Genomic DNA, 57,671 nt, shown 5'->3' on the forward strand with positions numbered 1-57,671 from the left:
TCCCGGGCTCGTTCATCCCGTCGATCGCCGCGATGATGGCGGCGAAGACGACCGCGAGCGACCTCGCGTTGCTGCACCTCGAGGACATGGGCCTTTCCTACGCGCGCACGCTCGAAGCCTGGCGCGAGCGCTTCCTCGCGGGGTTGCCGCAGGTGCGCGCGCTCGGCTTCGACGACCGCTTCATGCGCATGTGGACGTTCTACCTCGCGTACTGCGAGGGCGGCTTCCGCGAGCGCTCCATCGGCGTCGCGCAGATGCTGTTCGCGCGACCGGGCTACCGGCCGTCGTCGTCGACGCACGACCGCCGCGTCGCACTGGAGGCGTGATGGCGCGCGTGCTCAACGTCGTCGGCTTCCAGCTCGCGTGGTGGGCGACGGTGCTCGCCGCGTCGCGCGGCGGGGCTGCGCTCGGCGTGCTCGCCTGCGCGGTGTTCGTCATCGTGCAGGCGATGGCGTCGCCGCACCGAGTAGCGGATGTCCGCACGGTGGCGGCCGCCGTCGCGATGGGCCTGCTGTTCGACGGCGCGCTGGTCCGCTCCGGTTGGGTGACCTACGCCGCGGACTCGGGCGTTCTGCCTGCGCCGGCGTGGATCCTCGCGCTGTGGGCCGCCTTCGCGATCACGCTGAACCATGCGCTCGCCGCGCTGCGCCCGAGTATGGCCGCCGTGCTGGGTGCGGTCGGCGGTCCGTTGTCGTATCTCGCCGCGGAGCGTCTCGGTGCGATCGCGTTGGTCGCACCGCGCCCCGCACTCGTCGCACTCGCGTTGGGCTGGGCGTTGGCCACCGGTGCACTAGTCGCCATCGCGCGACGTGCTCGACGCCTCGAGCACGCCGAGGCCGCGCCACTCGCCGGAGGCGTGCGATGAGTACCGTCGCTGCACTGGGCGTCGTCTGGGTGCTCGCCGCTGTCGCGCAGACGCTCGCGTGGGGCTGGCAGCAGCGGCATCGCAACGCCGGCCTGGTCGACGTGATCTGGTCGGCCGGCGTCGGTGCGTCGGCCGTCGTGCTGGCCGCGCTGGGCGACGGAGCAGTGTTGCCGCGCGTGCTGGTGGCCGTTCTCGGCGGCGCATGGGGCATGCGCCTCGCGTGGCATCTCGCCCGGCGCGTGCGCGGTGAACGCGAAGACGGTCGGTACGCGGCGCTGCGCGAACGTTGGGGCGACGGCGGCGCGCGCTGGTTCGGACTGTTCCAGGCGCAGGCGCTGCTGGTCGTGCTGTTCGCGCTCCCGTTCGCGGCGGTCGCGCGCAATCCAGTGGCGCAGCCGACGATGTTCACCGCTGCGGCGGTCGCGGTCTGGTTGCTGGCCGTCGTCGGTGAGTCCGTCGCCGATGCGCAACTCGCGCGCTTCCGTGCGGACCCTGCCAATCGCGGCCGCACGATGCGCAGCGGACTCTGGCGCTACAGCCGGCATCCCAACTATTTCTTCGAATGGCTGCACTGGTTCGCCTACGTGCTGCTCGCGCAGGGCTCGCCGATCGCCTGGCTCGCGTGGTCCGGCCCGGTGGTGATGTACGTCTTCCTGCGCTGGCTCAGCGGCATTCCGCATACCGAGCGCCAGGCATTGCGCACGCGTGGCGACGACTACCGCGCCTATCAGCGCAGCACTCCCATGCTGTTTCCGTGGTTTCCGAAGGAGGCGCCATGAGCGCGGTTCTCGACATCGTTCCCGACATGCCCGCCAGCGGCCTGCTCGGCCTCGCCGAACGCGGCCTGCTGCCCGACGCGATGATTCGCCTCGGCATTCGCCGCTTGTGCGAACAGCGCCTGCGCGACGAACTGGCGGGCGGCATCGACGCGCAGTCGCGCCGCATGAACGAGCGCCTCGCGCAGCTGCGCACCAGCCCCGTCGCCGTGCATACCGACGACGCCAACCGCCAGCACTACGAACTCCCTGCCGCGTTCTTCGACGCCTGCCTCGGCGCGCGCCGCAAGTACTCGTGCTGCTACTACCCGACCGGCCGCGAGACGCTCGACCAGGCCGAGGAGGCGATGCTCGCGCTCTACGCGGAGCGCGCTGGGCTCGCGGACGGCCAGGACATCCTCGAACTCGGCTGCGGCTGGGGCTCGCTCACGCTGTGGATGGCCGAGCGCTATCCGTACGCACGCATCACCGCGGTGTCGAATTCCCACCGCCAGCGCGAGGCGATCCTCGCGCGCTGCCGCGCGCAGGGCTTCGACAACGTCGACGTGATCACCCGCGACGTCAATCACCTCGACCTGCCCAACGACGCGTTCGACCGCTGCGTGTCGATCGAGATGTTCGAGCACATGCGAAACCACGAGCGGCTGATGGCGCGCATCGCCTCGTGGCTGCGCCCGGCCGGCGCACTGTTCGTGCACGTGTTCTGCCATCGCACCGCGATGTATCCGTTCGAGACCGACGGCGACGACGACTGGATGGGCCGTCACTTCTTTACCGGCGGCCTGATGCCGGCGGCGGACACGCTGCTGCACCTGCAGCTCGACCTGCAGCTCGACCAGCGCTGGCTCGTCGACGGGCGCCACTACGAACGCACCGCGAATCACTGGCTGGCGAACCACGACGCACACCGCGACGCCGTCATGGCCTGCCTGCGCGATGCCTACGGCGACGCGGCCGAACTCTGGAACCAGCGCTGGCGCATGTTCTGGATGGCCTGCGCCGAGCTGTTCGGTTATCGCGACGGGCAGGAATGGCACGTCGCCCACTACCGCTTCGTCCGGAACCGCTGACATGCGAACGCTCCGTCTCCTCGTCGCCAGCGTCCTCGCACTCGCCGGATGCGCACACACGCCGCCGACGGTGACGCCCGTCGCCCAGGTCGACCTGCAGCGCTTCATGGGCGACTGGTACGTGATCGCGCACATCCCGTCGTATCCCGAACGCGATGCATACAACGCGGTCGAGTCGTATTCGCTGCGCCCGGATGGACGCGTCCAGACGCACTTCCGGTATCGAAGCGGAAGCTTCGATGCGCCGGTGCGCACGATGGATCCCGTCGGCACCGTGCAGCCGGGCACCGGTAACGCGGTCTGGGGCATGCAGTTCGTGTGGCCGATCCAGGCCGAGTACGTGATCGCCGACCTCAGCCCCGACTACACGCTCACGATCATCGCGCGCAGCAAGCGCGACTACGCGTGGATCATGGCGCGCACGCCGACGATCTCCGATGCCGCGTACGCCGACGCCGTGCAGCGCCTCAAGCAGATGGGCTATCGCACCGACGGGCTGCGTCGCGTGCCGCAACGCTGGCCGGAAAAAGATGCCAAAGCCGCTTCACCGTAGTTCTCGGTACATGTACTGACCGCGACCTGCGTGCTTGTGCGCTGGAGCCCGATGCATGCGCGAGCGACGCTCCCGTCGCCGCGCGATCACGCGACGGCATTCCCCCACCGCACGAGGAACGCTCCATGCGCACTCCAGTCCTGAATCGGCTCGGCGTCCTGCTGCTGGCTTCCGCACTCGCCCTCCCGCTCGCGTCGACCGCCGCGCCCACCGTCTCCACGGTCAGCGGCAACACCACTGTCCAGCTGAGCCCCACCTTCACCGGTGCGCTCGCCAGCCTGCACGTCAGCGCCGCCGCGAGCTCGCCCGCACGGTTGAGCGGCGCGAATGCGTCGTTCCCGATCCCGGGCGGCGAAGTGGATCTCGGCACGGTGAAGGGCGAGATCGAACACAACGGCGGCCTCGATCTCATCGCCGGCGCGCGCAAGGTCAACATCAGCAGCTTCGTGATCGACACGACAGGCCCGTCGCCGGTGCTCACCGGGCTGGTCAAGGTCAACGACACGCTGCTCGGTCGCCTCACGCTGTTCGATCTCGGACTGACGAGCGGACCGCAGGTGAAGCGCAGTGCGTATTCCGGCAAGTTGAAGATCAGCGGCGTGCAGGTGACGCTGTCGGCCGATGCCGCCGCGGCCCTGAACTCGGTCTTCAATGTCACGGCGTTCACCGCGGGCCTGCCCGTCGGCGTGGCGACGGTCGACAGCTCGTTTGTCGAACCGGATCGTTGATCGCAAGACGTTGGGATGGCGCCCGACGACGGCGATGTCGTCGTCGGGCGAATCGGGGAGCGTCGTGATGGGTCGGGGAGAGGTTTCGATCGCGCGCTACGCCTTGGTCGGGCATGCAGTCGCGCCCGACGAACTTGCATCTGAGCCGCCAGATGTCGACTGCCACGGTCACGCGTGCCGTCGAACGGCAGCACACGAGACGTTCCCTACGACATGCTCGACGCGCCCATCGGAGGTGCTGTGATGCGTTCCCTGTTGCCCGTGGTGTTCGCCTTCGTCACGACCGCCGCGTCGGCTGCGGCGCCGGAACCCGCGCCGCCGCCGTCGCGTCTCGACGGCGCCGCGCTCGTTGCGGATGTCGACGTGCTCGAGAAGGCCTACGTGCGCCTGCATCCCGGGCTGTACCGCTACGCCTCCGAGGCCGAGGTCGCGCGTCGCTTCGACCGGCTCCGCGGCGAACTTCGTGACGGCGCAACACTGCCCGAGGCGTACGCGGCGTTCTCGCGGTTCGCGGCCACCGTGAAATGCGGCCACACCTACGCGAACTTTTACAACCAGCCCGCGTCCGTCCGCGCCGCGCTGTTCGAATCGGGCCGCACGCGTCTTCCGTTCCACTTCCGCTGGCTCGACGGCCGGATGATCGTCGTGCGTGCCGCGCCTCAGGCCGCGATGCTGGTGCCGGGCACTGAAGTCGTTTCGATCGACGGCGTGCCAGCGAAGAAGGTGCTGGCGGCACTGATGCCGTACGCGCGTGCCGACGGGTCGAACGACGCGAAGCGCGTCGCACAGCTGGAAGTGCTCGGCCACGAGAAGTACGAACCGTTCGATGTGTTCTTCCCGCTGGCATTCCCTGCGCCGGATGACGACTTCGACCTGGTCGTTCGACCGCCAAGCGAAACGGCGCCTCGACGCGTGCGAGTGACCGGCGTCACCTGGGCCGAGCGCCTCGCGATGCGCCCGGACGCCACGAAGAACGAGGCAGCACCCTGGACGCTCGAGCGCATACGCCCCGACATCGCCGTGCTCGATATGCCGACGTGGGCGTTGTACGACAGCAAGTGGGACTGGAAAGGTTTTCTCGCCGACACACTGACTCGTCTCGAGGCCGACCATGTCGCCAATCTCGTCATCGACCTGCGGGCGAACGAGGGCGGCATGGATGTCGGTGACGAACTGCTGGCGCACCTCGTTCGCGATCCGGTCGCGCGCCCCGTCTACCGCCCTCTCGTGCGATATCGCGTCGTGCCGTCCGACCTGCGTCCCTACCTCGACACCTGGGATCGCTCCTTCGACGACTGGGGCGACGACGCGAAACCCTTCGACGATCGCTACTACCTGATGACGCGTTGGCAGCCCGCGGACGGCAGCGACGCGGTCAAGCCCGAGGCGCCGCACTACAACGGCGCGGTCTACGTACTGACGTCGTCCACGAACAGTTCCGCGACGTTCCAGTTCGCGCAACTCGTGCAAGCGAGCGGGCGCGCGATGCTGGTCGGCGAGCCCACGGGCGGCAACCTGCGCGGCATCAACGGCAGCGCGTTCTACTTCCTGCGACTGCCGAACTCGGGCATCGAACTCGACCTTCCGCTGGTCGCGCAGATGCCGGTCACCCCGCAGCCGGACCGTGGCATCCAGCCCGATATTCCTGCGTTGCCGACACAGGCGTCGATCGCGAACGGAGACGACGTTGCGCTCGCCGCGGTGATTGCGGAGGTCGACCGCAAGCGGCGCTGAGCGACACATGGTGCGGTCCCGCTTTCGATTGCAGTTGCATGAGTCATCGCAGCGCGGGTTCGAACGCGTGCCGCTTGGCGCCCGCCTATACTGGCCCCACGGCGGTGGGGACCGCTGAGGGGATGTGGGATGGGGATTTCTGCGCGCCTGCGCCGGACCGCTCTGCAGGGGTTTTTCTTTCTGTTGATCTCGTTCGTGTGCCTCGCCGCACATGCATCGCGTCGTATCGACGCAGGGGAGGCGCCGAAGCTCAAGCCGGATGAAGGCTTGCTGGTCCTGGCGGTCGACAGCGATATCGATCTCGAAGCTGTCCGCTTCGAGCGCGAGAAATCGATGTGGAACGGCGGCAGCTTCCGCAACCTGAAGAAGGGCTACACGCTGCGCCTGTTCGCCGTGCCGGCGGGGCGCTATGCATGGAAACGTGTGGTCGGCCAATCCTTCGGCTATTTCACGATCTCATTCGACCTCTCGAACCAGCCCGACTACGCGTTCGAAGTGAAGCCCGGTCGGGTGAACTACGTTGGCGACCTGGTGTTCCGCTCCACCGGCGCGTTCACGGCCCAGCTGCGCCTCGCGAACCGATCCCTGGTGGCGATGGACTGGCTGGAGTCGACGCATCCCGCGATCGCCGCTGATCCGTCGCTCGCGTTTGCCTATACCGGCCGCTATCCGGACCCCTTCCCGGACTTCTACCGGCAGATTCGTGGCACGGCGACTGCGACACCGAAAGACACGCTGACCGCACCGCCTGCACCTGCGACACCGTTGCCGCTGCCGCCGCGCGAACTGTGGAAATACGACCGCGTGATCGACGTCGCGATCAGCCCCGGTGGCGACGTCGTCGTCGAAGCGACGCGGGAAGGCGAGAAGCTGTGGCATCTCGCCGCCATCGATCTTGCGACGAACAAGTCGATCCTGATCGCAACCGCCGACATGCCGTTCGAGGACGTCCAGTGGGAGAGCGATCGCGTGCTCCTCGCCAATGCGCACACGCCGATCGGTGACGTGTTGCATGCCTTCCATTTCGCTGCGGGGACGGACGGCAAGCCCTTCAACGTGCGGCACGTCGCGGTGCCGACGTCGGGCGTCGTCGTCGATCTCCTCCCCGAGGAGCCGGGCATGATCCTTTACGAGTCGGTCGCGACCGATGGGCTCGTCGTGCAGCGCCTGCGCCTCGACGACGACGCAACGGTGCGCGCGTTTCTCAAGGGCCGCTATAAGGATCGGTTGAACGTTGGCGTCGGTCGCGACCTGCGGTGGTTCGCCGACGGGCACGGTCGCCTCCGCGCGGCGCTCGCCCGCGATGGCGAGGAGGACGTCGCACTCATGTACGGCGCGGACGGCGTGTACCGCAAGGTCATGCGATATGACGGCGAATCCGGCTTCCAGCCGTCACGGCTCTCGTACGAAGGCGACCGCTTCTTCGGGTTCCTGGAAGACGGCCGCGCGCAACGCGATCTCGTGGAAATGGACCCGGCCACGGGCCAGATCGTGCGCACCGTCTACAGCAAGCCCGGCATCGATCTGGTTCATGCGATCTACGACGACAAGCGCGTACCCATCGGCGTCATGTACTACCGCGAGGGTCGCCTCGTGACGGAATACTTCGACGAGCGCAACGAACGGCTCGTCGACGTGTTGCGTCGCGCGTTTCCTGATCGTTCGGTGGCCACCCTCGACCGCAGTCGCGACGCGAAGCGCATGCTGCTGTGGGTGGACGGGATCGATCAGCCCCCGCAGGTGTACCTGCTGGACATCGAAACGCGCCAGGCCTCGCTGCTGGACGAAATGGCGCCGCAGCTCAGCAAGCGCCGCTTCGCGCCGGCGCATCTGCTGAAGGTGAAAGGCAGCGACGGCCTGCCGGTCGATGCGTTTCTCACGATGCCGGAGGTGGCCGGGAAGCGACCTCTTGTGGTGATGGCGCACGGTGGACCCATCGGCGTGCAGGACGACCTGCACTTCAATCGCGATGTGCAGTTCCTTGCATCGCTCGGCTACGCCGTACTGCAGGTGAACTTCCGCGGATCCGACGGCTACGGGAAGGCGTTCCGCGAGGCGGGATATCGCAACTATGGCCGCATGATCGAAGACGACATCGACGCGGCGTTACGCGCGGCGTTGGCCGCGTATCCGCTCGATTCGGATCGCATGTGCACACTCGGCCTGAGCTACGGCGGCTATTCGGCCATAGTGTCGACCATCCGCTGGCCCGGACGTTTCCGCTGCGCGATCGATATGTCCGGCGTCAGCGATCTGCCGCTGTTCTTCACTGCGAGCGACAGCAGCACTGCTGCCAAGACGCGCGAGTACATGGAGAAGATGATCGGCAACCCGAACGGTCCCGCCGACTTGGAAACCATGCGGCAGACATCGCCGCTGTATCGCTATCAGGAACTCACCGCGCCGCTCATGATCGTGCACGGTCGCGAGGACGAGCGCGTCGACTACGAACATTCGCGACGCCTCGTGCGTCTGCTCGGCATGGCCAACCGCCCGCCGGTAGTGCTTGCGTTCGAGGATGAGGGCCATGGCCTGGACAAGGTCGAGGATCTCGACAAGGCGTGGACCGGAATCGCCGGATTCCTGGCGCGGTACCTGCAGCCGTCCGCGCTGCCGGCTGCATCGCCCGCGGCCTCAACCAGTGCCGCGGGACACTAGCGCGCACCCACGCGGCAAGGGCAGCGTCGGGAACCCGACGCGTGTCGAGCCGTCCAGACCCGGATGGCATTTCACCTCGGCAACGTAGAGGGTTGTGCTCGCGCTACCGGCCGAATCGACGCGACTCCGAGCCGACAACCAACACGCGCCGCATGTTCACCCGCTGGTACGAAGGCAGAGACGTTCGCGCGGCTGTGGAGCGACTTCCGACCCCGTTACTTCACCGGAATCATCAGGTGCTGGTACGGCGTGTCGGGCCACATGACGTAGGGCGTCGCGGTGTCGGGCGATGCGTCCTTCGGGTACATCGCGTAGAACGCGGGATCGGCGCCGACGATCATCACGTGCGGTCCGGTCTTGACCCAGTTGTTGGTCGAGGTCGGTGCGGTCGCATACGGATCGGTGTTGCTCGCGTCGGTGCCGCCTTCGAGCATGTACATGAGGCCGACGCGGCCGGTCGGCGGCGCAGCGTGCGACATCCACGCGTGCGCCCATTCCATGGCTGATTGATCCATGCACATGGGGTCGGGCCCCGGTGTCGTCGGGTTGTCGGGCATGCAGGTGAAGCCGCCGGTGCCGGTCCGAAGCGTGCGCATCGAACCGTCCTTCTCCATGGCGACGATCGTCGCGGTCTCGGCGACCTTGTGCGGCGCCGCCGACATCGCGCTCTTGATCATCGCCGCGTCGCCCGGCTGCGGTTTGGATGCGGCCTGTGGCGGGGCGGCGGATGCCATGCCGGCCGTGATTCCCATCGTGATTCCGAGAATGCAAAGACGCTGCAGTCGCTTCATGACGCTCTCCTTGGCAATGGATGCAGGCCGCCGCGCAAGGCGCGACGCCGCGGCCACTATCCGCCTGTCATCGCCCACGTTGGTGCAGGCGCCGACCTCTCGTCGGCAGGCGCAGGGTGCGAACGACGAACGGATCGTCGGGACGTTCTCGAGCGCGTCATCGCATGCGGTCGAGTCTGGTTCGCAACGCATCCGAGGCGGGCAGATGCACGCGAAGCGCTGTTCGACGCGTGAGCTGACGTCCGCCCGTTCGCGGCTCGAATGTCGCTCCCTACGAGTCGGACACGAGCGAGCGAGTGATCTCGGCCGCACTCACGTCGCGCGCGGAATTGCGCTGTGTGCCGGCCCACATCGGCGTGAAATCGTCGCGACCCAGTGCTTCGGCATGCGCCCGCAGCGGCGCCAGCGCCTGCGACGCCCATGGAAAGCTCGGCGGAAGATCGGACAGCGGACCCAGATCCCGCATCAGGCGATTGACGAGCCCGCGCGCGGGGCGGCCGCTGAACAGGTTGGTGATCGCGGTCTCGCGTGACGCGTCGGCCAGCGCGGAACGATGCACGGGCGTCGTCGTGGCTTCGCGGCATGCGAGATAGGCGGTACCGACCTGCACGGCGGACGCGCCGGCCTCGCGTATCGCGTCGACATCCGCACGCTCGGCAATGCCGCCCGCAGCGACGATAGGCACGCGCAACGCCTTCGACAGCTGCGCGACGAGTTCGCGGGTCGGCGGCTGCAACGCGAGATCGTCGGACAGGAAATGGCCGCGATGTCCGCCCGCCTCGATGCCCTGCGCGATCACGATGTCGGCGCCGTGCAATTCGAGCCAGCGCCCTTCGTCGAGGGTCGTTGCCGACGACAGCACTGTTGCGCCCCACGCCTTGATGCGCGCGAGCAGTGAGGCTTCGGGTAGGCCGAAGTGGAAGCTGACCACGCGTGGGCGATAACGCTCGAGCAGGTCGACGGTGGCGCGGTCGATGGGCCGGCGCGGGCCCGCGGTGCTCGGTGCGGGCAGGCTCAGGCCGAACTCGCGGTAGTAGGGCGCGAGTGCGTCGCGCCATCGTTGTTCCTGCGACGCATCCGTCTCGCGCATCGCATGGCAGAAGAAGTTGAGGTTGATCGGCGTGTCGATCTGCGCGAACCGCTCGAGCGCGCGCTCCAGCTGCTCGCGGCCGAGCAGCGCGCACGGCATCGAGCCCAGTGCGCCGGATTCCGCGGCGGCTATAGCGAGCGCTTCGTCCTGCACGCCGGCCATTGGCGCCTGGATAATCGGCAGGCGGACACCGAGCGTCGATGCAAGGTCGTTCACGGCGCGGGCTCCGGATTGGATGAGCGCAGTCTAGGCCCCGGGCCAAACAAAAAGCCCGGCCGAAGCCGGGCTTTTCGAAACCACAGCGCGCCGATCAGGCCGCCTTGCGATACGCCAGGTCGAAGCGATCGAGCTCCATTACCTTCGTCCATGCCGCGATGAAGTCGTTGACGAAATCCGCTTCGCCGTCGCTCGCCGCGTACACCTCCGACAGCGCGCGCAGCTGCGCATTGGAGCCGAAGATCAGGTCGACGATCGTCGCGGTCCAGCGCGGCTCGTCGGTCTTGCGATCACGGCCTTCGAACACGCCGGGCTGCGATTCCGACGGCTTCCACGCCGTGCGCATGTCGAGCAGGTTGCGGAAGAAGTCGGTGCTCAGCGTGCCGACGCGATCGGTGAACACGCCGTGCGACGTGCCGCCGTGGTTCGCGCCGAGCGAACGCAGGCCGCCGACGAGCACGGTCATCTCCGGCGCGGTGAGCGTGAGCAGCGCCGCGCGGTCGATGAGCGCGGCGGACGCGAACGGCTGCGTGTCGGCACGCGCGTAATTGCGGAACCCATCGGCGGCGGGTTCGAGCACTTCGAACGAATCGATGTCGGTCTGCTCGAGCAATGCATCCATGCGGCGGGGCGTGAACGGCACGGTGACGTTGTGGCCGCCCTTGCGTGCGGCGGCTTCCACCGCGGCGGCGCCACCGAGCACGATGAGGTCGGCCAGCGACACCTTCTTGCCACCCGACGCCGAGCCGTTGAAGTCGCGCTGGATCGATTCCAGCGTCGACAGCACCTGCGCGAGTTCCTGCGGCTCGTTCGCCGGCCAGTCCTTCTGCGGCGCGAAGCGGATGCGCGCACCGTTGGCGCCGCCGCGCAGGTCGGTGCCGCGGAACGTCGACGCCGAGGCCCACGCGGTCTTCACCAGCTGCGGAATCGACAGTCCCGAGTCGAGCAGGCGCTGCTTCAGCGACGCGATATCGTTCGCATCGATCAGCGGATGGTCGACCGCCGGGATCGGGTCCTGCCAGATCAGGTCTTCCTTCGGCACAAGCTTGCCGAGGTAGCGCACCTTCGGACCCATGTCGCGGTGCGTGAGCTTGAACCACGCGCGGGCGAACGCGTCGGCGAACTTCTGCGGATTCGCCATGAAGTCGCGCGAGATCTTTTCGTAGATCGGGTCGAAACGCATCGCGAGGTCGGCCGTCGTCATCATCGGCTGATGCACCTTGCCGGGGATGTGCGCGTCGGGGACGTTGCGGTTCGCGTCGCCCTTGGGCTTCCACTGGTGCGCACCGGCCGGGCTCTTCGTCAGTTCCCATTCGTTGCCGAACAGCGTCTCGAAGTAGCTCATGTCCCACTTCGTCGGCGTCGCGGTCCACGCGCCTTCGAGGCCGCTGGTGATCGTGTGCGCGCCGATGCCGGATTCGTACGCGCTCTTCCAGCCGAGACCGAGCTCTTCGATGTTCGCGCCTTCCGGTTCTTTGCCGACGTGATGCGCCGGGCCGGCGCCGTGGCACTTGCCGAACGTGTGGCCGCCCGCGACCAGCGCGACCGTCTCTTCGTCGTTCATCGCCATGCGGCCGAACGTGTCGCGGATGTCGCGGCCGGAACCGACCGGGTCGGGATTGCCGTTCGGGCCTTCCGGGTTCACGTAGATCAGGCCCATCTGCACCGCCGCGAACGGATGCGCGAGTTCGCGTTCGCCGCTGTAGCGCTCATCGCCCAGCCACGTCGATTCCGGGCCCCAGTCGATCGGCTGCGGCGCCCAGATGTCTTCGCGTCCGCCACCGAAGCCGAAGATCGGGCCGCCCATGGATTCGATCGCCACGTTGCCGGCGAGGATCATCAGGTCGGCCCACGACAACTTCTTGCCGTACTTCTGCTTGATCGGCCACAGCAGGCGACGCGCCTTGTCGAGGTTGCCGTTGTCCGGCCACGAGTTCAGCGGCGCGAAACGCTGCTCGCCCGAACGCGCACCGCCGCGGCCGTCGAAGATGCGGTACGTGCCCGCGGCGTGCCACGCCATGCGGATGAAGAACGGGCCGTAATGGCCGTAGTCGGCCGGCCACCAGTCCTGCGAATCGGTCATCAGTCCGCGCAGGTCGTTGACCACCGCGTCGAGGTCGAGCTTCTGGAATTCGGCCTTGTAGTCGAAGCCTTCGACCATCGGGTCGGACAGCTCGTTGTGCTGGTGCAGGACGTCCAGGTTCAACTGGTCGGGCCACCACGCGGCGTTGTTGCGCGTCGGCTTGCGATGGTGGACGACGGGACACTTCGCTTCGACGTTCATGCGGCTGCTCTCCTTTGGCGTTTCGCGCTGGACGAAGGCACGACGGCTGCCCGGCACGTGGGGACGGCGACGACGCACAGCGTGGGCATGTGCAGCGCGGCGCGCTGCAGAGTGCATGGGCGAACAGAAGCGCCGCGTCATCGACCGGCCTAACGTAGGCCGCTTGCGTCGATTGCGAAAATCGAACTTTCCGATCGGTTCTATAGGACCCGGCTATTCACGTGAAGTCGGACGCGGCCGTGCGCATCTCGTGTGGTTTGGAGGCTGATGGCATGCGTGCGCGAGGGCGCGAACGGCAGCCCGCATCACCGATCCTGCGATGAAGGGCGCTTCCGTACTCCGGATTCTGCGGTGCAGCACGGCTTCGCGAGCCGGCGAGGCAACGCGACGGCGCCGCGTCCGATCTGAGCAGGACGCGCACGCGAACGGCGGCGCGCCTACGCCTTCGCGTCGTCGCCCTTGTCCTTTTCCTTGTCCTTACCGTCCTTGCCATCGCCCTTGCGCGATTTGCGCACCTTGGCGACCCAGCCCGCGGCCGGCACGAGCAGCGTCGTCCAGATCCACTTGCCGTGCTCGTCGAGGAACGAGGTGACCTGCTGACGTGGCGTCACCTGCACGTCGATCGGCTTGCGGAACGTGCGCAGCGTGCGCGGCACGGTCTGGCCCTCGAGCGGCACCAGTGCGTCGAGCGCGAGGTTGAGCGTGTGGTGCCCGGGCGCCTGCGGCGTGATTTCCCACGCCCATTCGGTCACGCCGGATGACACGAGTTGCCGCTCCGGCGTCTGCGCCACAATGCGGAAACCTTCGCCGGTCAGCCGCGCCTGCATCATGTTCGCGACCTGCACCGATTCGCTCGCGACCTTGCCGGGACCGTCGACGCGTTCGCGCAGCGCCGCCTCGCTCGCATCGGGGCTCACGACCAGCTGCACCAGCACGGTCTGCTCGATGTTCACCGCCTGCGGTGCGTTGAACGCGACGTGGCCGGGCTGCAGCTGCGCGAGCAGTCGGTCGACGATCTGTGTCGACGTCGCGGGTGCAGGCGCGTCGGTGGCGCTCGAAGCCGCGGTCGATGTCGCAGTTGATGCGCCCGTGTTCGACGGTGGAGGCGCGGCGCGATCGTCACGCGAGGCGGGCATCGATGCGACGCCCGTGCGCTGCGGTCGCGACGACTGCGGCGCGTCACTCGTTACCGTCGACGCAGGCGAACGCGTGCGGCCGGGACGCACAGAGCCACTGTGCGCCGGAGTCGTCTCCATCTCCGGTGGCGGCGGTGGCGGCGGAGGCGGAGGTGGCGGAGGCGGAGGTGGCGGCGGGGGAGGCGGAGGAGGTGGTGGAGGCGGCGGCGGCGGAGAAACATCCGCCTCGGACGCATCGTGCGACGCCGGCATGCCTGCGCATCCGGTCAGCAACAAGGCCATCAGGAAAACGGCAAGCACTGCGCGCATCGATCGCCCCCTTCTCTCGACGCGACGGATGGTAGCGGGCTGCGCACGTGCCCGCTCGCTGCCCGCGATTGCCGTGCCGCACGACCACCCGCGAGCGTGCGCGCCGCGTGACGCGATGCCGCTGCCGCCTGCGGTAAAACGACACGCGGATATCGCACGGGAACGACATGAGGACGCTGGGACTCAACCCCTCGAGGCTGGTCGCTGTCGCCGTCGTCCTCGTGTTCCTCGCAACCGCGTTACCGATCACGCTGTCACTGCTGATGACGCGCGAGCAGGCGCGCATCGACCTGGCCCGTCGGGCGTCGTTGTACGCGGGCGATGTGCTGCGCCGGAGCGACGAGGCCGGCGACCAGATCGGTGCGGCGTTCCGGACGCTGGCGAAAGCGGGCGACCTCGACGGCTGCGGTCCCGCGCTGCGCCGCGTGCTGCAGGGCATCGATGCGCGCGCCAGCTACGTGCAATTCATCGGCCTGATCCGCGGTGACGCCATGTACTGCGCGTCCTACGGCCCGCAGGATCCGCCGATCGCGCTCGGGCCGGTCGACTACATCTCGGCCAACGGCATGCGCTTCCGCCAGAACGTTCGACTGGCGCTCGCGCCCTCGCAGCCGCTGATCGTCATCGACAACGGGCGTTTCGCCGCGGTGCTGCACAAGCAGACGCCCGTGGACAGCATCGTGGCGGAGCCGGGCGTCTCGCTCGCCGTGGCGTCGCTGTCGAACCGCCGGCTGCTGGCGTCACGCGGCCCGTTCGACCGGGCATGGATGCGCGGCGCGGAGACGCTGGCGCCCGGCACGCGCCGAAGCTTTGTCGTCAACGGGCATACGGTCGCGCTGTATCGGTCTCCCCGCTACGACGTGGTCGCGGTGGCCTCGCTCGATGCGTCCAATTACGACGACGCGGTGCAGCGCGCCGCGCGCGTACTCGTGCCATTGGGCGTCGCGGTCGGGCTGGTGCTCGCCTACGTCGCCCATCGCTTCGCACGCGCACAGATGTCGGCGGCCGCGGCGATCCGCATGGCGCTCGCACGCCGCGAGTTCTTCATCGTGCTGCAACCGATCGTCAGCCTCGACGACCGGCGTTGGGTCGGCGCCGAGGCGCTGCTGCGGTGGCAACGGCGCGATGGCACGCTCATTCGTCCGGACCTCTTCATTCCCGCGGCGGAAGACGGCGGCCTGATCCCGATGGTCACCGCGCGTGATCGAGCTGGCCGAACCGGTGCTCACCGCCATCGCGGCACGCGACGACGCATTCTTCCTTTCGATCAACCTCTCGGCGCACGACCTGCATCGCGAGCAGACGCTCGACCTGCTGCGTGGCCTCGTCGAGCGAAGCGGTGCGAAGCCGGGGCAGTTGCATGTCGAGATCACCGAGCGCGCGTTCGCCAACACCTCCAGCGCGTGCGACATGGTGCGGCGCATGCGCGAGCTCGGCCTGCGCGTGTCGATCGACGACTTCGGTACCGGCTATTCAAGCCTTGCCGAGCTCACCACGTTCGAGCTCGATGCACTGAAGATCGACAGGGCCTTCGTGGAAACCATCGGCAGCAACGCGGCGACCGCGCACGTCGCGTTCCACATCGTCGAGATGGCGCGCGGCCTGTCCTTGAGCATGATCGCCGAAGGGGTCGAGAACGAACACCAGGCTGCGATCCTGATGGACTGGCACGTGCCGTGCGCGCAGGGCTGGCTGTTCGCGAAACCGTTGCCCGTGGCCGAATTCCTCGCCCGGCAGCCGGATGCGATGCGGCGTATGTCGACGAGTTGACGTCAGGCGCGGAGTTCGGCCGGCGTCGCGAGCAGGAAGCCTTGCGCGAAGCGCACGCCGACGTCGCACAGCGCCTGCGCTTCTCCCGCGGTTTCCACGCCTTCGGCCACGACGATGACGCCGGTGCGCATCGCGAACGCCATCATGCCGGCGACCATCGCCTGCTTGGCGGGATCGCAATCGACGCCGCGCGTCAGGCTCATGTCGAGCTTGGCGATGTGCGGTGCGAGTTGCAGCACGTGGCGCAGGCTCGCATAGCCCGCGCCGACGTCGTCGATGGCGATTCGCACGCCCGCCGCGCGCAAGCGCATCGCGGCGTCGACCACGGGCTGGTAATCGTCGACGGCCGCGTGCTCGGTGATTTCGACGACGAGCCGCGACGGATCCACATGCGCCAGTGCTTCGGCGAACTCGCGGCTCGCGACGGTGTCGGGCGACACGTTGAGCGACAGGAACGCATCGCGCGGCAGACGCCCGAGAAGTGGCAGCGCATTGCGCACCGCGGCGAGTTCGAGCTCGACGCCGAGGCCGACTGCCCAGGCTTCGTGGAACCAGATGTCGGGCGTGGCGTGGACGGGCAAGTCGAAGCGTGCGAGCGCTTCGACGCCGATCGCATGTCCGTCGTCCAGCGCCACGATCGGCTGCACGACCATACGTGGCCCACCCGCGCGGAGCACCGCGTGGATCGCGTCGTGGCGCTGCAGGTGCAAGTCATGCGCCCGCTGCGATTCATCGAGCTGCACGCCGACGAGGCCCGCGAGGAAATGCATGAAGCCGAGGTCCCGCACGCGGCGCTCCGGCTCGGCCGGAAAGTTGATGCAGCAGAGCGTCCCCAGCACGCGACCGTCGGGCAGCGCCACCGGCACGCCCATGTACGACTCGATGCCGAGGCGTTCGGTCAGCGGGATGTCGCGCGAACGCACGTCGACGCGCGCGTCGTACACCGCGTCCGGCAGACACCCCTGCAGGACGCGATGGCAGTAGGTGTCCTCGAGTTCGAAGCGCGCACCGACGGGCAGGCCGGCGGCGGCGGCGGGGCCGGCCACTGCGCGAACGATTTTGGCGTCCTCGTTCAACTCGGCGAGGAAGCTGACGTGCGCGCCCAGGTAATCGCGCGCGGACGCGACGATGCGCTGCACGAACGCGGTCGCGTTGGAATCGAGATGGGCGAGCGGCGACGGAGATGCGTTCGTGTCCATGCGAAGCAGACCGGCGGATGACGTCGACCCTTCCACAGGTCGGGGTGATCGACACGTGAACCGGGCGTGCGCGACATTGGCGGTGGCCGATGGAACGTGCGGCGAGTCACGCATGGACGTGCTGCATCGCAGCGGTCGAGGCGTAGTCGCGCGCGGTGAGCCCGCTGTCCCCAAAGTCCGCAAAATCAGACGGGGTGGGGCGAATCCCAGTGCGCACGGCGGTTTGCCGGCCTCAAGAACGGCGAGGGGCGCATAACCCGGCCGCCGTTCGTCGGAAATCGCGCAGATCGTCACAAATCGCGCGTCGACCGCTCCGACTATCGCCGGCCAAGGACGCCCTGCGCACGGATGCGGACTCCTCCGGACACCCCCATGACCCGAACCGCTCTTGCCGCAGCGCTGGCGCTGGCGTTTGCCACCGCCGCGTCCGCCACCGAATTCGCCCACCCCGACCACTACGAGTTCGACGCCTCGATCGCGGCGCCGTTCCGCGCGCAGGCCGGGCGGTTCCCGATCCAGCTGCACTTCGACTATCCGGGCGCCGGCGCGCGCACGGCGGCCGCGTGGACGCTGGACGTCGTCGCGCCGGACGGACGCGTCATCGCCAGCGACCGCGGCCTGACCAAGCTCGGCGGCCGCCACGTCGCGGTGCCCTCCTCGTGGAACGGCGGCATGCAGCAGGGCGGCGCGGCACCCGCGGGTTACTACACGCTGCGCCTGCGCGCGGTGCCGACGGTGGTCGACGCCGCCGACACGCGCCCGATCGCGACGCGCATCGACGAAGCCTTCCGCCTGTTCGGCGACGAAGCCGTCGAACAGACCTACGATGTGCAGGTCGGCAACGTCGCACCGGCGCGCATGCCGTCGCTGGTGCCGCTGCGAGTGGGCGCGCAGTCCGCGGTCGCGCCGTCACCGGCTCGCACCAGCGGCGCATCGCAGCCGATGCTCGCGCAGTCCGCGGCAACACCGACGCTGACGGCGCAGGCCGCGCCCGCCACCGGCGGCCTGCCGTACACCGTCTATTACGGCAACCTGCACAGCCAGACCAACCACAGCGACGGCGGGACGCCGCTCGCCTCGTGCAGCGGCGCTGAAAACCCGCAGGCGGGCACCATGGGCCCGACCGACGCCTACACGATGATGCAGAACCAGGCGCACGGCGACTTCCTGCTCACGTCCGAACACAACCACATGTTCGACGGCTCGACCGGCACGAACGCGAGCGCGAACCCCACCACCGCAATCAACCTGTTCAAGAGCGGCCTCAGCGCGGCGAGCAGCTATCGCAGCGCGCATCCCACGTTCCTCGCCCTGTACGGCCTGGAGTGGGGCGTCATCAGCAACGGCGGCCACCTCAACCTGCTCAACGTCGACGCGCTCGCCGAGTGGGAGACGAACTCCTCGGGCCAGCTGATCGGCGAAGTGAACACGCCCAAGAGCGACTACCCGGCGCTGTATTCGACGATGAAGTCGCGCGGCTGGATCGGCATGTTCAACCACCCGGCCACCAGCGGGCAGTTCCTCGTCAACGGCACCGCGCTCGGCTACGACGCGAACGGCGCGCAGGTGATGGTGCTGGCCGAGGTGCTCAACTCGTCGGCGTTCTCGACCAACACCACCGAAACCGAAACGGGGCGCAGCAGTTACCAGTCGGCGTGGAACATCCTGCTCGAGCGCGGCTACCACGTCGCACCCGCGAGCGACCAGGACAACCACTGCGCGAACTGGGGCCTGTCCTTCACCAACCGCACCGGCGTGCTGCTACCGAGCGGTGCCGCGCTCAACACGACCAACTTCTACGACGCGCTGAAGGCGCGCCGCACGTTCGCCACCGAAGACCGCAGCGGCCAGCTCGTGCTGACTGCGAACGGCCACGTGATGGGCGAGACCTTCAACAACAGCGGCGCGCTCACGCTCACCGCGAACTACGCGAGCACCAGTGGGCAGACGGCGCAACGCGTGCAGTTCTTCGAAGGCGTGCCGGGCCGCAACGGGACGGTGACGCAGCTCTACGAGGGCAGCGGCAGCACGACGATCACCCCGGCCAGCGGCGACCACTTCTATTACGTGCAGGTCACGCAGGCGAACGGCCTGCGCCTGTGGTCGGCGCCAGTGTGGGTGACGCAGGGCACGGGCGGCGGCGACACCACTGCACCGACGGTGAGCGCGTCCGAATCCGGCACCAGCGGCACGATCACGCTGTCGGCGACGGCCTCGGACAACGTCGGCGTGTCGAAGGTCGAGTTCTACGTCGACGGTGCGCTCAAAGGCACCGACACCTCGTCGCCATACTCGATGACGCTGAACTCGACGACGCTCACCAACGGCTCGCACACGCTGGTCGCTAAGGCTTACGACGCGGCCGGCAATGTCGGTTCGTCGTCGAGCGTCGCCTTCAGCGTCAGCAACGCCAGCAGCGATACGACGGCACCGACGGTGAGCGCGTCCGAATCCGGCGCCAGCGGCACGATCACGCTGTCCGCAACCGCATCGGACAACGTCGGTGTGTCCAAGGTCGAGTTCTATGTCGACAGCGCGCTCAAGGGCACGGACACCTCGTCGCCGTACTCGGTGACGCTGGACTCCACCACGCTCGCCAACGGCTCGCACACGCTGGTCGCCAAGGCTTATGACGCGGCCGGCAACGTCGGTTCGTCGTCGAGCGTGGCGTTCTCGGTGAGCAACACGACGACCGCGACGGAGCTGCTGCAGAACGGCGGCTTCGAGTCGGGCACGACGGGCTGGTCGGCCAAGGCCGGCAGCATCACCAACGACGCGAGCTATCCCGCTCACTCGGGCAGCTACTACCTGTGGTCGAACGGCTACGGCACGGCCAACACCGAGTACACGTACCAGACGGTCACGATCCCCTCGACCGCGACCACGGTCACGCTGACCTTCTGGCTGCGCGTGGACAGCAACGAGACCACCACGACGACCGCCTACGACACGATGAAGGTGCAGCTGCGCAACTCCAGCAACACCGTGCTGTCGACTCTGGCCACGTACTCCAACCTCAACAAGGGCACGAGCTACGTGCAGAAGACGTTCGATGTGTCGAGCTACCGCGGCCAGACGGTGCGCGTGTACTTCGAAGGCGTCGAGGACTCGAGCGTGATCACCTCGTTCCTGCTCGACGACGTGTCGCTGAAGTCGAAGTAAGACGGTTCGAGTTGCAGTGATCCGACGCCCCGGCTCGTCCGGGGCGTCGTTGTTTTCAGAGCCGGTCGAGGCGCCCGCCGTCGACGCGCACTTCCGCGCCCTGCACGAAGCGCGCATCGTCCGACGCGAGATACGCGACGAGCGCGGCGACATCCTCCGGCTTGCCGATGTCCCGGTCGTCCAGCGTTTCGAGGCCGCTCTTGACGTTCGGATTCTCGCGCAGCATCGGCGTATCGATCGCTCCGGGCAGGATCACGTTCGCGCGGATGCCGCGCGCCTTGCCTTCCAGCACCGTCGAGCGCGTCAGCGACACCAGCGCGGCCTTCGCGGCGGCGTAGTTCGCCACATGCGGCGTGGTTTCCACCGCGTGGATGCTGGAGACGTTGACGATCGCGCCGCCGTCCTTCATGTGCAGGAACGCCTGCTTGGTGAAGAAGAACGCGCCGACCAGATCCACACCGAGCACGCGCAGCCAGTCGTCGCCAGTAAGGTCTTCCAGCGCCTTGAACTGCATCAGCCCGGCGTTGTTGACGATGACGTCGATGCGGCCGAAGCGGTCGAGCACCGACGTCACCGTCGCCTCGACCTGCGCCTCGACGCTCACGTCGCACAGGCTCGCCATGACGTCCGGCGCGCCGGCGTCGTGCACCTGGGGCGCGGCGGCGTCAAGGTTGGCCTGGTTGTAGTCGACCAGCACCACGCGCGCACCTTCGGCGGCGAAGCGTTTGCAGATCGCGAGGCCGATGCCGCTGGCGCCGCCGGTGACCAGCGCCACCCTGTTCTCGAAACGTCGCTCCACGTGTCGCTCCTCAGGTTCCGCTCGTGGCGGCGTTCGCGTCCGCCGTGGCGCGGTCGTCGCGCTTGGCGGCGGCGTTCGCTTGCTGCTCGGCGTCGTGCTCGGTCGCGTAGTCGGCCGGCATGGTCACGGGCACCTGCAGGCAGACGCTGTTGGTCGGCAGCACCTGTTGCCAGTCGGCAATGAGCTGCTTGTAGGCCTGGCCGACCGGCCGGATCTTGCGATCGAGGTCGTACAGGCCGACCTCGAACACGCGACCGTTCGGCTCGCGCAGGGCCGTGTCCCAGTCGATCTGGTCGGTCAGCGAGTACCAGGTGAAACCGACCACCGGCACGCCGTCGTTGCGCACGCGCAGCACGTTGGCCCACTCCTTCCACAGCCAGTTCACCGCCTCGTCGCCGTTCGGCCCCTGGCGGAGATTGGTCTCGGTGTGCATGACCGGCAGCCGGTAGCGGTCGTGGTACTGGCGCGTAATGACGTGGTAGCCGAACACCTCGCCCGATGCGCGCGTGCTGCCGTCGGCGCATACGCGGTGCTCGTTGGTGACGTAGTAGTCGTTCCCCATGATGCAGTTGTGCTTGTACTTGTGTGCCATGAAGAAGTGGTACTCGTCGCGCGTCATTCCGTTGTCCATCAGGTACTCGTACATCTCGGAATTGACACGGCGCCCGTAATTGAGATCCAGCGAGAGGAAGCGGCGCGCATTCATCACTTCCGCAGGCTGGATCGCCGCCGGGTTCTCGGCATGGAAGTACTCGGACGACTCACTCTGGATGAAGATCGCGTCCGGCCGCACCTCGAGGATCGCGCCCATCGCGAGCACGTTCGCCTTGACGATGTTCTTGAGCGCGGTGACGAAGGCCGTGTCGCTCGCGAGCTCCTCGTTCCACCAGCCGTACAGCGCGGAGAACGCCGCGCAGATGTACATCTCGTTGACCGGCGTATAGAGCTGCACCCAGGGGAAGCGACGCGCGAAGTCGCCGGCGTAACGCGCGAACAGGGCAGGGAAGTCGGGGTTCTGGAAATTGCCGATCCAGTCGGGCACGCCGAAATGGCAGAGATCCGTGATCGGCGCGATGTTGCGTCGGCGCAGGTCGGGAAAGGTGATGTCCGCGAACGCCCAGTCGTAGCGGCCGTCGCCCAGCCAGGTCGTGTGGATGGGCGGGCCGTAGCGCAGCACCGGCACGCCGAGGTCCTGCACCAGGTCGAAGTCGAGCGCCCACTTGTCGTAGTGCCCGCACAGCGCCATCTCGTCGACGCGATGCGTGCCGCCGCGAATCGTGGGATAGCTGTTCTCGATGCCGGTGGCGAACAGGAAACTCGGAGGCATGGCGGCGCGCATGGACGGGGCCGTCGCAGGCTAGGCGGGCGGGCGCAGCCGCGGCATGAAAACGCGGCTACGGCCGGATCGACAGGCTCGGCACGTCGCGTGCGCGACGGTGTCCGCCCCAGTCCCGGAGCACACGCATGGCCGCGAACGACACCTCGCCATCGATGGACGAATGCATCGCCCACTGCATCGCCTGCCACGCGCTCTGCGTCGAGACGATGCGCCATTGCCTCGAACTCGGTGGTGAGCACGCGTCGCCCGATCACATCCTGCTGATGGCGACCTGCGCGGACATCTGCCGCACCAGCGCGGACGCGATGCTGCGCGGTGTCGACGTGCACGTGCACACCTGCCGTGCCTGTGCCGAAATCTGCCGGCGCTGCGCCGAGGACTGCGAACGCATGGCCGCCGACGACGCGACGATGCAGCGCTGCGCCGATGCCTGCCGCCGCTGCGCGGAGTCGTGCGCACGCATGGCGGCATGAGGCGGCTATAGTCCGCGTCCCCGCATCGGAGACGCGACTTGGACCTGCCCGAACGCATCGAAAAGGAAACCGGCGAATCGCCGCGCTGGTCGGTGATCTGGCTGCACGGCCTCGGCGCGGACGGCAACGACTTCGCGCCGCTCGTGCCCGAACTGGTGCGTCCGCAGTGGCCGGCGATGCGTTTCGTGTTCCCGCATGCGCCGGTGCAGCCCGTCACCATCAATGGCGGCATGCGCATGCGCTCGTGGTACGACATCGTGAGCTTCGATCTCACGGGTCGCGCGGATGCAAAGGGCGTGGATGAATCGGTCGCGCGCGTCGACGCGCTGATCGCGCAGGAGATCGAACGCGGCGTGCCGGCGTCGCGCATCGTGCTGGCGGGCTTCTCGCAGGGCGGCGCGGTGACGCTCGCCGCGGGCCTGCGTCGCACCGAGCCGCTCGCGGGGCTGGTCGCGCTGTCGACCTACCTGCCGCTGGGCGTCGATGCGCTCGCACGGCTCGACGAGACGCCCGTCGCCGCGCGCAGCCAGCCCGTGTTCGTCGCGCACGGCCGCCAGGACCCCGTCGTGCCGTACGCGGCGGGCGAAGACGCGGCGCGGCGCCTGCGCGCGCTGGGCTTCGCGGTGGACTTCCACGCCTACCCGATGCAGCACCAGGTCTGCCTCGAGGAGATCGACGCCCTGCGCGGGTGGTTCGACCGCATTCTGGCGACGGATTCAGAAAACCGTTGACGCGCACCTTCCACGGACGCTCGGGAACGCTACTATCAGTCCCGGGGGGGTATCGACGGAGGGGTACGTGGATACGCTGAATGTTGTAGTCGCCGAAGACGAGCCGTTGGCTCGCGACCGTCTGCGCGCCCTGCTCGAAGAGCAGCCGGGCGTGTACGTCGTCGCGACGGCGGCCGACGGCACACAGGCGCTGCAGGCGTGCGCCGAACATCATCCGGACCTGGTCCTGCTCGACGTGTCGATGCCGGGCATGGACGGGTTGGAAACCGCGCGCCATCTCGCCGCAAGCGAGCCGCGCCCGGCGGTCATCTTCTGCACGGCGTACGACGCGCATGCGGTGTCGGCGTTCGAAGCCGAAGCGCTGGATTACCTGGTGAAGCCGGTTCGTCCGGAACGTCTCGCGGCCGCGCTCGATCGCGTGCGTCGCCTGACGTCCGTGCGCACCAATGGCGACGGCAGCACGCGCAAGCGCACGCACCTGTGCGCGCGCCTTCGCGGCTCGCTGCGCCTGATCCCGATCGACGACATCCACTACCTCCAAGCGGAGGAGAAGTACGTCGTCGTGCACCACGCGCGGGGCGAGGACCTGATCGAGGAATCGCTGCGCTCGCTGGAGATCGAGTTCGGCGACCGCTTCGTGCGCATCCATCGCAACTGCCTGGTCGCGCGCCACGAGCTGGTCGAACTCAAGCGCAGCCCGGACGGCCATGTGCAGGCGGTGCTGCGCCACGGCCGCCAGCCGCTGGAAGTCAGCCGTCGCTGCGTCGCCTCGCTGCGCGAGCGCCTCGCGCACCTGTGAGCGAGCAGCCCGCGGGCCCGCGCCTGGATCCCGCCGCGGCCGAAGCGGCGGCGGAGCGGCTGATGGCGATGCATCGGCTGCAGCAGGACGCCGACACCTACGCCACGGGCCAGAGCCGCGGCGTCGCGCGGATCTTAATCGTGCTGATCGGTGCGCTCGTCGGCGGTGTCTGCGGCGCGATGATGGGCGCGATGCGGCACCACACGATGGCCGGCGCGTTCCTGCTCGCCCTCGTCGGCGGCATGCTCGCGCTGGTGCAGAGCCGCCCGCGCTGATCACGGCAGCGGTTGGGCGATGACGCCCGATCCGCGACAATGCCGCGATGACTTCGTCCACGACCGGCGTGCTCCGCATCGCCACCCGCAAGAGCCCGCTCGCGCTGTGGCAGACCGAACACGTCGCCGACCGCCTGCGCGCCGCGCATCCCGGCCTCACCGTCGAACTCGTGCCGATGAGCACGCGCGGCGATGAAGTGCTGGATCGTTCGCTGGCGGCGATCGGCGGCAAGGGCCTGTTCCTCAAGGAACTCGAGCTCGCGATGCTGCGCGGCGAGGCCGACTGCGCCGTGCATTCGCTCAAGGACGTGCCGATGGAGCTGGAGCCCGGCTTCACGCTGCCCGCCATCCTCGAGCGCGCCGATTACGCGGACGCGTTCGTGAGCAACCGCTACGCGAATCTCGACGAACTGCCCGAGCGCGGGGTGGTGGGCACGTCGTCGCTGCGTCGGCAGGCTCAGCTGCGCGCACGTCGCCCCGACCTCGTGCTGCGCGACCTGCGCGGCAACGTCAACACGCGACTCGCCAAGCTCGACGCCGGCGACTACGACGCGATCGTGCTCGCCTGCGCCGGCCTGCAGCGCCTCGGTTTCGACGATCGCATTCGCGCACGTCTCGCGGCGCCGGAGTGGTTGCCGGCACCGGCGCAGGGCGCGATCGCGATCGAATGCCGCAGAAAGGATGTCGCGACGATCGCGCTGTTCGATGCGTTGAACTGCGCCACCCCGCGCGCCTGCGTCGAGGCCGAGCGCGCGATGAATCGCGCGCTGCACGGCAGCTGCCATGTGCCGGTCGCCGCGTTTGCGACGCTCGATGGGACGCGCATGCATCTCGAAGGGCTGGTGGGGTCCGCGGTCGACGGCCGCCATGTGCGTGCGTCCGCGGACGGCGGCATCGATACGCCCGACGCGCTCGGCGAACTCGTCGCGCGCGAACTGCTGGCGCATGGCGCGTCGGAACTGATCGCCGCGTCGTCCGAGCCGGATACCGGGCCGTTCGTGTCCTGAAGTGGTGTCCGGTCGACTCGGACCGGATTTACCTCAGCCTGCCGCGAGCAGGTTCGCGTCGCGGATGAGCCGCCAGGCGCCGTCGGCGCCACGCCGGAACACCGACATCGCATAGCCGCCGCGTTCGTTCGCCCCGCCGCCATCGAGCGGTTCGATGCGGACCGACAGCCGCGTGACGGTGAACGCGAGATCGCCCGACACCTGCACCTCGCGCACGTCGCCGCTCGAGCGCAGGCGATGCGTCTTCAGCAGGCCGCGCAGGCCGTCCTCGAACGCGCGCCCGCCCTGCATCGGCTCGCGGCCGGGGACGAGGAATTCGGCGTCCTCCGCCATCAGCGACAGCACCGTGTCGACATCGCCGGCGGCCGTCGCGTCGTGCCATCTCTGGATCAGCGCGCGGATCGCCTGTTCGTCGGTCGTCATCGCGGACCTCCCTGCGGGATTCAGTAGTACTGCGACACCAGGTGGCGGGCTTCCGCGAAGAACAGCCAGCGCTCGACGAACGCGCCGACGAGCACCGACATCGTCGCGATGACCAGCAGCGTCGGCGCTGCGGCGGGAACGACCCACGTCGCGGCCAGCGCGAGCGCGGGCAGGGTGGCGAACGCGATCAGCGCGAACGCACGCAGGCGCGAGGCATGCTTGCGCGCGAGCACGAACACCATCTCGCGCGTCACGAAGTTGCCTTCGGTGTGTGGGCGCTCGAACACGCGGACCTCGCGCGCCGGCAGGCCGATGGCCTCGCCGCGGGTGACGGGGAGCGGCGTCGTATCGATCGCGGACCAGTAGCGCGCCTTGAGCAGTGCGAGCGCGCCGAGGCCGACGATCGTCAGCAGGAGCGTCGCACGCGATGGCGTCGCGCCGAAAACCGCGCGCAGCGTCAGGAATGCGACTCCGCCAGAGACGAGGGCGAACAGCAGGTAGACCGCGGGCACGCTGCGATGCGTCCACGCCGGGATCGGCTTGAGCGACGCGTAGATCATCGACGTGCAATAGACGGTCGCAAGCGCGCCGACCGCGAGCAGCACGGCGGCGACGGCGAGCACGATGCCACTGGTGAGCGACGGACCACCGAGGTCGATCGCGAGAAAGCGCGGCAGGAACGCGGCGATGAGCAGCAGCGCGGGTACGAACGTCGCGAGCGACACCACGCCTTCGCGCGACAGCCACGACGTGCGCCACTGCGAGAACGCGCGCCAGGCCCGCAGCGGCTTGCCGAGGTGGCCGACGGAGCACAGCAGGCCGATCGTCGACATCAGCACGCCCAGCACGAGCGCCGACAGCAGCGCACGCGGCGAGGTGCCGATCAGTGCCGCAATGCCGCTCCATGCGAGCAGCCCATAGCCAAGGCCGGAGAGCGTGGTGAAAAAGATGACGGACAGGGCGGGATGCATGCGGTCCTCAGCGCGACAGCACGCGGTCGAGCCAGCGCAGCACGGGCGGCAGTGCCTTCGTGTCGAGCGCTTCCTCGGTGACCGTCGCCGTCGTCGCACCACGACGCGGTCGCGGCGGCAGGTACTTGTTGGTCGGCTTGTAGCCTAGCGATGCCATCAGATCGACGCCGCCGCGCTCGGCGACCAGCTTCGACACCTTGGACTCGGGATCGGCGAGGTCGCCGAAGTGGCGCGCGCGGGTCGGGCAGGCCTGCACGCAGGCCGGCTGGCGCTCGGCTTCCGGCAGGTTCTCGTTGTAGATGCGGTCGATGCAGAGCGTGCACTTCTTCATGACGCCCTCGACGCTGCTGTACTCGCGCGCGCCGTAGGGGCAGGCCCACGAGCACAGCTTGCAGCCGATGCACTTGCTCTCGTCCACCAGCACGATGCCGTCCTCGGCGCGCTTGTAGCTCGCGCCGGTCGGGCAGACGGTGACGCAGGCCGGTTCCTCGCAGTGCAGGCAGGAGCGCGGGAAGTGCAGCGTCATCGCCGGTTGCGCGGCTTCGGCGGCGATTGACATGGAACCGCAGGCCGAGCCGCGCTTTGCGACCGTCGCGTCCGGACTGTCCGCTTGCGCCGGCTGCGCGCGTGCCGCGTCGAGGCCGACACTCCGGTCGAAATCACCGAGATGCCCCGCATCACGCATCGACGTATCGGACTCCGACGGCGCGGAAATCGGCGCATCGTCGACCAGCACCGCCGCCAGCTCGTAGCTGTGCACGCGGTTGAACCACACGCCGGTCGGCTTCTCGCCGTAGGGCTTCTCGTCCGGCAGCGGCGCGGCGAATCCGCCTGCGTTCCATTCCTTGCAGCTCACCGCGCAGGCGTGGCAGCCGACGCAGGTGTCGAGGTCGATGACCAGCCCGAGCTTCTTCGGCGTCGGCGGCGGCAGCATCGTCACCGGCGACGCCCTCCGCGCGCGAGCGCGACGCCAACGATGAAGATCGCGAGCGGAATCAGGAGGCTCGGCGCGATCGCCGTCAGCACGCCGCCCATGTCGCGTGCTTCCGACACGTCGCCGAACGGCTCGATCACGCCGTAGCCGAGCAGGATGATGAGCAGGAAGCCGAGCGCGATGAGCGCGTAGCCGATGATCTTTCGCGGCGTCATGAGGCCTCGCGGGTGTCGCGTTCGCGACGGAAATCGGCGCCGTAGCGCAGTGGCGCGTCGTCGACGCGGCCGTGCGGCAGCGGTGCGAACTGCGGATGCGACTGCGCGTCGTGCGACGCGGACGGCGCGATGCGCACGCGCAGGTCGAACCACGCGGCCTGGCCGGTCACGGGATCGGCGTTCGCGTAGTCGCCCCTGGGCGTGATGTCGGAGATCAGGTGGTTGAGCAGGAAGCCCTTGGTCGCTTCCGGCGCGTCCTTCGGCAGCTTCCACGCACCACGACGCTTGCCGATCGCGTTCCACGTCCACACGGTATCGGGCTGCACGTTCGATGCGGTGCGCGCCTGCACGGTGATCGTGCCGTGGTGCGACGTCACGTCGATCCAGTCCTCATCGCCGATGCCATGGCGTTTCGCCGTGTCGGGATGCAGGTAGAGATAGTTGCGCGTGGCGATCTGCCGCAGCCAGGCGTTCTGCGAATGCCAGGCGTGGTACATGAACATCGGGCGCTGCGTGATCGCGCTGAGCGGGAAGTCGCGCGACGCCGCATCGCCGAGCTGCGCGTGCTCGAACGGCTCGTACCAGATCGGCAAGGGATCAAAGTAGGTGGCGACGCGCTCGCGGTGCTCCGGCGGCGGCACGTTCGCGCCATGGCCCTGCGCGGCGAGGCGGAACTTCTGCAGCGTCTCCGAGTAGAGCTGCTGCACGATCGGCGCGCCACCGCCGAGGAAGCCCATCTGCTGCGCCCAGTCGAGATAGCCGCGGTTGGCCATCTTGTAATAGCGCGCGTGCTCGGGGATCTCGCTCCGCCAGAAACCGCCGTTGGCGATGTAGGTGTCGAGCTGCGCGGGATTCGGCGCACCTTTCGCTTCCTGCGAACCGTCGGCGCCGCGCCAACCGGCGAGCAGACCCACACCCGGCGCGCGTTCGTGGCGGACGATGTAGTCGGCGTAGTCGCGGTACTTCGCCGTGCCGTCCTCGTTGACGAGGCCCGGGAAGCCGAGCCGCGCGCCGAGATCGATCAGCACGCTCTGGAAGCCGCGGATGTCGCGCGGACGGCCCTGCGCATCAGGCTGCGTCGCCGGATCGAACAGTGGATGGCGGATCGCATCGGCCGCGCCGTCGGCGTCGGAGATCGGGCGATCGAGCAGCGAGATCGAATCGAAGCGCTCGAGATACGTCGGATCAGGGAACACGAGGTCGGCGTAGGCGACCATCTCCGACGAGAACGCATCGCAGTAGATGATGCGCGGGATGCGGTACTCGCCGTTCTCATCCTTGTCGGTGAGCCAGCCGATGGTCTCGGCGGTGTTCATCGACGAGTTCCAGCTCATGTTCGCCATGAACATCATGAGCGTGTCGATCCTGTACGGATCGCGCGCCCAGGCGTTGCGGATGACGGTGTGCATCATCCCGTGCGCGGCGAGCGGGTAGCTCCACGAGAACGCGTGGTCGATACGGCGCGGCTGGCCGTGTTCGTCGACGACGAGATCCTCCGGGCCGTGCACGAAACCGAGCGGCGCGGCGTCGAGCACGCCGTTCGCCTGCCGCGCGCGCCCGGGCCGGTTCGGCGGCGGGATCGGTTTCGGAAACGGCGGCTGGTAGCGGAACGAGCCGGGCGTATCGACTGCGCCGAGCAGCAGCTGCAGTACGTGCAGCGCGCGGCAGGTGTGGAAGCCATTGCTATGCGCGCTGATGCCGCGCATGGCGTGCATCGACACGGGGCGGCCGACCATCTCGGCGTGTTCGCGGCCCCATGCATCCGTCCATTGCACCGGCAGACGGATCTCGTGGTCGAACGCGTTCTCCGCGAGCTCGCGCGCGATGCGACGGATCGTGTCGGCGGGGATGCCGCAGCGTTCGCTGACCGCATCCGGCGAATACTGCGGATCGAGATAGCGCTCGGCGAGCAGTTGGAACGACGGCACGGCGATGCGGCCGTCGGCCAGCGTGTATTCGCCGACGACCGCGGGCTGCACATCGATCGAATTCGCGTCGACCGGCACACCGCTCGAACGATCGAAACACAGCGGACGACCTTCGCCATCGCGCGCGAACAGACCGTCATCCGCGGCACCCGGATCGCGGATCACCAGCCAGTGCGCGTTCGTGTAGCGCACGAGGTAGTCGAGGTCGATGCGGTCGGTGCGCAGCAGCTCGTGGATCAGCGCGAACGCGAACAGGCCGTCGGTGCCGGGGCGGATGCCGATCCACTCGTCCGCTATCGCGCCGTAGCCGGTGCGCACAGGATTGACCGACACGATCTTCGCGCCGCGCGCCTTCAGGTGGCCGAGGCCGAGCTTGATCGGGTTGGAGTCGTGGTCTTCGGCGACGCCCCAGAGCATCAGGTAGCGCGTGCGTTCCCAGTCCGGTTCGCCGAATTCCCAGAAGCTGCCGCCCAGCGTGTAGAGCCCGCCCGCGGCCATGTTCACCGAGCAGAAGCCGCCGTGTGCGGCGTAGTTCACCGTGCCGAACTGCTGCGCCCACCAGCCGGTCAGCGCCTGCGATTGGTCGCGGCCGGTGAAGAAGGCCAGCTCGTCCGGATTGCGCTCGCGGATCGGCTTGAGCCAGGACGTCGCGAGGTCGAGCGCCTCGTCCCAGCTGATCTCCTCGAACTCGCCCTTGCCGCGCTCGCCGACGCGCTTGAGCGGCCGGGAGAGCCGGGCGGGGGAGTAGTGCTGCATGATCCCGGCGGAGCCCTTGGCGCAGAGGACGCCCTTGTTGACCGGGTGCTCGGGGTTGCCCTGGATGTACCGGATCCGACCGCCCTGCAGCCAGACCTTGATACCGCAGCGGCAGGCGCACATGTAGCAGGTGGTGGTGCGGACCTCGTCACCCGGTGTCGGGGAGGTGTCGATCACCGGTTCGGAAGGGCCGCGCATCGCGCCATTGTGCCCGACGGGGGCGCCGTCCCGTGCCGCTTCCGGCCTTTCACGATGCTGCGTCCAGCGCGCGGCCACACTGCCGCTCCCCCTCCCGCCCCTAGCCGCTGACCTGCGCGGGGTGCCATCCTTAGTCGCAGCCGGCTCCGAGATTGATCCCTGATGGAACGCATCGAACGCATCCACGCCCTGCACCGCATCCTGAGCGCCTCGCGCTATCCGGTGACGGTGCAGCGCCTGCAGGAAGAGCTGCAGTGCTCGCGCGCGACGGTCTACCGCGACCTCGCCTACCTGCGCGACTACCTGATGGCGCCCGTCGTCGGTAACGGCGAGGCCGGCTTCCGCTACGACCACAGCGACGGCACGCGCTTCGAGCTGCCGGGCCTGTGGCTGTCGTCCGAAGAACTCTATTCACTGCTCGCCGCCCAGCAGTTGCTGGTGCGCTCGGGTGGCGGCGTGCTGTCGAACGCGCTGGCGCCGCTGCAGCAGCGCATCGAGAAACTGCTCGGCGAGCATGCGGGCGGCCGTCGCGTGCCGGTCGAGCGCGTGCGCGTCATTCCGCATCGCCGCCGTCGCCTCGACGAAGCGAGCTTCCGCAACGTCGCCACCGCGGTGCTCGACCGTCGCCAGCTGGTGTTCGATTACCGCGCACGTTCGACCGACGAGAAGACCCGTCGCACCGTCTCCCCGCAGCGCCTCACGCACTACCGCGAGAACTGGTACCTCGACGCCTGGGACCACGAGCGCGAAGCGCTGCGCAGTTTCGCCGTCGACCGCGTGCAGAGCGCCAAGGTGTCCGACGAGCCGGCGAAAGACGTGCCGGACGAGGAGCTGGATCGCCAGCTGTCGTCGAGCTACGGCATCTTCAGCGGTGCGCCCAAGGGCTGGGCGACGATCCTGTTCTCGCCGAAGTCCGCGCGCTGGGTCGCCGACGAGCACTGGCATTCGCAGCAGCAGGGCCGGTTCCTGCCGGACGGGCGCTACGAGCTCAAGGTGCCGTACAGCACCGAACGCGAGCTGCTGATGGACGTCATGCATTACGGCGCTGATGCCGAGATCGTGGAACCTGCCGCGCTGCGCCAGCAGGCGATCACGCACCTCGAACTCTCGCTGGGCAAGTACGGGCGCTGAGCGACGCCATCGTCTGTCGATCGGCCGTTCGTCCGGCCAAGCGGTGGCATCGCAGCCCGTGAGATGAGCGGCCGCGATGGTGGACCCCTGTCCACCACCGACCGCCGTCATGTCGACCGAAGCCCGCGCTCCGCTGTCCGTTCTCGACGAAATTCTCTGCACCGTGCTCGCAGTCGGCACGGTGCTGGTCGTGCTGTTGCCGGCAGCGCGGGGCGACTCGGCGCTGGGGTGGCTGCCGATGTGGCTGATCGGCATGCCGGCGGTCGCGTGGTGGGCGTTGCACGGATTCGCGATGCCGCGTCGTGCGGTCGAGGGCGCGCCGGTGCCCGTCGCGGTGACGTCGCGACGCACGGCTCCGCAGGCGCGTCGTCGCGTGCGTCCTGCGCATCGCGTCGAGGTTCGCCGCGCGGCGTGACCGTCGTGCGCCGGCGAGGTCCGGCGGCTGTGCTAGCGTCCGGGCTTTCCCGAACCGCCCGACGCGATGACACGACGTACGACCGGAGTCCTTCTCGCCACCGTACTGGCCACCGCGGGCGCCGCGAGCGCGCAGGAGGCCGCCGTGCAGCAAACCCCCGATCCCTACCTCTGGCTCGAAGACGTCACCGGCGACCGCGCGCTCGCCTGGGTGCGCGAGCACAACGCCAAGACCGAAGCCGAACTCGCGACGACGACGCGCTTCCAGTCGCTCGAGACGCAGATCCGCGCGATCCTCGATTCGGACGCGAAGATTCCGGCGGTCGAGAAGATCGGCCCGTACTACTACAACTTCTGGAAGGACGCGCAGCACGAACGCGGCGTCTGGCGTCGCACCACGCTCGAGGAATACCGCAAGCCGCATCCGCAGTGGGAGACGGTGCTCGACGTCGACGCGCTCAATGCGAAGGAAAACGCGAAGTGGGTCTTCCACGGCGCGAACTGCCTCAAGCCGGACTACGTGCGCTGCCTCGTCGCGCTGTCGAACGGCGGCGCCGATGCGGACGTCACGCGCGAGTTCGATCTGTCCACGAAGTCGTTCGTCGACGGCGGCTTTTTCCGCCCCGAAGCCAAGGGCGGCCTCGACTGGATCGACCGCGACCACGTCTACGTCTACACCGACTTCGGCCCGGGCTCGATGACGCCGTCGGGCTACCCGCGCATCGCCAAGGAGTGGACGCGCGGCACGCCGCTGGCGTCGGCGAAGACGGTGTACGAAGGCACCAACGACGACATGTACATCGCGGCGCTGCACGACAGCACGCCGGGCTTCGAGCGCGACTTCGTCAGCCGCACGATCGCCTTCTACAACGACGAACTCTTCCTGCGCGGCAAGGACGGAACGCTCACGAAGATCGACGCGCCGAACTCCGCGCAGAAGAGCGTGCACCGCGAATGGCTGACGCTCGAACTGCGCGAGCCGTACACGGTCAACGGCAAGACCTACGCGGCCGGCAGCCTGCTCGCCACGAAGTTCGACGACTTCATGGCCGGCAAGCGCGACTTCGAGGTGCTGTTCGCGCCCGATGAGCACAGCTCGCTCGCGAGCGCGACGTGGACGCGCCATCACCTCGTGCTCAACGTGCTCGAGGACGTCAAGAACCGCCTGAGCGTGCTGACACCGACCGCGAACGGCTGGTCGCGCACGCCGTTCACCGGCGCGCCCGCGTTCGGCACGCTCGGCGTCACCGCGGTCGATCCGGACGAGAGCGATGCGGTGTGGCTGACGGCGACGGACTACCTCACGCCGACCACGCTCTCGCTCGCCACCGTCGGCCAGCAGCCTGAAGTGCTGAAGACGATGCCGACGTTCTTCGACGCGACGAAGGACGTGATCGAACAGCACTTCGCGACGTCGAAGGACGGCACGAAAGTCCCGTACTTCATCGTCCGTCCGAAGGACCTGAAGCTCGATGGCACGACGCCGACGCTGCTCTACGGCTACGGCGGCTTCGAGATCTCGCTGACGCCCGCGTATTCCGGCGGCGTCGGCAAGGGCTGGCTGGAGCAGGGCGGCGTCTACGTCGTCGCCAACATCCGCGGCGGCGGCGAGTACGGCCCGCGCTGGCACCAGGCCGCGCTTAAGGCCAATCGCCACAAGGCGTACGAGGATTTCGCGGCGGTCGCGCAGGACCTGATCGCACGCAAGATCACGTCGCCCAAGCACCTCGGCATCCAGGGCGGCAGCAACGGCGGCCTGCTGATGGGCAACATGCTCACGCAGTATCCGGAGCTGTTCGGCGCCGTCGTCGTACAGGTGCCGCTGCTCGACATGAAGCGCTACAGCCACCTGCTGGCGGGTGCGTCGTGGATGGCGGAGTACGGCGACCCCGACACGTCGGACTGGGACTTCATCCAGCACTTCTCGCCGTACCACCTGTTCGACCCGGCGAAGACGTATCCGCCCACGCTGTTCATGACCTCCACGCGCGACGACCGCGTGCATCCGGCGCATGCGCGCAAGATGGCCGCGAAGATGCTCGATGCCGGCAAGAACGTGCGCTACTACGAGAACATCGAAGGCGGCCACGGCGGTGCGGCGGACAATGCGCAGCTCGCGCACATGAACGCGCTGGCCTATACGTTCCTGTGGTCGACGCTGGGCGGCAAGTGATCGTCGCCCGCGCAATGGGATGACCGAACGGCCGCCTCCGGGCGGCCTTGTCTTTTTCTTGCCGAAAGGAATCGCACAATGCGCACCTTCCTGACGCTCCTCACGCTCGCGCTGATGACCACCACTTCGAACGCCGCCAACCTCCCGACGCCGCCCGACGTCGCCAAGAAGCCGCACACCGTCAAGGCGCCGTTCGGCGCCGAGCGCAGCGACGAGTACTACTGGCTTCGCGACGACACGCGAAAGAATCCGGAAATGCTGGCGTACCTCAACGCGGAGAACGCCTACGTCGACGCGTACATGCAGCGCCTGAAGCCGGTCGAGGATCGCCTGTACGATGAGATCGTCGGCCGCATCAAGCAGGACGACAGCTCGGTGCCGTTCCGTCACAAGGGCTACTGGTACTACTCGCGCTTCGAGGCCGGCAAGGACTACCCGGTACATGCGCGACGCCGCGATGCGCAGGGCGTCGATGCCGCGTCGATCCAGAAGGCCAATGATGCCGGCGACTTCAAGGACGAGCAGGTGCTGCTCGACGTCAACGCGCTCGCGTCCGGCAAGGACTACTACAGCGTCGGCGTCTACGAGGTCAGCGAGGACAACCGCCTGCTCGCGTATGCGGACGATGCCGTCGGCCGCCGCCAGTACGTCATCCGCTTCAAGAACCTCGAAACGGGCGAGATCTATCCCGAGGCCATCGAAGGCGCGTCGCCCGACATCGTCTGGGCCGACGACAGCCGCACGATCTTCTACATCGAGAACGATCCGGAAACGCTGCTGACCAAGCGCGTCAAGAAGCACGTGCTCGGCACGCCCGTCGCGCAGGACCCGGTCGTCTACGAGGAAGAGGACGACAGCTTCTACATGGGCCTCGATCGCACGCGCGACGACAAGTTCATCTGCATCTCGATGAGCAGCACGGTGTCCGACGAAATGCGTTGCGCGCCGGCCGCGGACCCGAAGGAGTTCTTCGTGTTCGCGCCGCGCGAGCGCGACGTCGAATACAGCGCCGATCATTACGCAGGTCGCTGGGTGATCCGCACCAACGAGGCGGGCGCGAAGAACTTCAAGCTCATGACCGCGCCCAGCGAGGCCCGCTCGCGCAAGGAATGGAAGGAGTGGATCGCGACTAGCGACGATGTCTTCATCGACGACTTCGAGCTGTTCCGCGATTTCACCGCCATCGCCGAGCGCTCCAACGGTCTCGAACGCCTGCGGGTGCTCAAGGCCGACGGCTCGCAGGAGTACGTCAAGGCCGACGAGCCGGCGTACAGCATGGGCCTGTCGACCAACGCCGAGCCCGAGACCGACTGGCTGCGCTACACCTACACCTCGCTCACTACGCCGGCGACGACGTACGAGGTCAACACCCGCACCGGCGAGCGCAACCTGCTCAAGCAGCAGCCGGTGATCGGTTACGACGCGTCGAAGTACGTCACCGAGCGCGTCTGGGCGACGGCGCGCGACGGCACGAAGATCCCAGTGTCGCTGGTCTACAAGAAGGGCTTCAAGAAGGACGGGACCGCCGCGCTGTTGCAGTACGGCTATGGCAGCTACGGCGCGTCGATGGATCCGGGCTTCAACCTGCCAGTGGTGAGCCTGCTCGATCGCGGCGTGGTGTATGCGATCGCGCACATCCGCGGCGGCGAGGAGATGGGGCGTCGCTGGTACGAAGCCGGCAAGCTGTTCAACAAGAAGAACACCTTCACCGACTTCATCGACGTCACCGACGACCTGGTGAAGCAGGGCTATGCCGCGAAGGATCGCGTTGCCGCATACGGCGGCAGCGCGGGTGGCCTGCTGATGGGCGCGATCTCGAACATGGCGCCCGACAAGTACCGCCTGATTCTGTCGCAGGTGCCGTTCGTGGACGTGGTGACGACGATGCTCGATCCCACCATCCCGCTCACGACCAACGAATACGACGAGTGGGGCAACCCGGAGAAGAAGGACTTCTACGACTACATGCTGTCGTATTCGCCGTACGACAACCTGTCGAAGCAGGCCTATCCGGCGATGTTCGTCGGCACGGGTCTCTGGGATTCGCAGGTGCAGTACTGGGAGCCGGCGAAGTACGTGGCGCGCCTGCGCGATCTTGATACGTCGAACAACCCGATCCTGTTCCGCACCAACATGGACGCGGGCCACGGTGGCAAGTCGGGGCGTTTCCGCCGTTATCGCGAACTCGCCGAGATGTACGCGTTCGCGCTCGACCAGCTCCACGTGGCCGATACCGCAACGCCGTTGAAGTGACGCCGGCGCGCCGCGTTCGCTGCGCGGCGCGACGAAGGCCGAGTCGTCTCACGGGCCGCATCCGGATGGCTTCGCGCCGCGTACGCGCGCGGGGCCTGGTCCCACGCGTATCTCCGACGTGCGGTCACCGCCGCGATCCACGCGATGGCAGGGTGGCGACACCGCCGGCGCCCGCCCGGCGCGCGGAGTGCGCGATGTCGAACGTGTCCTGGCGTCCCCTCGTGCTCGGCGGCCTGCTCGCCGGCCTGCTCGACCTCACCTTCGCCTTTTGCTTCGCCGGTGCCTACGGCAAGAGCCCGGTCTTCGTGATGCAGACCATCGCGAGCGGCTGGCTCGGCAATGCGGCCTACGACGGCGGCACCGCGACCGCCGCGCTCGGCTTCGTCTCGCACTTCGCCCTCGCGCTGCTGTGGGCCGTCCTGTTCCTGCTCGCGGCGCGGCGCATGCCCGCGCTGGTCGCGCATCCGGTGGTCGCCGGCATCGCGTTCGGCGTCGTGGTGTTCCTGGTGATGCGCCTCGCGGTGCTGCCACTCTCGGCGTATCCCCGCCCGGTGGTGTTCAAGCCGCTGTCGACGGTGCTCGATCTGGCGTCGCACACGCTGCTGTTCGGCGTGCCGATCGCGATCGGGGCACGGCATGCGCTGCGCGGCGGGCGGATGGTCGGTGCCACTGCGACCGCGTGAGCGCGGGGCCGTCGCGGCCTCGCGCTACACTCGCCGCATGAAGCCCCGAATCCTCGTCGTCGCCCTCCTGTCCCTCGGTCTCGCCGCCTGCGGCAACAAGGGTCCGCTCGTGCTCCCGACCGCGCCGCCGCCGGAACAGGCGCCGCCCGTGGAATCGCCGCCGGCCACGCCGCCGACGCCCGAAACGCTGAACGACCAGCAGAGCGCGACCCCGCCCGAGGGCGACGCCAGCGACGCCGGCAACACCACACCGCCGCCGTCGAGCCCGCCGCCGACGCCGTAAGGCCATGCGCTTCACCAAGATGCACGGCGCGGGCAACGACTTCGTCGTGCTCGACCTGCGCGACGGCCGCGATGCGCCGTCGCCGGCGCTGTGCCGCGCGCTCGCCGACCGCCACACCGGCGTCGGCTGCGACCAGATCCTGACGATCGAACGCGCCGACGACGCGTCCGTCGTCGCGCGCTACGGCATCTTCAACGCCGACGGCAGCCGCGCCGGCCAGTGCGGCAACGGCGCGCGCTGCGTCGCCGCGTGGTTGCGTCGCGATGCGGCGTCCCGCGGCTCGTCGCTGCCGGAGCGTTTCGACGTCACCAGCCCCGCCGGTCGCCATGCCGTCGAGTTCATCGGCGACGATCGCGTGCGCCTCGACATGGGCCGGCCGCGCTTCGCGCCCGCCGACGTGCCGCTCGCCGGCTTCGACGCTGCGGACGAGTACGTGTTGCGCGTCGACGATCGCGACGTGCGCTTTTCCGCCGCGTCGATGGGCAACCCGCATGCGGTGATCCGCGTCGACGACGTCGACATCGCGCCGGTCGACACGCTCGGGCCCGCCGTGCAGCGCGATCCCGCGTTCCCCGATTCCGTGAACGTCGGTTTCGTGCAGGTCGTCGATCGCGGCCACCTGCGCCTGCGCGTTTACGAGCGCGGCGTCGGTGAAACGCTCGCCTGCGGCAGCGGCGCCTGCGCGGCCGCGGTGACCGCGATGCGACGCGGCTGGGTCGAGCGCGCTGTCGACGTCGCGCTGCCCGGCGGCACGCTGCGCATCGAATGGCCGTCGGACGACGGGAGCGTCGCGATGACCGGCCCGGCCGCATTCGTTTTCGAAGGAGATTGGCTCGAATGACCGACAGCACCGAAAAGCTCGGCGCGCACGAAGTCGCGACGTGGCTGCGGCGGCATCCCGAATTCCTGCGGCAGTTCCCGGACCTGGCCGCGTCGCTCGTCGTCCCGCGCGAATCGGGCCCGGCCGCGTCGCTGGCGAGCTACCAGCTCGAAGTGCTGCGCGAGAAGAACCGCGAACTCACGCGTCGCCTGCAGGAGCTGTTCGCGAACGCGCAGGAGAACGAACGCCTGTCCGTGCGCATCCACCAGCTCACGATCGCGCTGATGCGCCAAGGCACTGCGATGGACACGCTGCGCGCGATGGCGGCGTCGCTCGCGGAAGACTTCAGCGGCGACCTCTTGCGCATCGTGCTGCTCAAGCCCATCGACGGCATCGAGCCGGCGGACTGGCTGGACGTCATCGGCCCCGGCGACCTGCGCTTCAAGCCGTTCGCGGATTTCCTCGCGGGCGACGAGCCGCTGTGCGGCCGCCTGCAGCCGGCCAAGCAGGACGTGCTCTACGGCGATCGCACCGACGACGCGCAGTCCACCGCGCTGTTCTCGGCGCAGGGCCTCGCGATGGTCGCGGTCGGCAGCCGCGATCCGAACCGTTTCTATCCCGGCATGGGCACGCTGTTCCTGCGCATGATGGGCGAGTCGCTGGGCGCGGCGCTGTCGAGGTATGTCGACTGACGTCGCCACCGCGGACGTCGCCACGCCGGCGTCCGTCGAGGCGTTCCTCGCGCATCTCGCGGGCGAACGCCAGGTGTCCGCGCACACGCTCGACGCATACCGACGCGATCTTGCATCGCTGACCGGCTGGTCGACCGCGAAGAGTCTCGCCATCGAGTCGCTCGACGGCGAACACCTGCGCGCCTTCATCGCCGACGAGCACCGTCGCGGCTGTTCGCCGAAGACGCTACAGCGTCGACTCTCGGCGTGTCGCAGCTTCTACGGCTGGATGCTGCGCCACGGTCGCATCGCCGCGAATCCCGTCGCCGGCCTGCGCGCGCCCAAAGCGCCGCGCAAGCTGCCGCGCGTGCTCGATCCGGACGAAGCGAAGACGCTGGTCGAAACGCCGGTCGACGCGCCGCTGGGCCTGCGCGATCGCGCGCTGCTCGAACTGTTCTATTCGTCCGGCCTGCGCCTGTCGGAACTCTGCGGCCTGCGCTGGTCGCAGATCGATCTCGACGACGGCCTCGTCACCGTGCACGGCAAGGGCCGCCGCGAACGCACCGTGCCGGTCGGCTCGCATGCGCGCGCCGCGCTGGCCGATTGGCGCGCCTCGACCGGTGCGAAGAACGACGACCCCGTCTTTCCCGGACGCGGCAATGCGTCGATCACGCCGCGCGCGGTGCAACTGCGCGTGCGCCAGCTCGCCGAACGGCAGGGCCTGTTCAAGCAGGTGCACCCGCACATGCTGCGGCACTCGTTCGCCAGCCACATCCTCGAATCGTCCGGCGACCTGCGTGGCGTGCAGGAGCTGCTCGGCCATGCCGACCTGTCGACGACGCAGATCTACACGCACCTCGACTACCAGCACCTCGCCAAGGTCTACGACGCCGCGCACCCGCGCGCGCGACGCAAGCGCTGATCGCGTCAGGCGCCGGCCGCTCGTCCGAAGAGCGGCGTGAGCGCGCGGTTCCGGGACCTCCGGCATAGGCAGACAGCCCGCCCGACCGCGATGCTCGGACATCCCCCAATGGAAGTGGTGCCATGCCGCGTTCCCGTCTTTCGCTCGTCCTCCTCGTCGCTGCCGGCACCGCGTCCGCCGGCTCGCTGCACGGCATCCTTCCGCAGGACATCAACCGCGACGCCAACGCCTGCACCGACTTCTTCGATTTCGCGAACGGAGCATGGCGCAAGCAGCATCCGATCCCGAGCTACATGGATCGATGGAGCCGGCGCTGGGAGTCCGGCGAGGTCAACAAGGAGCACGTGCGCGACATCCTTACCGAGGTGTCGGCGAAGACGGACTGGCCGCAGGGCAGCGCGCAGCAGCTCTCGGGCGACTACTACGCCGCCTGCATGGACGAGCATGCGATCGACGCGCGCGGCATGGCGCCCGCGCAGAAGCTGCTCGACGACGTGAGCGGCATGAAGAGCCGCGCCGACGTGCAGCGCGTGATCGGCCACCTCAACGACGTCGGCATCGCCGCGCCGTTCGCCCTCAACTCCGGGCAGGACCTGCACAACCCGACGCAGGTGGTGGCACAGATCGGCGCGGCCGGCATCGGCATGCCCGACCGCGACTACTACCTCAAGCCCGACGCACGCTTCGTCGAAGCGCGCGCGAAATATCTCGAGCATGTCGCGAAGATGTTCGAACTCGCCGGCGCGAAGCCGAACGTCGCCAAGGCGAACGCGGCCACGGTATTCGCGTTCGAGAAGCGGCTCGCCGAAGCCTCGCTCGACAACGTGGCGCTGCGCGATCCCAAGCAGCAGGACCACACGATGACGTTCGCGCAGCTGCAGGCGCTCGCGCCGGCCTTCGACTGGGGCGCGTATTTCGACGCCGCGCGCATCCCGCGCGCCGACCTCAACGTCACCCAGCCGCGTTTCGTGCAGCAGTTCAACCGCGAACTCGCGTCGACGCCCGTCGACCAGTGGCGCACCTACCTGCGCTGGCAGGTGCTTAATGCGTCCGCCGACACGCTGCCGACACCCTTCGTCGCCCAGAACTTCGCCTTCTACGGCAAGTACCTGAGCGGCGCGACCGAGATGAAACCTCGCTGGAAGCGCTGCGCGGAGGATACCGACGCGCTGCTCGGGGATGCGCTCGGCCATGCCTACGTCGAGAAGTACTTCCCGCCGGAAGCCAAGGCGCGCATGCAGGACATGGTCAAGAACATCCTGCTCGCCATGCACGACACCATCGACGGGCTCGCATGGATGAGCCCCGAGACCAAGACGAAAGCGCTGGAAAAGCTGTCGACCTTCAATCCGAAGATCGGCTACCCCGACAAGTGGAAGAGCTACGACGGCGTGCGCCTGTCGCGTGCGTCGTACTGGAACGATCGCGAGGCGGCGCTGCGCTGGAACGTGACCGACGACCGCGCGCAGATCGGCAAGCCGGTCGATCGCGCGCGCTGGGGCATGACGCCGCCGACGTCGAACGCGTACTACAACCCGCTGCTCAACGAGATCGTGTTCCCCGCCGGCATCCTGCAGCCGCCGGCGTTCGACGTAAACGCGACCGACGCGGTGAACTACGGCGCGATCGGCGTCGTCATCGGCCACGAGATCAGCCACGGTTTCGACGACCAGGGCGCGCAGTTCGACGCGCAGGGCCGCCTGCAGAACTGGTGGACGCCGAACGACAACGCGCAGTTCGCCGCCAAGGGGCAGTGCGTCGTCAAGCAGTTCGACAACACCTTCATCGCACCGGGCCTGCACCACAACGGCAAGCTCGTGCTCGGCGAATCGATCGGCGACCTCGCCGGCGCGAAGATCGCGTATCGCGCGTATCAGAAGTCGCGCGAGGGCAAGGGTCCGGAGCCGACCATCGACGGCTACACGCCGGAGCAGCAGTTCTTCATCGCCTGGGGCCAGTGGCGCGGCGACGAAACACGCCCTGAAACGCAGCGCACCATGATCCAGGGCGACCCCCATCCGGTCGCGAAGTACCGCGTCAACGGCCCGCTGTCGAATCTGCCGGAGTTCCGCGAAGCGTTCGAATGCAAGGCGGGCGACGCCATGGTCCGGCCCGACGCGGATCGCTGCGAGGTCTGGTGAGCCCGACCGCAGCGACGACGTGAGCCGCGTCGTCGCTGCGGGGCTGAACGCAGGGCTTCACGTTCACGTACCCCGCTTCGTGCATGATGGATACGCTCCCCGCGACTCCATCAGCGGAGCAACGACCTCCGGAGGAGGCACAGCGGCGAGCGACCGGATTCCTCGCGGCTTCAATCGCGTAGACCGTACCTGGCGCCCCCGGCACACAACCGAGTCCGCTCCGCCCTCTGGCGGGATCTGCGCAATCCACGCACTCGGTTGAATTCAATGACTACTGCCATGATCCGGCGCGCCGCAGGCGGGGCGGTTGAGTTCACGCACAAACGGGTGGCGCGGTTGAAACGCCTGCGCCGCCGATCGCTCCACATCGCACGACGCGACTGCGAAGGCGGCGCGGTCAGCGCACCCACCCGCCACATGTCCGACGCCACGATGCGACGCGATCGTCACGTAGGGCGCACGTGCCGCGCCGCGTCGCGCATCGACGACACGTCGAACCTGCGTGCGATGGAGCGTCGCCCGTGACGCGGCGCCTGGAATCGCGGCGCGTGCTCATCGTCGAGGACGAGTTCCTGATGGCCGACGAGTTCGCGCGTTCGTTCGAAGCGGCCGGCGCGGAAGTCATCGGCCCGTATTCCGTCGTCGAGGACGCGATCGAGGCCGCACGTTGGCAACCGCTCGACGCCGCAGTGCTCGACGTCGTGCTGCTGGAGGAGTCCGTCGCGCCGGTCGCGGCACTGCTGCGGGCCCGCGGGATTCCATTCCTGTTCGCCACCGGCGTCGAGGCCAATTGCCTGCCGGGCGGCTATGAATCGGTGCCCGTCGTCGAAAAGCCCTGCGACATCGATGAGCTCGTGACGGCGCTGACCGCGCTGGTCGATTCACGGCCGCGGGCGCTCGATGCGCTGCGCTGCGACACCGCCGAAACGGACGCCGACGGCGACGCCGTCTACTCGCGGTCCTCGCTGGGCTGACGCGCGGCGTCCGGCCGAACGCAAGCTCTCCGGGCGATCCATGCGGCACTGGCGCGTCTTGAACGCCGAGGCCGCCACCCTCATGTCGGGTGAACGCCGGCGCCGCCGGCTTCCGGAGCCCGCATGGACCCCTCGCAGAACCCCCACGTCTTCCACGCGACGACCATCCTGTCGGTGCGTCGCGATGGGCACGTCGCCGTCGGTGGCGATGGCCAGGTGACGCTCGGCAACACCGTGATGAAGGCGAACGCGCGCAAGGTGCGTCGCCTCGGCCGCGAAGGCCAGGTGCTCGCCGGCTTCGCCGGCGCCGCGGCCGACGCGTTCACCCTGTTCGAACTCTTCGAATCCAAGCTCGAGAAGCATGGCCAGCTCACGCGCGCCGCGGTCGAGATGGCCAAGGACTGGCGCACCGAGCGTCGCCTCGGAAAGCTCGAAGCGCTGTTGTGCGTCGCCGACAAGGAAACCTCGCTGATCGTCTCCGGCACCGGCGACGTGATCGAGCCCGAGGACGGCATCGTCGCGATCGGCTCGGGCGGTGCGTATGCACTGTCCGCCGCGCGCGCGCTTGTCGGGCATACGCAGCTCGACGCCCGCAGCATCGTCACCGAAGCGCTGAACATCGCCGGCGACGTCTGCATCTACACCAACCGCAACATCGTGGTCGAAGAGATCTGAGCGCACCGCGCCGATCGTCGACTGCCCTATACGAACGTCTCCATGTCCGCGAAACCCGACACCTCCAGTTCGACCATGACCCCGCGCGAAATCGTGCAGGAGCTCGATCGCCACATCGTCGGCCAGCACGACGCCAAGCGTGCCGTGGCCATCGCGCTGCGCAACCGCTGGCGTCGCATGCAGCTCGAACCCGAGCTTCGCAACGAAGTGATGCCGAAGAACATCCTGATGATTGGCCCAACCGGCGTCGGCAAGACCGAGATCGCGCGTCGATTGGCCACGCTCGCGAACGCGCCGTTCGTGAAGGTGGAGGCCACGCGCTTCACCGAGGTCGGCTACGTCGGCAAGGACGTCGAGCAAATCGTCCGCGACCTCGCCGACACCGCGGTCAAGATGTATCGCGAGCAGGCCAAGACGCGCGTGCGCACGCAGGCCGAGGAACGCGCGGAAGAGCGCATCCTCGATGCCTTGCTGCCGCGTCGCGAACGTGGCCCCGTGTTCGGCTTCGAGGACACGCAGGCGCACGACGACGACGCCGAGGAGCAGCGGAAGTACGAGGCCACGCGCACGAAGCTGCGCAAGCAGCTGCGCACCGGTGCGCTCGACGAGCGCGAGATCGAGATCGAGAGCGCGGTGAACGTCGGCGTCGACATCATGGCGCCGCCGGGCATGGAGGAGATGGGCCAGCAGCTGCGCCAGATGTTCTCGCAGGTCGCCGGCGCGAAGACGCACCGCCGCAGCCTGAGCATCGCGACCGCGCGCTCGCAGCTGATCGAGGAAGAGGCCGGCAAGCTGGTCAACGAAGAAGACGTGCGCGAGGCCGCGATCGAAGCCTGCGAGCAGCACGGCATCGTCTTCATCGACGAGATCGACAAGATCGCCAAGCGCGGCGAGTCCGGCGTCACCGGCGGCGACGTCTCGCGCGAAGGCGTGCAGCGCGACCTGCTGCCGCTGGTCGAGGGCTCGACGGTGGCGACGAAGTACGGCTCGGTGAAGACGGACCACATCCTGTTCATCGCATCCGGCGCGTTCCACCTGGCCAAGCCCAGCGACCTGATTCCCGAGTTGCAGGGCCGCTTCCCGATCCGCGTCGAGCTGTCGTCGCTGTCGAAGGACGACTTCGTCAAGATCCTCACCGAGCCGCGCGCGTCGCTGACCACGCAGTACATGGAGCTGATGCGCACCGAAGGCGTGTCGCTGGTGTTCACGCCGGACGCGGTGGAGCGGCTGGCCGAACTCGCCGCGCTGGTCAACGAGCGCCAGGAGAACATCGGCGCGCGTCGCCTGCACACCGTGCTGGAGCGCCTGCTCGACACGCTGAGCTTCGAAGCACCCGATCGCGACGGCCAGTCGGTGACGATCGATCGCGCCTACGTCGAAACGCACATCGGCGAGCTGGTCAAGGATCCCGACCTGTCGCGCTACATCCTCTGAGTCGCGCTCGGCGTGCCCGATGCCGGCGTCGACGCGAGCCGGCGCTGCGTGTCCGCATGTAGCAGCTCGCGCGCGGCGGCCTGCAGCGTGGCCACCGGCACCGTTTCGGGTGAGGCACCGAGTCGCGTGCGTAGGTCGTCGATGACGCGCTTGTTGGCGTAGTTGTGCGGCGCGTTGGTGTCGTCGCCCTGTGACGTCAGGAAGTAGTGCAGGCGACGCTCGCGCACCTTGTCGGCCATCGCGAGCTCGACGAGCTTCGCGCGGTATTCGAGTTCCCAGTTCGCGAGGTTCTTGAAGCGCTGCTTGTCGGCGAAGTGCTGCGCTTCGTGCGCGAGGAAGACGACACGGAAGTCCTCGCCGTCGACGCCGCCGTCGTAGAGCGGAAGCACGGCGAAGAGTTTGGTATCGGTGGTCCAGCCGCCATTCGCACCGCGGTCGCACCGCGCGAACGACGACCAGCCGTAGCTCGCGAAATCCGCGAGGAGGTCGACGTCGACCGGCTGCGGGCCGTCCGGCAGCGACACCACGAACGGCCGCGTCTCCTGCGAATGCCACAGCATCAGCTCACGCAGCGGCGGCGTCACGCCGAGTTGCGCGTGCCAGCCGCGCGCGAGCAGCGTGCGTTCGACGACCGGTTCGACGTCGTCGAGCGTCGGCGCGGCCTTCGCGTCGACCTTCAGCTGCCCCCGTAGATCCGCAAGCAGTGCGGCTTCGGCTTGCGAGCGCCTGGCCGGCTCGCGCAGCGCGGCCCACCAGTAGTGCTGGTACGCGCCGAGCACGTCACGCACGACGGGATCGTCGATGGCGGTGGATGCCGGTGCGGGCGGTGGCGTCGCGCCGAAGCGCGCCTGCAGGCATTGCCGATAGGCGAGGTCCTTGCCGCTCCACTGCGCGTCGGGCACGGAGGCGAGCAGGGCGAGCGCGCGGGGCGCATCGCCTTCGAACATCGCGGCGGTCGAAGCATCGATCGCGGCCTGCGGCGAGGACGGGCCGGCCGCGTGCAGCGGCGCGGCGAGCAGGAGCAGGGCGGTCAGCAGGGAAGCGGGACGGGGCATGGGGGCGCGACGTGGCGGACGAAGCGCCATCCCATCACGCCATTGCGGGTCGGTCTTGAACGCAGTTGAGGCGGCGTCGCAATTCAGTGGGTGCCAGGCCCGTCTCCTCGCGGCAGGTGCGGGTGAAATGCGGCTGGTCGGCGAAACCCGCCTCGATGGCGACCTCCGCAAGCGGCCGCTCGCTTCGCAGCAGCACCAGTGCGCGCTGCCAGCGGATCTCGCGACGCAGTCGCTGCGGCGAGAACCCGTACGCCGCCGCGATCGCGCGACTCGCGTGCGCAGGCGCGATGTCGAGCGCCGCGGTGATGTCACCGATCGACAGCGCATCGTCGCGAAGGCGCTCGACGAATTCGCGCTGCCAGTTCGGCAGGTCGATACCGGCATCGTCCACGCGCGTGCAACTCGCGAGCAGCAGGCCGACACGCTCGGGTGCACGTACGAACACGGCGCGCGCCTCGATGAGCGAAGGCGCACGGAATACACCGGGCGTCACGTCGCCGACCAGTGGCGCATTGAGCACGCGTGCACCGTGGCGACCGAAGCGATTGCCGTGCGCCTGCAATGCCGGATGGACGACGATCAGCCCGGGCTCGCAACGACGCGGGCCGTCGAGTCCGATCTCGACATGCGCGCCGTCGGATACCAGCGCCGCGTAGGCACCGGCATGGCGATGCACCGGCAGGCCCGAGTCGGGCGCGTGGCGCGTCTCCCTGTGCGGCGTCGGATGCATGTCGGCCTCGACCGGCGGCGCGCATGCGCCGGTGTCGAGCGTAGCGCGGGCGCCGCCTCAGGGGGGCGACGACGGATCGATGCGCAGCAGGCGGCTGACGATCGGCAGTACGAACCACAGTGCGACGAAGACGACGAGCAGGGCGGCCGCGATCGCGAACCCGGCGCGTGCGCCGTCGATGAGCCGCCCGACGAGGTAGGCATCGATGACGAGTGCGGCCATCAGCATCGGCATGCCCGCCATCAGCAGGCGCGTCGACAGGCGCAGGAAATGCGCGGTGACGAGGCCGGGTGCGGTGAGGCGGTGATACGCCGCGGGCGTCATGATCAACGCGATGGCGACGACGACGAGCGCGATCGACACGAGGTGCAGCTCCTTTTCCGACTGCGTGAGTGCAGTCTGGAAGCGATCGCTGAAGACCGCGACGAGCTGGAAGCCGAACAGCGCCTGCACGCCCGGCAACACCATGCGGCATTCCTCGATCAGGTGATCGGCCGCCTTGGTGAGCGACAACGCTTCGGCGCCTGCGGAACCTTCATGCATCGGGACAACCTCCTCGACCGGACGATGTCGCAGCACGCGTCGCCGCGGCGTAACGGCCGCTCGACGCCGTCGCAGCGCGTGCGTCGTGCACGACGCGGCAGGCTGAACCAGACAGCCCCTCGCTGTCGCAACGATGAACCATGCGGGTTTCGAGGCTGTTTTGCGGCATTTTTCGATCGAACGTCGACATCGCACTTCATAAGGTCGCACTCGTGACGCACGGGGACATGCATCGCCGCATCCGCGACGAACCCGATGCAGGAGTCGAACAGAATGGCGATCGTGATGATCCAGGGGCCCGACACCGCGGAGGGCCGACTACCCATCGAGGCCGTGGAAGCCGGCCTCAACGAGCGGGCTCGACAGGCGGGACATGCGCTCCTGCACTACCGCTGCGCGACGGAAGAGCAGTTGCTTGAACGCCTGTCGCGCATGGACCGCGGCGAGGCCGACATCAACCTGTTCGATCCCGGCGCGTGCGCGACCGATCGCGAGCGCGTGCGCGTCGCGCTGACGCATCTGCAGGTGCCGTACATCGAGGTCCACGACGACAGCTTCGATCGGCCGGAGCCGGTGCTGCCGGAGGATTCGGGTCCGCGTGTCGCCGTCGTCAACGGCTACGAGGCGCAGAGCTACACGCTGGCGATGTCGGTCGCGCTGGAGGCGCTGGGCTGCGCCGAATGCGAGAACGAGTTCAACGTGGGGACGTGAGCGGCCCCGGGGCGGGCGGGGTGCGATAATCGCCGCATGAACGACGACACCCGCCCCGGCACCACCCATTTCGGCTATCGCGACGTGCCCGTCGGCGAGAAGCAGAAGCTCGTCGGCGAGGTGTTCTCGTCGGTCGCGTCGAAGTACGACGTGATGAACGACCTGATGTCGCTGGGCATCCACCGCTTGTGGAAGCGCTACTTCGTCGCGACCGCGCAGGCCAAGCGCGGCGATCGCGTGCTCGACCTCGCCGGCGGCACGGGCGACATCGCGGTGCTGCTCAAGGATCGCGTCGGCGATGCGGGCGAAGTGGTGGTCGGCGACATCAACGGCGACATGCTGCGCGTCGGCCGGGACCGCCTGACCGATCGCGGTTTGGTCCGGGGCCTCGACTGGGTGCAGTGCAACGCCCAGGCGCTGCCGTTCCCGGACAACAGCTTCGACCTCGTCACCATCGCCTTCGGCCTGCGCAACGTCACCGACAAGGACGCCGGCCTGCGTGAGATGCATCGCGTGCTGCGCCCGGGCGGACAGGCGCGCGTGCTGGAGTTCTCGCAGGTCACGGCCGACTGGTTCCGCCCGATCTACGACTTCCACTCGTTCAACGTGCTGCCGAAGCTCGGCGCGATGATCGCGGGCGACGAAGGCAGCTACCGCTATCTCGCCGAGAGCATTCGTAAGCACCCGCCGCAGCGCGAGCTGCAGTCGATGATGGACGCCGCGGGTTTCGTGCGTACGCAGTACCGCAACATGTCGGCGGGCATCGTCGCGATCCACACGGGCTACAAGGCCTGACGGCGGCACCGCTGCGATAAGCCGATTGGTGCTGAAAAAACGAGAGCCGCCCCGAAGGGCGGCTCTTTCGTTATCCGACCTGGCGAACGTTACGGCTGCCAGCCGTAGCTCATCTTGACGAACACGCCGCGCTGGCTGGCGAACATGCTCGGGTTGTCGTCGTCGAGGAAGCCGCCGACGGTGCCGCCTGCGAACAGCGCGGTGCGCGGATTGACCTTGTACGAATAGATCAGCTGCGCGCCGATGTCGCGGGCGTGGCGGTTGACCGGATTGACGTACAGCGTCGGGTCCTTGTCGATGTTGCTGCCCTGTACGGCGATGCGCAGGCGCTGGCGCGGATCCAGCTGCCAGCCGAAGCGCAGGTCGAACACGGTGGCTTCGAACGCGGTGCCGCCGTCGCGACGCAGGCTCTGCTGGAACAGGTCGGCATTGACGCTGAGCCCGCGGCCGAACGAGAAGTTGCCGAAGATGTCGAAGTAGCGGCCCTGGCCACGGCTGGACGCCGCGAGATCGATCTGCGGACCCACGCGGAAATTCGCACCGACCTGCACGCCCGAACGTGGCGTCATGTTGCCGAACAGGTTGACGTACGACTCGTCGAACAACTGGTTGTTCCAGAACCGCACACGCGTCAGGCCGTGGATGCCGAAGTTGCTCTGCCACGGGCCATTCGCCTGCACCTGCGCTTCGAGTTCGCGTTCGAGCAATTGCCCATCGAAGCGATGGGTGATGTCGAAGTCGCTGTAGAACTGCACCTTGGTGATGCTCGAGTCCTTGTCGAAGTACAGGTTATAGCCGCCGCCGAGCAGCGACTTGTCGTAGCCGACCTGGCCGATGAAGCCGAGGTCCGCACGGAAGCCCGGGTCGATCTGCTCGTGCCAGGTGTTCATGAACCAGTTGCGGCTGTCGTACGCGTACTCGCCGCGCCAGGCATTGCCCTTGGGCGTGGTGTCGCTCACGTTGAATGCGAGCGGATAGTCCGACTCACTGCGCAGGAACTGCGCCGTCACCGTGTGGTTGCCCTTCTGCCAGCGGCCGTCGACGCCGGCGACGTCGTTGCTGTAGCCGTCGCCATGGCGCGCGGTCGCGATCACGCCGAGGCTGGTGCTCGCGTTGAGGTCGTGGCGGTAGCGGCCGACGAAGACGTTGTTCGACTCTTCGAAGATGTCGAAGCTCGAGCCGAGCACGCCGGGCTTGAGCAGCTGCGTCACCGAATCGCGCGCGAGGAACGCACCGTAGGCGCCACTGCCGGTGCGGCCGGTGGTGCGCACGCCGAAATCCGGATCCGCGATCTGGCGCGTGTAGAGCACCTGGAACGGCGTGTTGAAGTAGTCCGCGCCTTCCATGAAGAAGGGGCGCTTTTCCGGCTGATACAGCGCGAAATTGCTAGTGAGGTCGAGCTGCGCCTGGTCGGATTCGACCTGCGAGAAGTCCGGATTGATCGTCGCGTTGAGCGTCAGGTTGGGCGAGGGCGCCCACGACACATCGACGCCCGGCTCGATCTGCACGCCGTCGCCATGCCACGGGCCGTTGCGCGAATCGCGCGACTGCGCGTCAGTGATCGTGAGCGTCGGCACGATCTCGAGGTTGCGGCCCTGCTGCGCATCCTGCATGCCCTCGATCTTGGCCGTGTGGCAGAGCAGGCAGTTGCCGCCGCGCGGCACCTTCACGTTCGCGAGCTGGTGGCGGATGTTGCGCGGATAGTTGCGGAACGCGATCACGCCCCAGCGTCGCGGGCCGGGCGCGCCGCTGAAACGCAGCGTCGAGAACGGAATGCGGATCTCGACGTCGTAGCCGGTGTCGGTGATGCGGCCGGCGCTGGTCCAGAGGCCGTCCCACGAATCGTCCTCGTTGCTCGTCGCTTCCTCGCGGATCAGGTCCATCTGGATGCCGAGCGGATTGACGAAGAACTCGTAGTTGCGACGGTGGTCGTCGAACGTGTCGAGCATGATGCCGACGAAGTCGTCCTTGTAGGCCGCATCGCGATCGGTGAGGTGCGCGCGGATTTCCTTTGGGTTGTCCTCGGCGTGGAAGGCGAGGTAGACGGCGTCGCGCGTCGTCGCCATGCGCATGGTGGTGCGCACCGGCGCCGGCGTGTTGTCGGCCGGCGAGATCTCATAGGCGAGGTCGATCGGAACGGCCTGCGACCACGCGGCGTCGTCGAGCTTGCCGTCGATGACGATCTCGCCCTCGATGTGCGGAATGCGCGTCACCTCCTGCGCGAACGCGGTCGGGATCAGGAAGGCGGTGGCGAGCGCGAGGGCGGTACGGATCGGCTTCATCGGGAGTCGGGCTGTGGCGTCACGCACCAAGATGCGTCGCAGCGGGTCCGGGTTTAGCCGGCGTCGCCATGACCGATGGCACGTGTCACGCCTTCGGAGGGCGAGCGGAGTGGCGGCGAGGATGCGGGAGTGAACGCATGCGGACCCGTGCCGGAAGTCGGGCCGACCTGCGACGGGGCGCGCAGTACACTCGCGGCGACCACCGACGGGCCCCCCAACGATGCGATCGACCTACTACCTCACCCTCGCCACGCTGGGCCTCGCGCTCAGCGGCGCCATCATGGCCGCGGGCTGCAGCCGCGACGCCGCCGACACCACCGCCAAGCCGGCCACCGCGGCTGCGCCTGCGCCCGCCAAGGAGGACACGCGTCTGGACGAGCACTCCTACGCCGAGCCCGACAAGGTCAAGACCAAGGACCTCGCGCTCGAACTGCATGTGGACTTCGACAAGAAGGAACTCTCGGGCAGCGCGACCTACACGCTGGACTGGCTCGACCCGAAGTGGGGCAAGCTCGTGCTCGACACGCGCGACCTCACCGTCGAGAAGGTGGTCGGCGAACGCGCCGACGGCAACTGGCGCGACCTGACGTTCGTGCAGTCGCCGCCGGACAAGATCCTCGGCAGCGCGCTCACCATCGCGGTGCCCGAGCGCAACAAGCGCATCCGCATCACGTACCACACGTCGCCGACCGCGTCGGGCCTGCAGTGGCTTACGCCCGAAATGACGGAAGGCAAGAAGACGCCCTTCATGTTCAGCCAGTCGCAGCAGATCCACGCGCGTTCGTGGGTGCCGCTGCAGGACACGACGATGGTGCGCTTCACCTACACCGCGCACGTCACCGCGCCGAAGGACGTCATGGTGCTGATGAGCGCCAACAACGATCCGAAGGCCGTGCGCGACGGCGACTACACGTTTGAAATGCCGCAGGCGATTCCGTCCTACCTGCTGGCGATCGCCGCGGGCGATCTCGTGTTCGAGCCGACGGGTCCGCGTTCGGGCGTCTGGGCCGAGCCGGCGATGGCGAAGAAGGCCGCCACGGAGTTCTCCGACACGCCGAAGATGATGGCGACCGCCGAGAAGCTGTACGGCCCGTACCGCTGGGGCCGTTACGACATCCTCGTGCTGCCGCCGTCGTTCCCGTACGGCGGCATGGAGAACCCGCGCATCACGTTCGCGACGCCGACCGCGATCACCGGCGACAAGTCGCTGGTCTCGCTGATCGCGCACGAGCTTTCGCACAGCTGGTCGGGCAACCTCGTCACCTTCGCGCGTTCGCGTGATGCCTGGCTCAACGAAGGCTTCACCACCTACGTCGAGATGCGCATCGTCGAGGACCTCTACGGCAAGGAACGCGCCGACATGGAAAAGATCGTCGCGCGCAACGAGCTGAAGGAAGAGTTCACCAACGAGAACCTCGACCGCCAGCCGCTCGCGATCAAGGCCGGCGTTCTGAAGGATCCGGACGACAACCTCACCGGCACCGTGTACACCAAGGGTGCGTGGTTCGCCGAGTTCCTCGAGACGCGCTTCGGCCGCGAGGCATTCGACGCGTTCCTGCGCGGCTACTTCGACCACTTCGCGTTCCAGTCGATCACCACCGAACAGTTCGCCGACTACGCGAAGGCCAACCTGCTCGACAAGTACCCCGGCAAGGTCACGCAGGCCGAGTTCGATGCATGGCTGCACGAGCCCGGCATCCCGGCGACCGCGCCGCAGGTGACGAGCCCGCGCTTCGATGCTGTCGACAGCGTGCGCAAGGCCTACCTCGACACCGGCAAGCTGCCGGATGCCGCCACGGTCTCGAAGTGGACGACGTACGAGTACGTGCACTTCATCGAAGGCCTGCCGCAGACGATGAAGCCGGAGCAGCTGGCCGCACTCGATGGCGTGTTCCACTTCACCGGCACGCCGAACGGCGAGATCGCGCAGCGCTGGTATCCGCTCGCCGTGCGCAGCGGCTACGTGCAGGCGAACGATGCGATCGCCGAGTTCCTCGCCCGCGTCGGCCGTCGCAAGCTGATCATGCCGACCTACGGCGAGCTGGTGAAAACGCCGCAGGGCCTGCAGCTGGCCGAGCAGATCTACGCCAAGGCCAAGCCGGGCTACCACCCGATCACGTCGGGCAGCGTCGAGCAGGTGATCGCGGACGCCAAGGCGGGCAAGACGACGCACTGACCGACGCATCGCGTCTCACCGGAGGCCGTCGACCGCAGGGTCGGCGGCCTTCGCGCATGTGCAGTTCAGCTGCCGCGCCGTAACGTCGGCGGCGATCGTCAGGAGTCCATCATGCGCCGCATCCTTGCCGCACTTGCGCTGTGCACCGCCGCCACCGGAGCGCTCGCCGCACCGCCGGCCTCTACGCAGCGCGAGATCACGCAGCTGTTCGATGCGCTCGATCACTCGGGCTGTCGCTTCAATCGCAACGGCAGCTGGTACGACGCGCACAAGGCGCGCGCGCACCTGCAGGACAAGTACGACTACCTGCTGCGTCGCGACGCGATCCACAGCACCGACGACTTCATCGACCTCGCCGCATCCAAGAGTTCGATGACCGGCCGCGCCTACTTCGTGCAGTGCCCGGGCACCACCGAAGTGCCGAGCGCGACGTGGTTCCGTCGCCTGCTCGCGGGCCTGCGCGCCAAGCACTGACGCCACCACGCGCGCTCGCGCGCGAGGCTGTTATCGTCGGCCCCCACCGTCTGGGAGACCGTCCGATGCGTCGCATGCGCGCCCTTCCGCCCGTGCTGGTCCTTCTGCTCGCCGGTTGCAGCGGAGGCCCGGCGCCGGATCCCGACGCGGCCGCCAAGGCGAAGGCGCAGCAGGACGCCGCGGCGTCGGCGGACATGGGCAAGCAGCTCGAGTCGCAGCTGGCCTCGGAGAACTGGACGCTCGCGCGCGCCACCTGCGACGTGCTCGCGTTCCGCTTTCCGCAGAGCGACGAGGTCAAGCGTTTCGCGACGCAGTGCGCCGAGGCCAAGTCGAAGGCCGGCGAGCAGGCGGAGTCGGCGCGCCTCAAGGGCCTGTGGTCGTACCAGACCACGGCGGTGGGCAAGAGCAAGCAGCTCAATGCGTCGATCTATTCGAAGGATGCCATCGACACCGGCGCCGGCCAGAGCCATGTGCGCCTGATCTTCCGCGACCATCCGTCGTGGGGCCGCAGCAGTTACCTCGTCCTCGATAACGGCGACTTCAATTGCTACGGCGGTTGCACGCTCAAGATGAAGGTCGATGGCAAGCCGCGCACGATGGCCGGCAGCCGACCCAACACCGACGAAGCGATCGCGATGTTCATCACCGACCACCGTGCGCTGTGGCGCACCGTGCGCAATGCGAAGACGCTCGAGATCACTGTGCCGCTGAAGGGCGCGCCGCCGCAGACCGCGGTGTTCGAAGTCGGCGGGCTGGATCCGTCGTCGATGCCGGCCTGGTGAGGCGCGGAGACATCGCACCGCCATGTACCTGACGCGTTTCTTCGCCGACGATCCCCAACACGGCTGCGCGAACTGCCGGCGCGATGCCGGCCTGCTCGACCTCGAACTGCACATGGCGTTCCAGCCGATTGTCGACGTCGCGCGTCGCGAGGTGTTCGCCTACGAAGCGCTGGTGCGCGGCCCCGACGGGCAACCCGCTGCATGGGTGCTCGACCGGATCACGCCCGAAACGCTCTACCGCTTCGACCAGACCTGCCGCGTGCTGGCGATCGACACAGCGTCGAAGCTCGGCCTTGGCGATGCGCGGCTGTCGATCAATTTCATTCCGAACGCCGTGTACGAGCCGGCGAGCTGCCTGCGCCTCACGTTGGCTGCAGCAGATCGCGTCGGCCTGCCGATGGATCGCCTGATGTTCGAGCTCACCGAGAGCGAGCGCATCGTCGATCCGCAGCACGCGCTGTCGATCCTCGCGTACTACCACCGCCGCGGTTTCGTCACTGCCGTCGACGACTTCGGCGCAGGGTTCGCCGGCCTGCAACTGCTCGTGCAGTTCCAGCCGCAGATCCTGAAGATCGACATGGAACTCGTGCGCGGGATCGACCATCACCGGCCGAGGCAGGCGGTGGTGAGCGGCACGCTCGCGATCGCGCGCGAACTCGGCGCGCAGGTCGTCGCCGAGGGCGTGGAAACGGAAGGCGAGTACGCGTGGCTGCGCGCGGCGGGCGTGCGTCTGTTCCAGGGCTACTGGTTCGCACGCCCGCAGATCGAAGCACTGCCCCAGCCCGACTGGGCGCGCGTGGGCTGAGGCAGCTGCGCGGCGCGATGCCGCGCGATCGATCAGTCGAGCGAGTAGCCGTACTGCTCGCGGAATTCCGACGCGAACTCGTCGTACGTGAACTTCTGGTTCTGCGTGCCCGGATGGCCAACCTTCAGCGCACCCATCAGGGACGCCATGCGGCCGCAGGTCGGAAGGTCAAGGCCACGCATCAGTCCGAGGATCAGGCCGGCGCGATACGCGTCGCCGCAGCCCGTCGGATCGACCACCGCACGCTCGCGCGCCGGCGCGATCTCGTGGCATTCGCTCGTCGTGTGGATCTGCGAACCGCGCGGGCCGCGCGTCGTGATGTACGCACGCACCTTCGATGCGATCGTCGCTTCGCTCCAGCCGGTGCGTTCCTGCAGCAGGTTCGATTCGTAGTCGTTGACGACGACGTAGTCGGCCAGCTCGATGAAACGGCGGAACTCGTCGCCGTTGAACAGCGGCATCGCCTGGCCCGGATCGAAGATGAAGGGAATCCCGCAGTCGTGGAATTCCTGCGCGTTCTGCAACATGCCTTCGTAACCGTCCGGCGCGACGATGCCGAACTTGACGCCCGCGACGTCACGCACGTGGTTGTCGTGCGAGCGGCTCATCGCGCCCGGATGGAACGCGGTGATCTGGTTGTTGTCGAGGTCGGTCGTAATGAACGCCTGCGGCGTGAACATGTCCTCGATCTCGCGCACCTGGTCGAGGCGGATGCCGCACTTCTCGAAGTGCGCGCGATACGGCGCGAAGTCCTGGCCGACGGTCGCCATCGGGATCGGATCGCCGCCGATGAGCTTCAGGTTGTACGCGATGTTGCCGGCGCAGCCGCCGAACTCGCGGCGCATGCGCGGCACCAGGAACGACACATTCAGGATGTGGACCTTGTCCGGCAGGATGTGGTTCTTGAACTGGTCCGGGAACACCATGATGGTGTCGTAGGCCAGCGAGCCGCAGATCAAGGCTGACATCGAATACGTCCCCAAATAAGTCGCCGCGCCCAGCGCGGCGCGGCGCGTAGGGTAGCGGCTGCCCCCCATCGGCGGCCAGCCGAACCGTCCCCCGGCCCGGGCTGAATCGTGACCACCGCCGCTGTGTGACCCGGCGCGGCAGAAACCGCCGTGAAGAGCCGGTGATTCCTTGCCCCTGCGGGGTGGCGTTGCTAGGCTGGCCACCCTCGCGCGCCTGTTCCGGCGCAACCCCCCCTCGCGCCTCCCTATTGCGGGCCATTCCCCCGATGTTGAAGAAGTTTCGCGGCATTTTCTCCAACGACCTGTCCATCGACCTGGGCACGGCCAACACCCTTATCTATGTGCGCGGCCAGGGCATCGTCCTGAACGAGCCGTCGGTCGTGGCCGTCCGCCAGGACCGCATGGTCGGCTCGAACCGCTCCGTGGCTGCCGTCGGCGCCGAGGCCAAGCAGATGCTGGGCCGTACGCCCGGGCACATCACGACCATCCGACCGATGAAGGACGGCGTCATCGCCGATTTCACCTACACGGAAGAGATGCTCAAGTACTTCATCCGCAAGGTGCACAAGTCGCGCTTCCTGCGCCCG

General features: G+C 68.1%; 52 protein-coding genes and 1 pseudogene (1 of these 53 running past the window's edge). 36 read left to right on the top strand and 17 right to left on the bottom strand.

From position 1 onward, the window contains the following. The 8 genes from EVS83_RS09020 to EVS83_RS09055 form a co-directional block, all read left to right on the top strand. The coding region (locus EVS83_RS09020; protein WP_208108723.1) for a class I SAM-dependent methyltransferase at positions 1-326 on the top strand (326 nt) is incomplete at its 5' end. Continuing rightward, positions 326-865 carry a DUF2878 domain-containing protein gene (locus EVS83_RS09025; protein ID WP_133500720.1) on the top strand — a complete coding sequence of 180 codons (540 nt, stop codon included), beginning with the start codon at positions 326-328 and terminating at the stop codon, positions 863-865. The genes EVS83_RS09020 and EVS83_RS09025, both read left to right, overlap by 1 nt. Further along, on the top strand, positions 862-1,644 hold the full coding sequence (locus tag EVS83_RS09030; RefSeq protein WP_133500721.1) for a DUF1295 domain-containing protein: 783 nt from the start codon (positions 862-864) through the stop codon (positions 1,642-1,644). The genes EVS83_RS09025 and EVS83_RS09030 overlap by 4 nt, the downstream gene beginning before the upstream one ends. Beyond that, a complete protein-coding gene (locus EVS83_RS09035; RefSeq protein ID WP_133500722.1) occupies positions 1,641-2,711 on the top strand; it encodes an SAM-dependent methyltransferase in 1,071 nt (356 codons plus the stop codon). Before EVS83_RS09030 ends, EVS83_RS09035 begins: the two co-directional genes overlap by 4 nt. Position 2,712: 1 nt before the next feature. Then, on the top strand, positions 2,713-3,264 hold the full coding sequence (locus EVS83_RS09040) for a lipocalin family protein (protein WP_133500723.1): 552 nt from the start codon (positions 2,713-2,715) through the stop codon (positions 3,262-3,264). A 125-nt stretch (positions 3,265-3,389) separates the two neighbouring features. Next, entirely contained in the window at positions 3,390-3,992 is a 603-nt protein-coding gene (locus EVS83_RS09045; RefSeq protein WP_133500724.1) for a hypothetical protein, read from the top strand. Positions 3,993-4,235: 243 nt separating this feature from the next. Beyond that, on the top strand, positions 4,236-5,726 hold the full coding sequence (locus EVS83_RS09050) for a S41 family peptidase (protein ID WP_166636854.1): 1,491 nt from the start codon (positions 4,236-4,238) through the stop codon (positions 5,724-5,726). Between the two features lie 129 nt (positions 5,727-5,855). Beyond that, complete coding sequence (locus tag EVS83_RS09055; RefSeq protein WP_133500726.1) at positions 5,856-8,384, top strand: alpha/beta hydrolase family protein; 2,529 nt, start codon at positions 5,856-5,858, stop codon at positions 8,382-8,384. 215 nt (positions 8,385-8,599) lie between these two features. On the opposite strand, the gene EVS83_RS09060 is transcribed toward EVS83_RS09055, so the two are convergent. The 4 genes from EVS83_RS09060 to EVS83_RS15655 form a co-directional block, all read right to left on the bottom strand. Then, positions 8,600-9,175, bottom strand: a complete 576-nt coding sequence (locus tag EVS83_RS09060) for a hypothetical protein (RefSeq protein WP_133500727.1) — start codon at positions 9,173-9,175, stop codon at positions 8,600-8,602. A gap of 271 nt (positions 9,176-9,446) precedes the next feature. Continuing rightward, positions 9,447-10,481 (bottom strand): NAD(P)H-dependent flavin oxidoreductase, encoded by a 1,035-nt coding sequence (locus EVS83_RS09065; RefSeq protein ID WP_133500728.1) that lies wholly within the window; start codon positions 10,479-10,481, stop codon positions 9,447-9,449. A 94-nt stretch (positions 10,482-10,575) separates the two neighbouring features. Further along, positions 10,576-12,765, bottom strand: a complete 2,190-nt coding sequence (gene katG / locus EVS83_RS09070; protein ID WP_133500729.1) for a catalase/peroxidase HPI — start codon at positions 12,763-12,765, stop codon at positions 10,576-10,578. A 437-nt stretch (positions 12,766-13,202) separates the two neighbouring features. After that, on the bottom strand, positions 13,203-13,901 hold the full coding sequence (locus tag EVS83_RS15655; protein WP_166636853.1) for a hypothetical protein: 699 nt from the start codon (positions 13,899-13,901) through the stop codon (positions 13,203-13,205). Between the two features lie 572 nt (positions 13,902-14,473). On the opposite strand from EVS83_RS15655, the pseudogene EVS83_RS16250 reads away from it, so the two are divergent. Next, positions 14,474-15,337 (top strand): annotated as a pseudogene (locus EVS83_RS16250) (CSS-motif domain-containing protein); the annotation flags it as partial. A 73-nt stretch (positions 15,338-15,410) separates the two neighbouring features. Next, complete coding sequence (locus tag EVS83_RS09090; protein ID WP_133500730.1) at positions 15,411-15,980, top strand: EAL domain-containing protein; 570 nt, start codon at positions 15,411-15,413, stop codon at positions 15,978-15,980. 2 nt (positions 15,981-15,982) lie between these two features. Here EVS83_RS09090 and EVS83_RS09095 read toward each other — a convergent pair whose 3' ends face one another. Next, positions 15,983-17,179: a sensor domain-containing phosphodiesterase gene (locus tag EVS83_RS09095; RefSeq protein ID WP_166636857.1), complete on the bottom strand. Its 1,197-nt coding sequence runs from the start codon at positions 17,177-17,179 to the stop codon at positions 15,983-15,985. A 372-nt stretch (positions 17,180-17,551) separates the two neighbouring features. Between EVS83_RS09095 and EVS83_RS09100 the strand changes: the two genes are divergently transcribed. Then, positions 17,552-20,341: an Ig-like domain-containing protein gene (locus tag EVS83_RS09100; protein WP_133500732.1), complete on the top strand. Its 2,790-nt coding sequence runs from the start codon at positions 17,552-17,554 to the stop codon at positions 20,339-20,341. A 55-nt stretch (positions 20,342-20,396) separates the two neighbouring features. On the opposite strand, the gene EVS83_RS09105 is transcribed toward EVS83_RS09100, so the two are convergent. Both EVS83_RS09105 and EVS83_RS09110 read right to left on the bottom strand, forming a co-directional pair. Beyond that, positions 20,397-21,140 (bottom strand): SDR family NAD(P)-dependent oxidoreductase, encoded by a 744-nt coding sequence (locus EVS83_RS09105; RefSeq protein WP_133500733.1) that lies wholly within the window; start codon positions 21,138-21,140, stop codon positions 20,397-20,399. Positions 21,141-21,150: 10 nt separating this feature from the next. Next, a complete protein-coding gene (locus EVS83_RS09110) occupies positions 21,151-22,467 on the bottom strand; it encodes a family 1 glycosylhydrolase (protein ID WP_133500734.1) in 1,317 nt (438 codons plus the stop codon). Between the two features lie 137 nt (positions 22,468-22,604). Here EVS83_RS09110 and EVS83_RS09115 point away from each other — a divergent pair, with 137 nt between their 5' ends. The 5 genes from EVS83_RS09115 (at position 22,605) to hemC (ending at position 25,764) form a co-directional block, all read left to right on the top strand. Then, a complete protein-coding gene (locus EVS83_RS09115; RefSeq protein WP_166636858.1) occupies positions 22,605-22,952 on the top strand; it encodes a four-helix bundle copper-binding protein in 348 nt (115 codons plus the stop codon). 44 nt (positions 22,953-22,996) lie between these two features. After that, complete coding sequence (locus EVS83_RS09120) at positions 22,997-23,683, top strand: alpha/beta hydrolase (protein ID WP_133500779.1); 687 nt, start codon at positions 22,997-22,999, stop codon at positions 23,681-23,683. Positions 23,684-23,759: 76 nt separating this feature from the next. Then, positions 23,760-24,482 (top strand): LytR/AlgR family response regulator transcription factor, encoded by a 723-nt coding sequence (locus tag EVS83_RS09125; protein WP_133500780.1) that lies wholly within the window; start codon positions 23,760-23,762, stop codon positions 24,480-24,482. Continuing rightward, positions 24,479-24,757, top strand: coding sequence for a hypothetical protein (locus EVS83_RS09130; RefSeq protein WP_133500735.1), 279 nt, complete (start codon positions 24,479-24,481; stop codon positions 24,755-24,757). Before EVS83_RS09125 ends, EVS83_RS09130 begins: the two co-directional genes overlap by 4 nt. 47 nt (positions 24,758-24,804) lie before the next feature. Then, on the top strand, positions 24,805-25,764 hold the full coding sequence (gene hemC, locus EVS83_RS09135) for a hydroxymethylbilane synthase (RefSeq protein ID WP_133500736.1): 960 nt from the start codon (positions 24,805-24,807) through the stop codon (positions 25,762-25,764). A 33-nt stretch (positions 25,765-25,797) separates the two neighbouring features. On the opposite strand, the gene EVS83_RS09140 is transcribed toward hemC, so the two are convergent. Genes EVS83_RS09140 through EVS83_RS09160 form a run of 5 tightly spaced genes read right to left on the bottom strand, consistent with a single transcriptional unit; the run spans position 25,798 to position 31,189 of the window. Beyond that, positions 25,798-26,187 carry a YybH family protein gene (locus EVS83_RS09140; RefSeq protein ID WP_133500737.1) on the bottom strand — a complete coding sequence of 130 codons (390 nt, stop codon included), beginning with the start codon at positions 26,185-26,187 and terminating at the stop codon, positions 25,798-25,800. A gap of 20 nt (positions 26,188-26,207) precedes the next feature. Further along, entirely contained in the window at positions 26,208-27,158 is a 951-nt protein-coding gene (locus EVS83_RS09145; protein ID WP_133500738.1) for a dimethyl sulfoxide reductase anchor subunit family protein, read from the bottom strand. A 7-nt stretch (positions 27,159-27,165) separates the two neighbouring features. After that, the gene (locus EVS83_RS16170) at positions 27,166-28,092 is read right to left on the bottom strand and encodes a 4Fe-4S dicluster domain-containing protein (protein WP_133500781.1); all 927 of its coding nucleotides are present in this window, start codon (positions 28,090-28,092) and stop codon (positions 27,166-27,168) included. 2 nt (positions 28,093-28,094) lie between these two features. Then, complete coding sequence (locus EVS83_RS09155; protein WP_133500739.1) at positions 28,095-28,307, bottom strand: hypothetical protein; 213 nt, start codon at positions 28,305-28,307, stop codon at positions 28,095-28,097. Further along, positions 28,304-31,189, bottom strand: coding sequence for a molybdopterin oxidoreductase family protein (locus EVS83_RS09160; protein ID WP_133500740.1), 2,886 nt, complete (start codon positions 31,187-31,189; stop codon positions 28,304-28,306). The genes EVS83_RS09155 and EVS83_RS09160 overlap by 4 nt, the downstream gene beginning before the upstream one ends. Before the next feature lie 162 nt (positions 31,190-31,351). Here EVS83_RS09160 and EVS83_RS09165 point away from each other — a divergent pair, with 162 nt between their 5' ends. The 13 genes from EVS83_RS09165 to hslU all read left to right on the top strand — a co-directional run bounded on the left by EVS83_RS09165 (position 31,352) and on the right by hslU (position 45,763). Beyond that, positions 31,352-32,320: a helix-turn-helix transcriptional regulator gene (locus tag EVS83_RS09165; RefSeq protein ID WP_133500741.1), complete on the top strand. Its 969-nt coding sequence runs from the start codon at positions 31,352-31,354 to the stop codon at positions 32,318-32,320. A gap of 109 nt (positions 32,321-32,429) precedes the next feature. Then, entirely contained in the window at positions 32,430-32,735 is a 306-nt protein-coding gene (locus EVS83_RS09170; RefSeq protein WP_246022833.1) for a hypothetical protein, read from the top strand. A gap of 66 nt (positions 32,736-32,801) precedes the next feature. Next, a complete protein-coding gene (locus EVS83_RS09175) occupies positions 32,802-34,907 on the top strand; it encodes a prolyl oligopeptidase family serine peptidase (RefSeq protein ID WP_133500742.1) in 2,106 nt (701 codons plus the stop codon). Between the two features lie 78 nt (positions 34,908-34,985). Then, a complete protein-coding gene (locus EVS83_RS09180; protein WP_133500743.1) occupies positions 34,986-37,160 on the top strand; it encodes a S9 family peptidase in 2,175 nt (724 codons plus the stop codon). 194 nt (positions 37,161-37,354) lie between these two features. After that, complete coding sequence (locus EVS83_RS09185) at positions 37,355-37,843, top strand: hypothetical protein (RefSeq protein ID WP_133500744.1); 489 nt, start codon at positions 37,355-37,357, stop codon at positions 37,841-37,843. Between the two features lie 37 nt (positions 37,844-37,880). Next, positions 37,881-38,126, top strand: a complete 246-nt coding sequence (lptM, locus tag EVS83_RS09190; RefSeq protein ID WP_133500745.1) for an LPS translocon maturation chaperone LptM — start codon at positions 37,881-37,883, stop codon at positions 38,124-38,126. A 4-nt stretch (positions 38,127-38,130) separates the two neighbouring features. Next, the gene (gene dapF / locus EVS83_RS09195; RefSeq protein WP_133500746.1) at positions 38,131-38,967 is read left to right on the top strand and encodes a diaminopimelate epimerase; all 837 of its coding nucleotides are present in this window, start codon (positions 38,131-38,133) and stop codon (positions 38,965-38,967) included. After that, a complete protein-coding gene (locus EVS83_RS09200; protein ID WP_133500747.1) occupies positions 38,964-39,638 on the top strand; it encodes a DUF484 family protein in 675 nt (224 codons plus the stop codon). The genes dapF and EVS83_RS09200 overlap by 4 nt, the downstream gene beginning before the upstream one ends. Then, the gene (gene xerC / locus EVS83_RS09205) at positions 39,628-40,539 is read left to right on the top strand and encodes a tyrosine recombinase XerC (RefSeq protein WP_133500748.1); all 912 of its coding nucleotides are present in this window, start codon (positions 39,628-39,630) and stop codon (positions 40,537-40,539) included. Before EVS83_RS09200 ends, xerC begins: the two co-directional genes overlap by 11 nt. A 122-nt stretch (positions 40,540-40,661) precedes the next feature. Next, positions 40,662-42,680, top strand: coding sequence for a M13 family metallopeptidase (locus EVS83_RS09210; RefSeq protein WP_133500749.1), 2,019 nt, complete (start codon positions 40,662-40,664; stop codon positions 42,678-42,680). Between the two features lie 521 nt (positions 42,681-43,201). Beyond that, complete coding sequence (locus EVS83_RS09215; protein ID WP_133500750.1) at positions 43,202-43,654, top strand: response regulator; 453 nt, start codon at positions 43,202-43,204, stop codon at positions 43,652-43,654. 123 nt (positions 43,655-43,777) lie between these two features. Further along, positions 43,778-44,329 (top strand): ATP-dependent protease subunit HslV, encoded by a 552-nt coding sequence (gene hslV / locus EVS83_RS09220; protein ID WP_133500751.1) that lies wholly within the window; start codon positions 43,778-43,780, stop codon positions 44,327-44,329. A gap of 42 nt (positions 44,330-44,371) precedes the next feature. Then, positions 44,372-45,763 (top strand): ATP-dependent protease ATPase subunit HslU, encoded by a 1,392-nt coding sequence (gene hslU / locus EVS83_RS09225; RefSeq protein ID WP_133500752.1) that lies wholly within the window; start codon positions 44,372-44,374, stop codon positions 45,761-45,763. Here the strand turns inward: hslU and EVS83_RS09230 are convergent. From EVS83_RS09230 to EVS83_RS09240, 3 genes are read right to left on the bottom strand one after another with little or no spacing between them, the layout of a single operon-like run. Then, the gene (locus tag EVS83_RS09230; RefSeq protein WP_133500753.1) at positions 45,751-46,818 is read right to left on the bottom strand and encodes a hypothetical protein; all 1,068 of its coding nucleotides are present in this window, start codon (positions 46,816-46,818) and stop codon (positions 45,751-45,753) included. The genes hslU and EVS83_RS09230 overlap by 13 nt on opposite strands. 34 nt (positions 46,819-46,852) lie before the next feature. Next, a complete protein-coding gene (locus EVS83_RS09235; RefSeq protein ID WP_133500754.1) occupies positions 46,853-47,548 on the bottom strand; it encodes an AraC family transcriptional regulator in 696 nt (231 codons plus the stop codon). Between the two features lie 57 nt (positions 47,549-47,605). Beyond that, positions 47,606-48,091 (bottom strand): DUF6328 family protein, encoded by a 486-nt coding sequence (locus EVS83_RS09240; protein ID WP_133500755.1) that lies wholly within the window; start codon positions 48,089-48,091, stop codon positions 47,606-47,608. 273 nt (positions 48,092-48,364) lie between these two features. On the opposite strand from EVS83_RS09240, the gene EVS83_RS09245 reads away from it, so the two are divergent. Beyond that, a complete protein-coding gene (locus EVS83_RS09245; protein ID WP_166636859.1) occupies positions 48,365-48,802 on the top strand; it encodes a type II 3-dehydroquinate dehydratase in 438 nt (145 codons plus the stop codon). Between the two features lie 36 nt (positions 48,803-48,838). Next, on the top strand, positions 48,839-49,597 hold the full coding sequence (gene ubiE, locus EVS83_RS09250) for a bifunctional demethylmenaquinone methyltransferase/2-methoxy-6-polyprenyl-1,4-benzoquinol methylase UbiE (RefSeq protein ID WP_133500757.1): 759 nt from the start codon (positions 48,839-48,841) through the stop codon (positions 49,595-49,597). An 89-nt stretch (positions 49,598-49,686) separates the two neighbouring features. Here the strand turns inward: ubiE and EVS83_RS09255 are convergent, their stop codons facing one another. Beyond that, complete coding sequence (locus tag EVS83_RS09255; RefSeq protein ID WP_133500758.1) at positions 49,687-51,879, bottom strand: carbohydrate binding family 9 domain-containing protein; 2,193 nt, start codon at positions 51,877-51,879, stop codon at positions 49,687-49,689. A 220-nt stretch (positions 51,880-52,099) separates the two neighbouring features. Here EVS83_RS09255 and EVS83_RS09260 point away from each other — a divergent pair, with 220 nt between their 5' ends. The 4 genes from EVS83_RS09260 to EVS83_RS09275 all read left to right on the top strand — a co-directional run bounded on the left by EVS83_RS09260 (position 52,100) and on the right by EVS83_RS09275 (position 56,116). Beyond that, on the top strand, positions 52,100-54,055 hold the full coding sequence (locus tag EVS83_RS09260; RefSeq protein ID WP_133500759.1) for a M1 family metallopeptidase: 1,956 nt from the start codon (positions 52,100-52,102) through the stop codon (positions 54,053-54,055). A gap of 111 nt (positions 54,056-54,166) precedes the next feature. Continuing rightward, positions 54,167-54,529: a YfeK family protein gene (locus EVS83_RS09265; RefSeq protein WP_133500760.1), complete on the top strand. Its 363-nt coding sequence runs from the start codon at positions 54,167-54,169 to the stop codon at positions 54,527-54,529. A 65-nt stretch (positions 54,530-54,594) separates the two neighbouring features. Then, entirely contained in the window at positions 54,595-55,311 is a 717-nt protein-coding gene (locus tag EVS83_RS09270) for a hypothetical protein (protein ID WP_133500761.1), read from the top strand. 22 nt (positions 55,312-55,333) lie between these two features. Continuing rightward, positions 55,334-56,116, top strand: a complete 783-nt coding sequence (locus EVS83_RS09275; RefSeq protein WP_133500762.1) for an EAL domain-containing protein — start codon at positions 55,334-55,336, stop codon at positions 56,114-56,116. A gap of 32 nt (positions 56,117-56,148) precedes the next feature. Here the strand turns inward: EVS83_RS09275 and EVS83_RS09280 are convergent, their stop codons facing one another. Beyond that, entirely contained in the window at positions 56,149-57,084 is a 936-nt protein-coding gene (locus EVS83_RS09280; protein ID WP_133500763.1) for a carbohydrate kinase family protein, read from the bottom strand. 266 nt (positions 57,085-57,350) lie between these two features. Between EVS83_RS09280 and EVS83_RS09285 the strand changes: the two genes are divergently transcribed. After that, positions 57,351-57,671 carry the 5' portion of a rod shape-determining protein gene (locus EVS83_RS09285; RefSeq protein ID WP_133500764.1) on the top strand. It continues 726 nt past the right edge of the window, so the window shows 321 of its 1,047 coding nt (coding positions 1-321); the start codon lies at positions 57,351-57,353; its stop codon lies off the right edge, out of view.

Origin of the sequence: Cognatilysobacter terrigena (assembly GCF_004361065.1) — a bacterium.
GTDB classification, from domain to species: Bacteria; Pseudomonadota; Gammaproteobacteria; order Xanthomonadales; family Xanthomonadaceae; genus Cognatilysobacter; species Cognatilysobacter terrigena.

Coding starts and splice junctions, on each gene's coding strand:
- EVS83_RS09025 (WP_133500720.1), top strand. CDS start 326: ATGGCGCGCGTGCTCAACGTCGTCGGCTTCCAGCTCGCGTGGTGGGCG.
- EVS83_RS09030 (WP_133500721.1), top strand. CDS start 862: ATGAGTACCGTCGCTGCACTGGGCGTCGTCTGGGTGCTCGCCGCTGTC.
- EVS83_RS09035 (WP_133500722.1), top strand. CDS start 1,641: ATGAGCGCGGTTCTCGACATCGTTCCCGACATGCCCGCCAGCGGCCTG.
- EVS83_RS09040 (WP_133500723.1), top strand. CDS start 2,713: ATGCGAACGCTCCGTCTCCTCGTCGCCAGCGTCCTCGCACTCGCCGGA.
- EVS83_RS09045 (WP_133500724.1), top strand. CDS start 3,390: ATGCGCACTCCAGTCCTGAATCGGCTCGGCGTCCTGCTGCTGGCTTCC.
- EVS83_RS09050 (WP_166636854.1), top strand. CDS start 4,236: ATGCGTTCCCTGTTGCCCGTGGTGTTCGCCTTCGTCACGACCGCCGCG.
- EVS83_RS09055 (WP_133500726.1), top strand. CDS start 5,856: ATGGGGATTTCTGCGCGCCTGCGCCGGACCGCTCTGCAGGGGTTTTTC.
- EVS83_RS09060 (WP_133500727.1), bottom strand. CDS start 9,175: ATGAAGCGACTGCAGCGTCTTTGCATTCTCGGAATCACGATGGGAATC.
- katG (WP_133500729.1), bottom strand. CDS start 12,765: ATGAACGTCGAAGCGAAGTGTCCCGTCGTCCACCATCGCAAGCCGACG.
- EVS83_RS15655 (WP_166636853.1), bottom strand. CDS start 13,901: ATGCCCGCCTCGCGTGACGATCGCGCCGCGCCTCCACCGTCGAACACG.
- EVS83_RS09095 (WP_166636857.1), bottom strand. CDS start 17,179: ATGGACACGAACGCATCTCCGTCGCCGCTCGCCCATCTCGATTCCAAC.
- EVS83_RS09100 (WP_133500732.1), top strand. CDS start 17,552: ATGACCCGAACCGCTCTTGCCGCAGCGCTGGCGCTGGCGTTTGCCACC.
- EVS83_RS09110 (WP_133500734.1), bottom strand. CDS start 22,467: ATGCCTCCGAGTTTCCTGTTCGCCACCGGCATCGAGAACAGCTATCCC.
- EVS83_RS09115 (WP_166636858.1), top strand. CDS start 22,605: ATGGCCGCGAACGACACCTCGCCATCGATGGACGAATGCATCGCCCAC.
- hemC (WP_133500736.1), top strand. CDS start 24,805: ATGACTTCGTCCACGACCGGCGTGCTCCGCATCGCCACCCGCAAGAGC.
- EVS83_RS09140 (WP_133500737.1), bottom strand. CDS start 26,187: ATGACGACCGACGAACAGGCGATCCGCGCGCTGATCCAGAGATGGCAC.
- EVS83_RS09145 (WP_133500738.1), bottom strand. CDS start 27,158: ATGCATCCCGCCCTGTCCGTCATCTTTTTCACCACGCTCTCCGGCCTT.
- EVS83_RS16170 (WP_133500781.1), bottom strand. CDS start 28,092: ATGCTGCCGCCGCCGACGCCGAAGAAGCTCGGGCTGGTCATCGACCTC.
- EVS83_RS09155 (WP_133500739.1), bottom strand. CDS start 28,307: ATGACGCCGCGAAAGATCATCGGCTACGCGCTCATCGCGCTCGGCTTC.
- EVS83_RS09160 (WP_133500740.1), bottom strand. CDS start 31,189: ATGCGCGGCCCTTCCGAACCGGTGATCGACACCTCCCCGACACCGGGT.
- EVS83_RS09165 (WP_133500741.1), top strand. CDS start 31,352: ATGGAACGCATCGAACGCATCCACGCCCTGCACCGCATCCTGAGCGCC.
- EVS83_RS09170 (WP_246022833.1), top strand. CDS start 32,430: ATGTCGACCGAAGCCCGCGCTCCGCTGTCCGTTCTCGACGAAATTCTC.
- EVS83_RS09175 (WP_133500742.1), top strand. CDS start 32,802: ATGACACGACGTACGACCGGAGTCCTTCTCGCCACCGTACTGGCCACC.
- EVS83_RS09180 (WP_133500743.1), top strand. CDS start 34,986: ATGCGCACCTTCCTGACGCTCCTCACGCTCGCGCTGATGACCACCACT.
- EVS83_RS09185 (WP_133500744.1), top strand. CDS start 37,355: ATGTCGAACGTGTCCTGGCGTCCCCTCGTGCTCGGCGGCCTGCTCGCC.
- lptM (WP_133500745.1), top strand. CDS start 37,881: ATGAAGCCCCGAATCCTCGTCGTCGCCCTCCTGTCCCTCGGTCTCGCC.
- dapF (WP_133500746.1), top strand. CDS start 38,131: ATGCGCTTCACCAAGATGCACGGCGCGGGCAACGACTTCGTCGTGCTC.
- EVS83_RS09200 (WP_133500747.1), top strand. CDS start 38,964: ATGACCGACAGCACCGAAAAGCTCGGCGCGCACGAAGTCGCGACGTGG.
- xerC (WP_133500748.1), top strand. CDS start 39,628: ATGTCGACTGACGTCGCCACCGCGGACGTCGCCACGCCGGCGTCCGTC.
- EVS83_RS09210 (WP_133500749.1), top strand. CDS start 40,662: ATGCCGCGTTCCCGTCTTTCGCTCGTCCTCCTCGTCGCTGCCGGCACC.
- hslV (WP_133500751.1), top strand. CDS start 43,778: ATGGACCCCTCGCAGAACCCCCACGTCTTCCACGCGACGACCATCCTG.
- hslU (WP_133500752.1), top strand. CDS start 44,372: ATGTCCGCGAAACCCGACACCTCCAGTTCGACCATGACCCCGCGCGAA.
- EVS83_RS09230 (WP_133500753.1), bottom strand. CDS start 46,818: ATGCCCCGTCCCGCTTCCCTGCTGACCGCCCTGCTCCTGCTCGCCGCG.
- EVS83_RS09235 (WP_133500754.1), bottom strand. CDS start 47,548: ATGCATCCGACGCCGCACAGGGAGACGCGCCACGCGCCCGACTCGGGC.
- EVS83_RS09240 (WP_133500755.1), bottom strand. CDS start 48,091: ATGCATGAAGGTTCCGCAGGCGCCGAAGCGTTGTCGCTCACCAAGGCG.
- EVS83_RS09245 (WP_166636859.1), top strand. CDS start 48,365: ATGGCGATCGTGATGATCCAGGGGCCCGACACCGCGGAGGGCCGACTA.
- ubiE (WP_133500757.1), top strand. CDS start 48,839: ATGAACGACGACACCCGCCCCGGCACCACCCATTTCGGCTATCGCGAC.
- EVS83_RS09255 (WP_133500758.1), bottom strand. CDS start 51,879: ATGAAGCCGATCCGTACCGCCCTCGCGCTCGCCACCGCCTTCCTGATC.
- EVS83_RS09260 (WP_133500759.1), top strand. CDS start 52,100: ATGCGATCGACCTACTACCTCACCCTCGCCACGCTGGGCCTCGCGCTC.
- EVS83_RS09265 (WP_133500760.1), top strand. CDS start 54,167: ATGCGCCGCATCCTTGCCGCACTTGCGCTGTGCACCGCCGCCACCGGA.
- EVS83_RS09270 (WP_133500761.1), top strand. CDS start 54,595: ATGCGTCGCATGCGCGCCCTTCCGCCCGTGCTGGTCCTTCTGCTCGCC.
- EVS83_RS09275 (WP_133500762.1), top strand. CDS start 55,334: ATGTACCTGACGCGTTTCTTCGCCGACGATCCCCAACACGGCTGCGCG.
- EVS83_RS09280 (WP_133500763.1), bottom strand. CDS start 57,084: ATGTCAGCCTTGATCTGCGGCTCGCTGGCCTACGACACCATCATGGTG.